Annotated in this window: 36 protein-coding genes, 1 pseudogene and 1 riboswitch (1 of these 38 only partly in view); of the genes and pseudogenes, 22 read left to right on the forward strand and 15 right to left on the reverse strand. The window is 67.4% G+C overall.

Annotated elements, in window-relative coordinates:
* From mraY to lpxC, 9 genes and pseudogenes are all read left to right on the forward strand, one after another.
* Nucleotides 1-474, forward strand: partial view of a phospho-N-acetylmuramoyl-pentapeptide-transferase gene (gene mraY / locus AC5P7E_RS17300; RefSeq protein ID WP_004154219.1) — the 3' end only. Its footprint begins 612 nt before the window's first position; 474 of the gene's 1,086 nt are visible here — the last part of the coding sequence; its start codon lies beyond the left edge, outside the window; it ends in the stop codon at nucleotides 472-474.
* A gap of 1 nt (nucleotide 475) precedes the next feature.
* Nucleotides 476-1,795, forward strand: a complete 1,320-nt coding sequence (gene ftsW / locus AC5P7E_RS17305; protein ID WP_005408078.1) for a putative lipid II flippase FtsW — start codon at nucleotides 476-478, stop codon at nucleotides 1,793-1,795.
* Complete coding sequence (gene murG / locus AC5P7E_RS17310; RefSeq protein WP_005412247.1) at nucleotides 1,792-2,880, forward strand: undecaprenyldiphospho-muramoylpentapeptide beta-N-acetylglucosaminyltransferase; 1,089 nt, start codon at nucleotides 1,792-1,794, stop codon at nucleotides 2,878-2,880. The genes ftsW and murG overlap by 4 nt, the downstream gene beginning before the upstream one ends.
* 40 nt (nucleotides 2,881-2,920) lie before the next feature.
* Complete coding sequence (gene murC / locus AC5P7E_RS17315; protein WP_005408080.1) at nucleotides 2,921-4,357, forward strand: UDP-N-acetylmuramate--L-alanine ligase; 1,437 nt, start codon at nucleotides 2,921-2,923, stop codon at nucleotides 4,355-4,357.
* Nucleotides 4,354-5,316: a D-alanine--D-alanine ligase gene (locus AC5P7E_RS17320; protein ID WP_005408081.1), complete on the forward strand. Its 963-nt coding sequence runs from the start codon at nucleotides 4,354-4,356 to the stop codon at nucleotides 5,314-5,316. Before murC ends, AC5P7E_RS17320 begins: the two co-directional genes overlap by 4 nt.
* Nucleotides 5,313-5,990 (forward strand): annotated as a pseudogene (locus tag AC5P7E_RS17325) (cell division protein FtsQ/DivIB); the annotation flags it as partial. The gene AC5P7E_RS17320 and the pseudogene AC5P7E_RS17325, both read left to right, overlap by 4 nt.
* A gap of 68 nt (nucleotides 5,991-6,058) precedes the next feature.
* Entirely contained in the window at nucleotides 6,059-7,294 is a 1,236-nt protein-coding gene (gene ftsA, locus AC5P7E_RS17330; protein WP_005408083.1) for a cell division protein FtsA, read from the forward strand.
* A 169-nt stretch (nucleotides 7,295-7,463) separates the two neighbouring features.
* Nucleotides 7,464-8,699, forward strand: coding sequence for a cell division protein FtsZ (gene ftsZ / locus AC5P7E_RS17335; protein ID WP_005408084.1), 1,236 nt, complete (start codon nucleotides 7,464-7,466; stop codon nucleotides 8,697-8,699).
* Between the two features lie 192 nt (nucleotides 8,700-8,891).
* Complete coding sequence (gene lpxC / locus AC5P7E_RS17340) at nucleotides 8,892-9,803, forward strand: UDP-3-O-acyl-N-acetylglucosamine deacetylase (RefSeq protein ID WP_005408085.1); 912 nt, start codon at nucleotides 8,892-8,894, stop codon at nucleotides 9,801-9,803.
* 282 nt (nucleotides 9,804-10,085) lie between these two features.
* Here lpxC and AC5P7E_RS17345 read toward each other — a convergent pair whose 3' ends face one another.
* On the reverse strand, nucleotides 10,086-10,535 hold the full coding sequence (locus AC5P7E_RS17345; RefSeq protein ID WP_005408086.1) for a DciA family protein: 450 nt from the start codon (nucleotides 10,533-10,535) through the stop codon (nucleotides 10,086-10,088).
* A 12-nt stretch (nucleotides 10,536-10,547) separates the two neighbouring features.
* On the opposite strand from AC5P7E_RS17345, the gene AC5P7E_RS17350 reads away from it, so the two are divergent.
* The 3 genes from AC5P7E_RS17350 to AC5P7E_RS17360 all read left to right on the forward strand — a co-directional run bounded on the left by AC5P7E_RS17350 (nucleotide 10,548) and on the right by AC5P7E_RS17360 (nucleotide 15,574).
* Entirely contained in the window at nucleotides 10,548-11,504 is a 957-nt protein-coding gene (locus AC5P7E_RS17350) for a M23 family metallopeptidase (protein ID WP_005408087.1), read from the forward strand.
* Nucleotides 11,505-11,783: 279 nt separating this feature from the next.
* Nucleotides 11,784-14,516, forward strand: a complete 2,733-nt coding sequence (secA, locus tag AC5P7E_RS17355) for a preprotein translocase subunit SecA (protein ID WP_005408088.1) — start codon at nucleotides 11,784-11,786, stop codon at nucleotides 14,514-14,516.
* A gap of 101 nt (nucleotides 14,517-14,617) precedes the next feature.
* Entirely contained in the window at nucleotides 14,618-15,574 is a 957-nt protein-coding gene (locus tag AC5P7E_RS17360; RefSeq protein ID WP_049451416.1) for a Nudix family hydrolase, read from the forward strand.
* A 51-nt stretch (nucleotides 15,575-15,625) separates the two neighbouring features.
* On the opposite strand, the gene AC5P7E_RS17365 is transcribed toward AC5P7E_RS17360, so the two are convergent.
* Both AC5P7E_RS17365 and metF read right to left on the reverse strand, forming a co-directional pair.
* Nucleotides 15,626-16,210, reverse strand: a complete 585-nt coding sequence (locus AC5P7E_RS17365; RefSeq protein ID WP_005408090.1) for a DUF4124 domain-containing protein — start codon at nucleotides 16,208-16,210, stop codon at nucleotides 15,626-15,628.
* A gap of 40 nt (nucleotides 16,211-16,250) precedes the next feature.
* Nucleotides 16,251-17,078, reverse strand: coding sequence for a methylenetetrahydrofolate reductase [NAD(P)H] (gene metF, locus AC5P7E_RS17370; RefSeq protein ID WP_005412254.1), 828 nt, complete (start codon nucleotides 17,076-17,078; stop codon nucleotides 16,251-16,253).
* 203 nt (nucleotides 17,079-17,281) lie between these two features.
* Here metF and AC5P7E_RS17375 point away from each other — a divergent pair, with 203 nt between their 5' ends.
* Genes AC5P7E_RS17375 through AC5P7E_RS17385 form a run of 3 tightly spaced genes read left to right on the forward strand, consistent with a single transcriptional unit; the run spans nucleotide 17,282 to nucleotide 20,007 of the window.
* The gene (locus AC5P7E_RS17375) at nucleotides 17,282-18,208 is read left to right on the forward strand and encodes an alpha/beta fold hydrolase (protein ID WP_114619029.1); all 927 of its coding nucleotides are present in this window, start codon (nucleotides 17,282-17,284) and stop codon (nucleotides 18,206-18,208) included.
* A 24-nt stretch (nucleotides 18,209-18,232) separates the two neighbouring features.
* Nucleotides 18,233-19,279, forward strand: coding sequence for a sensor histidine kinase (locus AC5P7E_RS17380; protein ID WP_114619034.1), 1,047 nt, complete (start codon nucleotides 18,233-18,235; stop codon nucleotides 19,277-19,279).
* A complete protein-coding gene (locus tag AC5P7E_RS17385) occupies nucleotides 19,276-20,007 on the forward strand; it encodes a LytR/AlgR family response regulator transcription factor (protein ID WP_005408094.1) in 732 nt (243 codons plus the stop codon). The genes AC5P7E_RS17380 and AC5P7E_RS17385 overlap by 4 nt, the downstream gene beginning before the upstream one ends.
* 6 nt (nucleotides 20,008-20,013) lie before the next feature.
* Here the strand turns inward: AC5P7E_RS17385 and AC5P7E_RS17390 are convergent, their stop codons facing one another.
* On the reverse strand, nucleotides 20,014-21,531 hold the full coding sequence (locus AC5P7E_RS17390) for an amidohydrolase family protein (protein WP_099472878.1): 1,518 nt from the start codon (nucleotides 21,529-21,531) through the stop codon (nucleotides 20,014-20,016).
* Nucleotides 21,532-21,668: 137 nt separating this feature from the next.
* Here AC5P7E_RS17390 and AC5P7E_RS17395 point away from each other — a divergent pair, with 137 nt between their 5' ends.
* On the forward strand, nucleotides 21,669-22,226 hold the full coding sequence (locus tag AC5P7E_RS17395) for a DUF3228 family protein (protein WP_099490442.1): 558 nt from the start codon (nucleotides 21,669-21,671) through the stop codon (nucleotides 22,224-22,226).
* 75 nt (nucleotides 22,227-22,301) lie between these two features.
* On the opposite strand, the gene AC5P7E_RS17400 is transcribed toward AC5P7E_RS17395, so the two are convergent.
* The 3 genes from AC5P7E_RS17400 to ahcY all read right to left on the reverse strand — a co-directional run bounded on the left by AC5P7E_RS17400 (nucleotide 22,302) and on the right by ahcY (nucleotide 24,908).
* On the reverse strand, nucleotides 22,302-22,787 hold the full coding sequence (locus AC5P7E_RS17400; protein ID WP_043035370.1) for a hypothetical protein: 486 nt from the start codon (nucleotides 22,785-22,787) through the stop codon (nucleotides 22,302-22,304).
* A complete protein-coding gene (ybaK, locus tag AC5P7E_RS17405) occupies nucleotides 22,787-23,260 on the reverse strand; it encodes a Cys-tRNA(Pro) deacylase (protein WP_099490444.1) in 474 nt (157 codons plus the stop codon). Before ybaK ends, AC5P7E_RS17400 begins: the two co-directional genes overlap by 1 nt.
* A 202-nt stretch (nucleotides 23,261-23,462) precedes the next feature.
* Nucleotides 23,463-24,908 (reverse strand): adenosylhomocysteinase, encoded by a 1,446-nt coding sequence (ahcY, locus tag AC5P7E_RS17410; RefSeq protein ID WP_004154241.1) that lies wholly within the window; start codon nucleotides 24,906-24,908, stop codon nucleotides 23,463-23,465.
* A gap of 36 nt (nucleotides 24,909-24,944) precedes the next feature.
* Nucleotides 24,945-25,028, reverse strand: a riboswitch (S-adenosyl-L-homocysteine riboswitch).
* A 120-nt stretch (nucleotides 25,029-25,148) separates the two neighbouring features.
* Between ahcY and AC5P7E_RS17415 the strand changes: the two genes are divergently transcribed.
* Nucleotides 25,149-27,665, forward strand: a complete 2,517-nt coding sequence (locus tag AC5P7E_RS17415; protein WP_043035372.1) for a S9 family peptidase — start codon at nucleotides 25,149-25,151, stop codon at nucleotides 27,663-27,665.
* Between the two features lie 172 nt (nucleotides 27,666-27,837).
* Complete coding sequence (ppc, locus tag AC5P7E_RS17420; RefSeq protein WP_329761715.1) at nucleotides 27,838-30,549, forward strand: phosphoenolpyruvate carboxylase; 2,712 nt, start codon at nucleotides 27,838-27,840, stop codon at nucleotides 30,547-30,549.
* 87 nt (nucleotides 30,550-30,636) lie between these two features.
* Here ppc and AC5P7E_RS17425 read toward each other — a convergent pair whose 3' ends face one another.
* Together AC5P7E_RS17425 and metK are read right to left on the reverse strand one after the other, a co-directional pair.
* Complete coding sequence (locus AC5P7E_RS17425) at nucleotides 30,637-31,143, reverse strand: acyl-CoA thioesterase (RefSeq protein WP_005415314.1); 507 nt, start codon at nucleotides 31,141-31,143, stop codon at nucleotides 30,637-30,639.
* A 160-nt stretch (nucleotides 31,144-31,303) separates the two neighbouring features.
* Nucleotides 31,304-32,515: a methionine adenosyltransferase gene (gene metK, locus AC5P7E_RS17430; protein WP_005408103.1), complete on the reverse strand. Its 1,212-nt coding sequence runs from the start codon at nucleotides 32,513-32,515 to the stop codon at nucleotides 31,304-31,306.
* A 324-nt stretch (nucleotides 32,516-32,839) separates the two neighbouring features.
* On the opposite strand from metK, the gene olsF reads away from it, so the two are divergent.
* The 3 genes from olsF (at nucleotide 32,840) to AC5P7E_RS17445 (ending at nucleotide 36,549) form a co-directional block, all read left to right on the forward strand.
* Nucleotides 32,840-34,555, forward strand: a complete 1,716-nt coding sequence (gene olsF / locus AC5P7E_RS17435; protein WP_114619031.1) for a bifunctional ornithine lipid synthase OlsF — start codon at nucleotides 32,840-32,842, stop codon at nucleotides 34,553-34,555.
* Nucleotides 34,552-35,352, forward strand: a complete 801-nt coding sequence (locus AC5P7E_RS17440) for a UDP-2,3-diacylglucosamine diphosphatase (RefSeq protein WP_012479172.1) — start codon at nucleotides 34,552-34,554, stop codon at nucleotides 35,350-35,352. Before olsF ends, AC5P7E_RS17440 begins: the two co-directional genes overlap by 4 nt.
* Nucleotides 35,353-35,490: 138 nt before the next feature.
* Nucleotides 35,491-36,549: a metal-dependent hydrolase gene (locus tag AC5P7E_RS17445; RefSeq protein WP_012479173.1), complete on the forward strand. Its 1,059-nt coding sequence runs from the start codon at nucleotides 35,491-35,493 to the stop codon at nucleotides 36,547-36,549.
* Nucleotides 36,550-36,607: 58 nt separating this feature from the next.
* On the opposite strand, the gene AC5P7E_RS17450 is transcribed toward AC5P7E_RS17445, so the two are convergent.
* From AC5P7E_RS17450 to AC5P7E_RS17475, 6 genes are all read right to left on the reverse strand, one after another.
* Nucleotides 36,608-37,618, reverse strand: a complete 1,011-nt coding sequence (locus AC5P7E_RS17450; RefSeq protein ID WP_049397445.1) for a glycosyltransferase family 2 protein — start codon at nucleotides 37,616-37,618, stop codon at nucleotides 36,608-36,610.
* Nucleotides 37,615-39,441: a DUF7657 domain-containing protein gene (locus AC5P7E_RS17455; RefSeq protein WP_231347534.1), complete on the reverse strand. Its 1,827-nt coding sequence runs from the start codon at nucleotides 39,439-39,441 to the stop codon at nucleotides 37,615-37,617. The genes AC5P7E_RS17450 and AC5P7E_RS17455 overlap by 4 nt, the downstream gene beginning before the upstream one ends.
* A 161-nt stretch (nucleotides 39,442-39,602) precedes the next feature.
* On the reverse strand, nucleotides 39,603-40,430 hold the full coding sequence (locus tag AC5P7E_RS17460; protein WP_005408109.1) for a class I SAM-dependent methyltransferase: 828 nt from the start codon (nucleotides 40,428-40,430) through the stop codon (nucleotides 39,603-39,605).
* A 57-nt stretch (nucleotides 40,431-40,487) separates the two neighbouring features.
* Nucleotides 40,488-41,483: a tRNA dihydrouridine synthase DusB gene (gene dusB / locus AC5P7E_RS17465; RefSeq protein WP_088611275.1), complete on the reverse strand. Its 996-nt coding sequence runs from the start codon at nucleotides 41,481-41,483 to the stop codon at nucleotides 40,488-40,490.
* Between the two features lie 147 nt (nucleotides 41,484-41,630).
* Complete coding sequence (locus AC5P7E_RS17470; RefSeq protein ID WP_005408111.1) at nucleotides 41,631-42,062, reverse strand: hypothetical protein; 432 nt, start codon at nucleotides 42,060-42,062, stop codon at nucleotides 41,631-41,633.
* Nucleotides 42,063-42,171: 109 nt separating this feature from the next.
* Entirely contained in the window at nucleotides 42,172-43,089 is a 918-nt protein-coding gene (locus AC5P7E_RS17475) for a LysR family transcriptional regulator (protein ID WP_088610998.1), read from the reverse strand.
* Between the two features lie 92 nt (nucleotides 43,090-43,181).
* Here AC5P7E_RS17475 and AC5P7E_RS17480 point away from each other — a divergent pair, with 92 nt between their 5' ends.
* Nucleotides 43,182-44,402, forward strand: coding sequence for an MFS transporter (locus AC5P7E_RS17480; protein WP_088610997.1), 1,221 nt, complete (start codon nucleotides 43,182-43,184; stop codon nucleotides 44,400-44,402).
* Nucleotides 44,403-44,652 lie beyond the last annotated feature (250 nt).

The following is a 44,652-nucleotide window of genomic DNA, read 5'->3' on the forward strand; positions in this document are numbered from 1 at the left end:
CCCACCGTGCTGGTGGCCTGCGCGCTGGGCGTGTTCGCGTATGCCTCGGGCAACGTGGTATTCGCCAACTACCTGCAGATTCCGCAGATTCCGGGCGCCGGCGAGCTGGTCATCATCTGTGCGGCCATCGCCGGTGCGGGCCTCGGCTTCCTGTGGTTCAACACCTATCCGGCCATGGTCTTCATGGGCGACATCGGCGCGCTGGCGCTGGGCGCGGTGCTGGGCACGATCGCGGTGATCACCCGCCAGGAACTGGTGCTCGTGATCATGGGCGGCGTATTCGTCATCGAAACACTGTCGGTGATGATCCAGGTGGCCTCGTTCAAGCTGACCGGCAAGCGCGTGTTCCGCATGGCGCCGATCCACCACCATTTCGAACTGAAGGGCTGGCCCGAGCCGCGTGTGATCGTGCGCTTCTGGATCATCTCCGTCGTGCTCGTGCTGATCGGCCTGGCCACGTTGAAGGTGCGCTGAGATGAACGACCTGTCCCGCCAGGCAACACGCCTTGAAGCCATCGAAGGCAGCTACGACAAGTGGCTGCTGGGCGCGATCATCGCGCTCACCGGCGTGGGCGTGGTGATGGTGGCGTCCAGCTCGATCGCCTTGATGAGCAGTCCGTTCTACTACCTCAACCGCCACCTGATCTTCCTGGCGGTGGGTATCGTGCTGGCGGTCATCGCCGCCCGCACTGAACTGAAGTCCATCGAGCAGTACAACCAGATGCTGCTGCTGGGCTGCTTCGTGCTGCTGCTGGCGGTGTTCGCACCGGGCCTGGGCAGCACGGTCAACGGTGCGCGCCGCTGGATCAACCTGGGCATCTCCAAGTTCCAGACGGTCGAAGCGGTGAAAGTGCTCTACATCGTCTGGCTGTCCAGCTACCTGGTGCGTTTCCGCGACGAGGTCAATGCGACCTGGCCGGCGATGCTCAAGCCGCTGGGCGTGGCCGGGGCGCTGGTGGTGCTGCTGCTGCTGCAGCCGGACTTCGGCTCGTCCACCCTGCTGCTGGCGATCACCGCCGGCATGCTGGTGCTGGGCGGGGTGAACATGCCGCGCATGTCGATGCCGGTGATCATCGGCCTGGTCGGCATGAGCGCACTGGCGATCATCGAGCCGTACCGCATGCGCCGCATCACGTCCTTCCTGGACCCATGGGCCGACCAGCAGGGCGACGGCTACCAGCTGTCCAACGCGCTGATGGCGGTGGGCCGTGGCGAGTGGACCGGCGTCGGCCTGGGCAACTCGGTGCAGAAGCTGTACTACCTGCCCGAAGCGCATACCGACTTCATCTTCTCGGTCACCGCCGAGGAATTCGGCTTCCTGGGCACCTGCGTGATCGTGGCCCTGTACGCGCTGCTGGTCGGCCGGACCTTCTGGCTGGGCATGCGCTGCGTGGAGATGAAGCGGCACTTCTCCGGCTACATCGCCTTCGGCATCGGCCTGTGGATCAGCATGCAGACCTTCGTTTCGATCGGCGTGAACCTGGGCATCCTGCCGACCAAGGGCCTGACCCTGCCGCTGATCTCTTCCGGCGGCTCGTCGGTGCTGATGACCTGCGTGGCGATGGGCCTGCTGCTGCGCGTGTCCTATGAACTCAAGCGCGCCGAGCGCCGCCAGGCCGTGCGCATCGGCGGCACCGAAGACGCCGCTGCCGAGCCGAGCGACGAGCCGGCCGCGCCGGTGGCCGCCAGCGTACCGATGAGCGCCGAGCCGGTGGCTGCCGCTGCAGCGAACGCTGCGCGTGGCACCAGCCGCCTGCAGTCGCGCATCGAACCGACCTTCGGGAGGCTGTCATGAGCACAGCCACCGACAACGTGCGCCCGGTGATGATCCTGGCCGGTGGTACCGGCGGTCACATCTTCCCCGGCCTGGCCGTGGCCCGCGTGCTGCGCGCGCGCGGCGTGCCGGTCACCTGGATGGGCGCCGACGGTGCGATGGAAACCCGTCTGGTGCCGCAGCACGACATTCCGATCGACACGCTGGCCATCACCGGCCTGCGCGGCAAGGGCAAGCTGGCCCTGCTGGGCGCGCCGTGGCGGCTGATGCGCGCGTTGCGCGCGGCCGGCATGATCATCCGAAAGCGCCAGCCGCGTGCGGTGGTGGCCTTCGGTGGATTCGCCTCCGGTCCCGGCGGCATGGCCACGCGCCTGCATGGCCTGCCGCTGATCGTGCATGAGCAGAACCGCGCACCGGGCCTGACCAATCGCATCCTGTCGCGCTATGCACGCCGTCTGCTGACCGGCTTCCCGGGCACCTTCGCCAAGGGCGAGGAGTTTGTCGGCAACCCGGTGCGTGCGGAGATCGCCGCCATCGCACCGCCGGAACAGCGCTTCGCCGACCGCCAGGGTCCGCTGCGCGTGCTGGTGGTGGGCGGCAGCCAGGGGGCACGCGCGCTCAATACCGGCGTGCCGCAGGCCATCGCTGCGCTGGGCGCTACAGTGCCGGTGCAGGTGCGCCACCAGAGCGGCGAGAAGATGCATGCCGAAGCGGTCGAGGCCTATGCCAAGGCCGGCGTGCAGGCGGAGATCACCCCGTTCATCGCCGACATGGCCGAGGCGTTTGCCTGGGCCGATCTGGTCGTATGCCGCTCCGGCGCGTCCACGCTGGCCGAGCTGTGCGCGGTCGGTGTCGGCAGTGTGCTGGTGCCATTCCCCGCTGCCGTCGACGATCACCAGACCCGCAATGCGGAGTACCTGGTCGAGCGCGGCGCGGCGGTTTTGCTGAAGCAGGACGGAACGCTGGCCGACGGCATTGCCGCACTGCTGCGCGATCTGTCCGAAAATCCCGCCCGCCGCATGCAGATGGCGCAAGCCGCGCGTGCCCTGGCCAAGGTCGATGCCGCCGAGCGCATCGCCGATATCATTCTCGAGGAAGCTGTATGAAGAAGGCATGCCACCGCGCCTGCCCTGCGCGAGGCCGCGCATGATCCGCCGCCTGCACGACACCAACGACCTGGTGCGCGCGTTCCCGCGCGTGCATTTCGTCGGCATCGGCGGCACCGGCATGAGCGGTATCGCCGAAGTGATGCTGACGCTGGGCTATGAAGTGTCCGGCTCGGACAACGCCGACAACGTGGCGACCCGCCGCCTGGCCAGCCTGGGTGCGCGCATCATGCGCGGCCACTCGGCGGCCAACGTGCTGGGCACCGACTGCGTGGTGGTCTCCAGCGCCATCCGCGAAGACAACCCGGAACTGATGGAAGCGCGCAGCCAGCGCATTCCGATCATGCCGCGTGCGGCCATGCTGGCCGAGCTGATGCGCTTCCGTCGCGGCATCGCCGTGGCCGGTACGCATGGCAAGACCACCACCACCAGCCTCACCGCTGCGGTGCTGAGCGAAGGTGGCCTGGACCCGACGTTCGTGATTGGTGGCCAGCTGCTGGCCGCCGGCGCCAACGCCAAGCTGGGTGGTGGCCAGTGGCTGGTGGCCGAGGCCGACGAAAGCGATGGCAGCTTCCTGCGCCTGAACCCGCTGATGTCGATCATCACCAACATCGATGCCGATCATCTGGAGAACTACGGCAACGACTTTGCCCGCGTGCAGGCAGCGTTCGCCGAGTTCCTGCAGCGCCTGCCGTTCTATGGCCTGGCGGTGCTGTGCATCGACGACCCGGAAGTGGCTGCGCTGGCCGCCAGGACCCCGCGCCACGTGATGAGCTACGGCATGAGCCCGCAGGCCGACGTGCGCGCCGAGAACGTGGTGCAGGAAGGGTCGCGCATGCGCTTCACCCTGCGCCTGCCGCAGGGCACCAGCCAGGAAGTGGTACTGGCACTGCCGGGCAGGCACAACGTACTCAACGCACTGGCCGCCGCCGCAGTGGGCTGGCAGCTGGGCGTGGCCCCGGACGCCATCGCGCGTGCACTGGAAGGCTTCGCCGGTGTCGGCCGTCGCTTCAACGATCTGGGCGAAGTGACCACCGCCAGTGGCGCCAAGGTGCGCATCATCGATGACTACGGTCATCACCCGAGCGAGCTGGAAGCCGTGTTCGCCGCCGCCCGTGGTGGCTGGGCCGACAAGCGCCTGGTGGTGGCCTTCCAGCCGCACCGCTACAGCCGAACCCGCGACCAGTTCGACAAGTTCGCCGCAGTGCTGTCCAGCGTCGATGCGCTGGTGCTGAGCGAGGTCTACCCGGCTGGCGAGGAACCGATTGCCGGTGCCGACTCGCATGCGCTGGCCCGCGCCATCCGCGCGCGCGGCCGCAGCGAACCGGTGGTGGTTGGCAAGGCCGCCGAGCTGGCCAGCGTGCTGCCGGACGTGCTGCAGGACGGTGACCTGCTGCTGATGATGGGGGCGGGCGACATCGGCGCCGTGGCTACCCACATCGCGGTGGAAGGCTTCAAGGGGGAGGGCGAGGCGTGAGCGCGCTGACCTTCCCGCCGCTGCGCGTGACCGACCCGGCTGTATTCGGCCGCGTCGCCGTGCTGCTCGGTGGCACTTCCAGCGAACGCGAGGTGTCGCTGGATTCCGGCCGCAACGTACTGGAAGCACTGCAGTCGCGCGGTGTCGATGCGTTCACCGTGGACGGCATTCCGGCGCTGGCCAAGGCGCTGGCTGCCGGCGGCATCGACCGTGTGTTCAACATCCTGCACGGCCACAACGGTGGTGGTGAGGACGGCATCGTGCAGGGCCTGATGGACGCCTTCGGCGTGCCGTACACCGGCTCGAACGTGCTGGGCTCTGCGCTGAGCATGGACAAGATCCGTACCAAGCAGGTGTGGTTGTCGCTGGGCCTGCCGACCCCGCAATACCGCAAGGTCGACGCATCGAACGTGCATGCGCTGGCGGCCGAGCTGGGCCTGCCGGTGGTGGTGAAGCCGGCCAACGAAGGCTCCAGCGTGGGCATCAGCCGGGTCACCGACGACGCCGGCCTGGATGAGGCCGTGGCCCTGGCTGCGCGCTACGACGGCCAGCTGCTGATGGAGCAGATGGTGGTCGGCGACGAACTGACCGTGGCCATTCTCGGCGACGTCGCGCTGCCGTCGATCCGCATCGTGCCCAAGGGCCAGTGGTACGACTACAACGCCAAGTACATCGCCGAGGACACCCAGTACCTGTGCCCGGGCCTGGACGGTGGCGACGAAGAGGAAATCCGCCGCATCGCGCTGGCCGCGTTCCGCGCTGCTGGCTGCCGTGGTTGGGGCCGCGTGGACGTGATGCGCGACCGCAGCAGCGGCCGCTTCTTCCTGCTGGAAGTGAATACCGCGCCGGGCATGACCAGCCATTCGCTGGTGCCCAAGGCCGCAGGCCAGGCCGGCATCAGCTTCGAAGAGCTGGTGTGGCGCGTGCTGGAACAGACCCTGGAGGCCTCGCACGCATGAACGCGGTGCTGCGCATCTTCGTCTGGCTGTTGGCGCTGTCGGTGGTTGCACTGCCGGTGGTGGCCGTGGTCAATGGCTGGGTCGGCGCCGAGCGCTGGCCGCTGGCGAAGCTGCGCGTGCATGGCGAGTTCAAGCGGGTACCGGCCGAACAGCTGCAGCAGGTGCTGCTGCCGTATGCGCGCGCCGGGTTCTTCGCGGTCAAGCTGCAGGATGCCCAGGACGCACTGGAAAAGCTGCCGTGGGTGGAAAGCGCACGGGTACGCAAGCAGTGGCCGGATGTGCTGGAAGTAACCCTGGTCGAGCACAAGCCGTTCGCGCGCTGGGGCAACGACCGCCTGGTTTCCGAGCAGGGCAAGCTGTTCCCCACGCCGAAGAAGCTGGCCGACCTTGCGCTGCCCGAACTGGATGGCCCGGACAGCCAGACCGAGGAAGTGATGAAGCTGTACAGCGACTCGCGTGCATTGTTCGCACCGGCCGGCGTCGATGTGCGCCGGGTGACGATGGATGCACGCGGCAGCTGGTCGCTGGTGCTGAGCAACGGCACCGAAGTGGTGGTCGGCCGCGACGACGCGCGCTCGCGCATGCAGCGCTTCGTCAAGGTACTGCCGCAGCTCAACCGTCAGGACGCGCCGATCGAGCGCGCCGACCTCCGTTACACCAATGGTTTCACGCTGAGCTGGGGTACCCCGGCCACGCCGGCGAAAGCGCCGGCGACCCCGGCCAGAAGCACGCAGGAAAGGACATGAATCGCAAGGGTGACAAATCGCTGATCGTTGGCCTGGACATCGGCACCTCCAAGGTGGTGGCGCTGGTGGGCGAGTATTCGCCGGGCAACCCGATCGAAGTGATCGGCATCGGCTCGCACGAGTCGCGCGGTTTGAAGCGCGGCGTGGTGGTGGACATCGAATCGACCGTGCAGTCGATCCAGCGCGCGGTGGAAGAAGCCGAGCTGATGGCCGGCTGCGAGATCCGCTCGGTGTACGCCTCGATCTCCGGCAACCACGTGCAGTGCAAGAACTCGCCGGGCATCGTGCCGATCCGCGACGGGGAAGTGACCTGGGGCGACCTGGATCGCGTGCTCGATGCGGCCAAGGCGGTGGCGATTCCGGCCGACCAGAAGATCCTGCACGCGATCCCGCGCGAGTACGTGCTGGACGATTCGCAGGAAGGCATCCGCAATCCGGTCGGCATGACCGGCGTGCGCCTGGAGGTGCATGCGCACCTGGTGGTGTGCGCGCAGTCAGCCGCGGCCAACATCAGCAAGTGCGTGCAGCGCTGCGGCCTGCAGGTGGATGACCTGGTGCTGTCCTCGCTGGCCTCCAGCGTTGCGGTGCTGACCGCCGACGAACGCGAGCTGGGCGTGGTGCTGGTCGACATGGGCGCCGGCACCACCGACATCGCGGTGTTCGTGCAGGGCGCGATCTGCCACACGGCTTCGCTGCCGATCGCCGGCGACCACGTCACCAATGACATCGCGCACATGCTGCGCACGCCCACCCCGGAAGCCGAGCAGATCAAGGTGCGCTACGCCTGCGCCCTGGCCCAGCTGGCCACTGCCGAGGAAAGCATCCAGGTGCCGTCGGTGGGCGACCGCCCGCCGCGCCGCATGCCGCGCCATTCGCTGGCGCAGGCGGTGCAGGGCCGTTACGAGGAAATCTTCGAGATGGTGCAGGCCGAACTGCGCCGCTCCGGCTTCGAGGAACTGGTGCGCGCCGGCATGGTGCTGACCGGTGGTGCCTCGAAGATGGAAGGCGTAGTCGAGCTGGCCGAGGAAATGCTGCAGATGCCGGTGCGCGTGGGCATCCCGCAGCACGTTACCGGCCTGGGCGAAGTGGTGGGCAACCCGGTGCATGCCACCGGCGTGGGCCTGCTGCTGATGGGCAGCCAGATCGAGCACCCGCGCCGGCCGTCGCTACCGACCGGGCGCGCCGGAAGCATGTTCAAGAAACTCAAGACCTGGTTCCGCGGCGAGTTCTGACGCGGAACCCGTAACACCGGGGTCACCCCGGCGCAGCACCTGCAGTACCCGCATCACAACGCAGCAACGCAATACACAACCCACACAGCCGCAACGGCAACATGACACGCGAAGGCAGGAGGCCCGACCGTCCATGCCACCGACAAGCGGATACAACGAGGACACGGACATGGCGCATTTTGAACTGATCGAAAAGATGGCACCCAATGCGGTGATCAAGGTGGTTGGCGTGGGCGGCGGCGGCGGCAATGCCGTGGCGCACATGGTCAACTCGGCGGTGGACGGCGTGGAATTCATCACCGCCAACACCGACTCGCAGGCCATCAAGAATTGCGGTGCCAAGCTGCAGCTGCAGCTGGGTACCAACGTGACCAAGGGCCTGGGCGCAGGCGCGAACCCGGAAGTCGGCCGCCAGGCCGCGCTGGAAGACCGTGAGCGCATCATGGACGCCCTGCAGGGCGCGGACATGGTGTTCATCACCGCCGGCATGGGCGGCGGCACCGGCACCGGCGCTGCACCGGTGGTGGCGCAGCTGGCCAAGGAGATGGGCATCCTGACCGTGGCCGTGGTCACCAAGCCGTTCCCGTTCGAAGGCCGTCGCCGCATGCAGGTGGCGCTGAAGGGCATCGAGGAACTGAGCCAGCACTGCGACTCGCTGATCACCATCCCGAACGAGAAGCTGATCACCGTGCTGGGCCGCAACGCGACCATGATCCAGGCATTCCGCGCCGCCAACGACGTGCTGCAGGGCGCCGTGCAGGGCATCGCCGACCTGATCGTGCGTCCGGGCCTGATCAACGTCGACTTCGCCGACGTGCGCACCGTCATGTCCGAAATGGGCCTGGCGATGATGGGTACCGGCACTGCCCGTGGCGATGACCGCGCCCAGGCCGCTGCCGAATCGGCCATCCAGAACCCGCTGCTGGACGACGTGAACCTGGCCGGTGCCAACGGCATCCTGGTCAACATCACCGCCGGTGCGGACTTCACCATGGCCGAGTTCGACGAGATCGGCCGCACCATCGACGGCTTCGCTTCGGAAGACGCCACCGTGGTGGTCGGCACCGTGCTCGACCCGGACATGCAGGACGAAGTGCGCGTGACCGTGGTGGCCACCGGCCTGAACCGCGTGTCGGCCAGCAAGGCCCAGCGTCCGGGCGAGCGTGCGCCGATCAAGCTGGTCCGCAACGCCACCACCGGCCAGCCGGAGTTCGGCGACTTCGACAACGGCGGCGACGCCGTGTCCAAGGCCGTCGGCGGCATGGGCCTGGGCCTGCGTCGCGCCAGCAGCGATACCGCGGCGGCTTCGGCCCCGTCGGCGCCGTCCTCTTCGGCCCCGGCCGCGGCAGAACTGCCGAACGATTACCTGGACATCCCGGCGTTCCTGCGCCGCCAGGCGGACTGAGCGGGCCGGCCCGGGGTTGTCCTCCCCGGGTTGCGCCACCATGTCCTGAAAACGCGGGCGCCGGGCCAGGATGGGCCCGGCCGCCCTGCTTCATGTGCGTCCCATTGGCGCGCCGGTGTGTCCTGCCTGCCTTTCAGCCGGGGTAGGGGACCGTGCGTGTTAATCTAATGTGTCACTTCCGGTCCATCCCCCATGATCCAGCAACGCACCCTCAAGAACACGATCCGCGCCACCGGCGTTGGCCTGCACAGCGGCGACAAGGTCTACATGACCCTGCGCCCGGCACCGGTCAACCATGGCATCGTGTTCCGCCGCGTGGACCTGGACCCGGTGGTGGAAGTGCCGGCCAAGGCCGAGCTGGTCACCGAAGTGACCCTGTGCACCGGCCTGACCTGCAACGACGCCAAGATCCAGACCGTCGAACATCTGATGTCGGCGCTGGCCGGCCTGGGCGTGGACAACATCATTGTCGAACTGTCCTCGGCCGAGCTGCCGATCATGGACGGTTCGGCCGGCCCGTTCGTGTTCCTGCTGCAGTCGGCGGGCATCGTGGAACAGGATGCGCCCAAGCGCTTCATCCGCGTGCTGAAGACCGTGGAAGTGACCGAAGGCGACAAGGTGGCCCGCTTCAGCCCGTACGAGGGCTACAAGCTGGGCTTCACCATCCAGTTCGACCACCCGATGATTCCGGCCAAGCAGTCGCGCCAGGAAATCGAGTTCTCGACGCTGGCCTACACCAAGGAAATCTCCCGCGCGCGCACCTTCGGTTTCATGCGCGACCTGGAATACATGCGCGAGCGCAACCTGGGCCTTGGCGGTTCGATGGACAACGCCATCGTGCTGGACGAGTTCCGCGTGCTCAACGAAGACGGCCTGCGCTATGCCGACGAATTCGTGCGCCACAAGATCCTCGATGCGATCGGCGACCTCTACCTGGCCGGTGGCCAGGTGCTGGGTGCCTACGAAGGCTTCAAGTCCGGTCACGCCCTCAACAACAAGCTGGTGCGGGCGCTGATGGCCGACGCCACTGCCTGGGAATGGGTCAGTTTCGACTCGCCGGCGACGCCGGATCCGGTCGAATATGCCACTCCGGCCTACGCCTGATTTCTGTAGGCTGTTGAATTTAAAGACAAAAACGCCGCCTTCCAGGGCGGCGTTGTCGTTTCAGGCGTGTTCGGCGCATTCAGCATGCTTGATACGCGTCAAGGCCGGTTCGAGGTCACGGTTTTGTGAACCTGTTGGATCGGAAGCCTGAATTTAACGCAGTTTTAACAACAATCTAACGACAGGCCCCCGGATGGCAGCTAGGATGCGACCCGGCCCCCGAAATGTTTCACGCCGTGGTGACACGTGCGACGGGGAGCGGAGCCGGATGCTCCGTTGTCGTCAGGACCGCTTCTTCGGCTTCGAAGGAACGTCCTGCAGGCAAGCCAAGGCGTCGCGTAGCCCTTTGTGCGTGGCGGCTGAAACTGCGTGGGGTCCATTCCGGTTGTCGAGCGCTGGGGAGCGCGTGGGAGTGGGAGACGCAGTCTTGATGGTCACCCTGGTGGCCTTCAGCCCGATGGAACGGGCCGCGTCGAGCAACTGGGCTTCGGCAAGCCGCAACTTGGCATGCCAGACCGGGGACTCGACGAGAAAAACGAGGTGTTCCCCGTCCACATTGGCCAGCCGGCAACGGCTGCGCAGAGGTGGCGGCAACTGGGGGCGCAACTGACGGTCCAGCGCGTCGAGCCACAAGGCACGCCGCAGCGGGTTCCCGCTTTTGTCCGCCATCACCGCATCCAGCGCCGGCTTCGGCACTGACGCGGGGCGAACGCTGGATTTCGGCTCAGACATGAAAACTCACTGATGGCATTCAAAAAGATCGTAATCAAAACGCGTGAAGGACAGGCCAAGTCGTCGCCGATCGCGCGTTTGCGGTTCTATTTCGAGGACCGCCCCCGCGCCCTGCTGGGCAGCGTGCTCGGGGTAGGCTGCATTATCGGCCTTGCTGGCGGCATTGGCGCCAGCGCGCTGAATGATTCCCGGCTGCAGGCCAAGGTCGAGCGCCAGGATGCGGAACTGGCCAAGGTCAAGCGCGACGCGCAGACCCAGGTCAACGCGCTGGCGGCACGCCTCGGCGAGCTGCAGGCGCAGGCTACCCGCCTGAACGCCCTTGGCGAACGGCTGACCCAGATGGGCAAGCTGGAAGACGGCGAGTTCGACTTCAACGAGACGCCTGGCCTCGGTGACGGCGATGCCGGCGGCCCGACCAGCGACATCCCGGTCAAGGACGTCAACGCCGACTTACAGGTGCTGGAGCAGCGTTTCGCTGCTTCAGGCCGCCAGTTGTCGGTGATGGAATCGCTGATGTTCGACCACCAGCTGCAGCAGAACGCCGTGCCGTCGCGCATGCCGATCCGCAACAGCTACGTGACCTCCGGCTTCGGCACCCGTGCCGACCCGTTCGGCCGCGGTGCCGCCACCCACAAGGGCATGGACTTCCACGCCAAGGTCGGCGACCCGGTGATGGCCGTGGCCGAAGGCGTGGTCAGCTTCGCCGGCGTGAAGGGCGGCTACGGCAACGTGGTCGATGTCGACCACGGTAATGGCTACGTCACCCGCTACGCGCACAATTCGCGCCTGGTGGTGAAGGCCGGTGACCTGGTCCGTGCCGGGCAGGAAGTGGCCAAGGCCGGTTCCACCGGTCGTTCGACCGGCGCACACGTGCACTTCGAGGTGTGGGAGAACGGCAACGTGGTCAACCCGCGCAAGTTCCTCGGCGACGGCGGCAACACGCCGGTCGGCCGCATCAGCCGCGGCTGATGCCCGGGTCGGATCCCTTCCGCGCCGCGGGAGGGCTCTGACCCGATGCGGTTGATCTGGTAGTGCCGGCCGCTGGCCGGCAACCCGCGACGCTGCCGAAGATCATGAGGTTGCCGGCCAGCGGCCGGCACTACCCCCTCGGGGTTGAAACCTCAGCCGCCCGTCCCAAGCTACAATGGGTGTTGCCATCGACAGGGCGCCAGGCGCCCTGTTTCGTTTGCGGCGGACGGATCCCAAGGGGGAGGCCGGGCGTCGTGTCCATCCAACCCGGTTCCTTCAATGATCAACAGCCTGCTTACCCGCGTATTTGGCAGTCGTAACGAACGACAGCTGCGCCAGCTCAACCGCATCGTCGCCAAGATCAATGCGCTGGAGCCGGAGATCGAGAAGCTTTCCGACGAGCAGCTTCAGGCCAAGACGCCGGAGTTCAAGCAGCGCATCGCCGATGGTGAAGCCCTGGACAAGGTGCTGCCGGAAGCCTTCGCGGTCTGCCGTGAAGCCGGCCGCCGCGTGCTGGGCATGCGCCACTACGACGTGCAGCTGATCGGCGGCATGGTGCTTCACCTGGGCAAGATCGCAGAAATGCGCACCGGTGAAGGCAAGACCCTGGTGGCGACCCTGCCGGTGTACCTCAACGCGCTGGAAGGCAAGGGCGTGCACGTGGTCACCGTGAACGACTACCTGGCCCGCCGCGACGCCGCGCAGATGGGCAAGCTGTACAACTGGCTGGGCCTGAGCGTGGGCGTGGTCTACCCGGGCATGCCGCACAGCGACAAGCGCGAAGCCTACGCCGCCGACATCACCTACGGCACCAACAACGAATTCGGTTTCGACTACCTGCGCGACAACATGGCGCTGTCCAAGGCCGACCGCTACCAGCGCGGCCTGCACTACGCCATCGTCGACGAAGTCGACTCCATCCTGATCGACGAAGCGCGTACCCCGTTGATCATCTCCGGCCCGGCCGACGATTCCCCGGAGCTGTACATCCGTGTCAACCGCGTCGTGCCGCACCTGGTCAAGCAGGAAGCGGAAGACGGCGAGGGCGACTTCTGGGTCGACGAGAAGGGCAAGCAGGTGCACCTGTCCGAAGCGGGCATGGAGCACGCCGAGCAGCTGCTGGTGGAAGCCGGCATCCTCAACGGCGAAACCGAAGGCCTGTACGCGGCGCAGAACCTGACCGTGGTCCACCATCTCAACGCCGCCCTGCGCGCGCACGCGATCTACCAGCGTGACGTTGACTACATCGTGCGCGACGGCGAAGTGGTCATCGTCGACGAGTTCACCGGCCGTACCCTGGCCGGCCGCCGCTGGTCCGATGGCCTGCACCAGGCGGTGGAAGCGAAGGAAGGCGTGCCGGTCCAGCGCGAGAACCAGACGCTGGCGAGCATCACCTTCCAGAACCTGTTCCGCATGTACAAGAAGCTGTCCGGCATGACCGGCACGGCCGATACCGAAGCCTTCGAGTTCCAGAGCATCTACGGCCTGGAAGTGGTGGTGATCCCGACCAACCGCCCGACCATCCGCAAGGACAGCCCGGACCAGGTGTTCCTCAACCGCAAGGGCAAGTTCAATGCGGTGCTGGCCGACATCGAAGAGTGCGCCAAGCGCGGCCAGCCGGTGCTGGTCGGTACCACCTCGATTGAAACTTCGGAAATGCTGTCCGAGCACCTGAGCAAGGCCGGTGTGAAGCACGAAGTGCTCAATGCCAAGCAGCACGACCGCGAAGCGACCATCGTCGCCAACGCCGGCCGTCCGGGCGCGGTGACCATCGCCACCAACATGGCCGGCCGTGGTACCGACATCGTGCTGGGCGGTTCGTTGGAAGCAGAGCTCCACGCGCTGGGCGAGGACGCGACCGACGAGCAGAAGGCCGCGGTCAAGGCCGACTGGCAGAAGCGCCACGAGGCAGTGAAGGCGGCGGGCGGCCTGCACATCGTCGGCACCGAGCGCCATGAGTCGCGCCGTATCGACAACCAGTTGCGTGGCCGTTCGGGCCGCCAGGGTGACCCGGGTTCGTCCCGCTTCTACCTGTCGCTGGAAGACAACCTGATGCGCATCTTCGCCTCCGACTGGGTGCAGAAGGCCATGCGCATGATGGGCATGAAGGAAGACGACGTCATCGAAGACCGCCTGGTCAGCCGCCAGATCGAGAAGGCGCAGCGCAAGGTCGAGGCCCACAACTTCGACATCCGCAAGAACCTGCTGGACTTCGACGACGTCAACAACGACCAGCGCAAGGTGATCTACGCCCAGCGCGACGAACTGCTGGACGCCGAGTCGGTGAAGGACAACGTCGACGGTATCCGCGACGATGTGATCTTCGACGTGGTGGCCCGCTTCGTGCCGCCGAACTCGATCGACGAGCAGTGGGACCTGCGTGGCCTGGAAGCGACCCTGGAGTCGGACTTCGGCCTGCAGATGTCGCTGACCGACCTGGTCAAGGAACACGAGGAGCTGGACGCCGAGGCGATTGCCGCCAAGGTGCAGGAACGCGTCAACCAGCACTTCGCCGAGAAGGAAGCCGGCGTGGGCGAAGAGACCATGCGCGCGCTGGAGAAGCACGTGATGCTGACCGTGCTGGACCAGAGCTGGAAGGAGCACCTGGCGCGCATGGATTACCTGCGCCAGGGCATCTACCTGCGTGGTTACGCGCAGAAGCAGCCGAAGCAGGAATACAAGAAGGAAGCCTTCGAGCTGTTCTCGGACATGCTGGAAAACGTCAAGCGCGAAGTGGTGACCCTGCTGTCGCGCGTGCGTATCCGCAGCGACGAGGAAGTGCAGGCGCTGGAAGCGGCCGAACGCCAGCAGGCCGAAGCCCGCCTGAGCCAGTCGCAGTTCCAGCACCAGGACGTGGGCGGCTACAGCGCCGACGAGGAAGCCGCGCAGGTGCAGGCTGCCCAGCAGGGCGTGGCGCAGATGCAGCGCGACGAGCCGAAGATCGGCCGCAACGATCCGTGCCCGTGCGGCAGTGGCAAGAAGTACAAGCACTGCCACGGCCAGCTGAGCTGATGCCGAAGAGCCCCGCGAAAGCGGGGCTTTTCGTTTGTGGCAGGGGAGTTGCAGCGGATCCGTGATTGCGCCGGCCGCCCTGTTCTGGGCATGCTTCCCCCATGCCTTCCCCCACCCGATCGATCCATGTCGTGGCCGCCGTCATCACCGACGCCCGTGGCCGCGTGTTGCTCAACCGCCGTACCGAGAACCGCGACATGGCCGGCCTGTGGGAGTTTCCCGGCGGCAAACGCGAATCCGGCGAGACCTCCGAACAGGCGCTGGTGCGCGAGCTGCGCGAGGAACTGGGCATCGAGGCCGATGTCGGCGAGTGGCTGATGGATGTGCCGCAGCGCTATCCGGACAAGCACCTAACCTTGGAGGTGCGCCATGTGCGCAGCTGGAAGGGGACGCCGCGTGGGCGGGAGGGCCAGGCAATCACCTGGGTGGCGCCGGACAAGCTGGGCCGCTATTCAATGCCACCGGCCGACCTGCCGGTGGTGGCTGCCCTGCGCCAGCCCGACAGCTACCTGATCACCCCGGCGCCGGCCGATGATGAGGGCGGCGTGCAGCATTGGCATGAACAGCTGCAGCGCGTGGTGGCCGCGGGCCAGCAGCGCATCCAGCTGCGGTTGCCGACGGCGCATCCGCAGCGGCAGGCGATGGTCGAACAGGCCGTGCGCGCGCATCGTCGCAGTGGGGTGCAGTGGCTGCTCAATCGCGATATCGAACTGGCGCGTGCGTTGGGCGTGGGCGTACACCTGGGCAGCGAGCAGTTGCAGGAACTGTCGCAGCGTCCACTTCCCGAAGGCCAGCTGGTGGCCGCATCCTGCCACGACCTGCAGCAGCTGCAGGCCGCACAGCAGCTGGGCTGCGACTTCGCCGTGCTGGGCCCGGTGCAGGCCACGGCCAGCCATCCGGACGCGGTACCGCTGGGCTGGGACGCGTTCGCCGAGCTGCGCGCGCAGGTGTCACTGCCGATCTATGCGCTGGGCGGCGTGGGTCGCGGTCACATCGCCGAAGCGCGTCGCCATGGCGGGCAGGGCATTGCCGCCATTCGCGGGCTGTGGCCAGAGTGAGCCGGCATGCGGGGTCAGATCCCTGCGCAGCAGGGCTCTGGCCCCTCCCGATCACAGCGTGATCCAGAAACACCCATACTGCCGCCGCAGCCCAAGCACCGTCGAAGCGCGCGCCACGCTGCCCGGCAACGTCTGCTCCAGGCGCAGGCCGACCGGATGGCGCACGGCCGGCGGCTCAGGGTCGGACCCCTGCGCAGCAGGGCTCTGACCCTCCTCCGGCACTGCGACCTGGTCCTGCCGCGGATACACCGGCACCACGTCCACCAGCGGCCGCCGCGCCAACGATTCCAGTTGGCCGAGAATGCGCTGCGCGCCCGCGTCGGACACCGAGCCCCACAGGTACAGCGAGGACAGCCGATTGACGTCGTTGCTGAGGATGCCGTTGCGCAATGCGTCCACGAGCTCGCTCAGCCGGCGCGGGCAGCGTGCACCCAGCGTGTCGCGCGCTGCGGTATTGCCGGTCGGGGAGGGCGGCGGCAGCCGTGACCGTGCACCCACGCTGTCGCAGGGCCGGTCGGTGTACACGCTCTGGCCCTGCGCATCGGTGCAGCGGTTCAGGCGCGTGGACTGTGCGTGGGCGACGCTCGACAGCACGCATAGCGGCAGCAGCAACAGCAGGAAGGAAAGCCGGATCATCCTCGCAGGGTAGCGCCGATCCGGTCCGCATGGCGTGCTTTCAGCCGTGCAGCAGCTTCAGCACCGAGGTGGTCGGCTTGGCCAGGTTCAAGGTGTAGAAGTGCAGGCCGGGCGCGCCGCCTTCGATCAGGCGCTGGCACAGCCGGGCCACCACTTCCGTGCCGAATGCACGTACCGACTCGGCGTCATCGCCGTAGGCCTGCATCTTGCGGCCGATCCAGCGCGGAATCTCCGCACCGCACTGTTCGGAGAAGCGGCGCAGCTGGCTGAAGTTGGCGATCGGCATGATGCCGGGCGTGATCGGCACCTGCACGCCGAGCCGGCGCACTTCATCGACGAAGTGGAAGTAGGCATCCGGGTTGAAGAAGTACTGGGTGATCGCCGCATCGGCACCGGCATCGATCTTGGCCTTGAAGTGCTTCAGGTCAGCCAGCGCATCGGTCGCCTGCGGATGCGTTTCCGGATACGCGCCCACTTCGATGTGGAACGCATCGCCGTGCTCGGTGCGGATGAAGTCGATCAGCTCGGCGGCGTAGCGCATGTCGCCGGGGAAGCCCATGCCCGAGGGAAGGTCACCTCGCAGCGCGACCAGACGACGGCAGCCGATGGCGCGGTACAGCTTGAGCAGTTCGCGGATCTCCTGGCGGGTGCCGCCCACGCACGACAGGTGCGGCGCGGCATCGAACCCATGGTGCTGGTTGAGGTGGCGCACGGTCTCGGAGGTGTAGCTCAGGGTCGAGCCACCGGCGCCGAAGGTACACGACACGTATTCGGGGGCGTAGTCCTTCAGCTTGGCCGCAGCACGGTCCAGCTGGCTGCGCTGTTCGTCGGTCTTGGGCGGATAGAACTCGAAGCTGATGGCGGTCATGGCGCGGATGGCGGCGGTCGGTGCGAAACAGTATATCTCTTCATCAAGATGGATGCATGAGAATTGCGTGAGAGCCCGCCGTCCCCGGCCCGCGACCGTTCGCCCCGCCGTGCGGCCGCTGCTCCGAAATCGCAACCGGGGTGCCTCCGCCAGGCCCACGCTGCTCCCATCCCGGCACCACCCACCCAATGAAGGAGCAGACGATGAAGATCTTCCTGGCACTCTGGTACGCAATGAAGGCCCTGGCCCGGCTGGCGATGATCGGCATGGCGATGGCCGTGCTCGGTTCCGGCTCGGCGCATGCGGCGGCCGCCACCGGCACCGGCAAGGTGCAGGTCGAGGTGGTCGGCAAGGGCCGTCCGCTGCTGATGATCCCCGGCCTGAACAGCAGCGCCGAGGTCTGGCGCGAGACCTGCCTGGCGCTGAAGGACGTGCAGTGCCATCTGGTGCAGCTGCCGGGCTTTGCCGGCGCTGCGCCCGCCGACCCGCGCCCGGCCGAATTCCTGCCGGCCATGCGCGGGCAGCTGCTGGCCTACCTGCATGACCAACAGCTGGGCCCGGTGGTGGTGATCGGCCACAGTCTTGGCGGCCTGCTGGGGCTGCAGATGGCGCAGGCCGAGCCGAAGGCAGTCAGTGCGCTGGTGGTGATCGACGCATTGCCGTTCCTGCCGGCCGCGCGTGACCCGAACGCCACCGCAGACAGCGTGCGGCCAATGGCCGACCAGCTGCGCAAGGGCATGCTCGCCGCCGATGCCGCGCAGTGGCAGGCGCAGCTGAAGGCCGGCCTGCCGGGCATGACCCGCGATCCACAGCGGCAGGCCGAGCTGGGGCGCTGGGGCGAAGCCAGCGACCGCCAGACCACCGCTGACGCCATGCATGCGGTGATGACCACCGACCTGCGTGACAACATCGCCTCGATCACCGCACCGACGCTGGTGCTGGGCAGCTGGGCCGGCTACCAGCCGATGGGCGGCACCGAGGACAGCACGCGCGCGGTGTTCCAGGCGCAGTACGCGAAACTGCGGGGCGTGCAGATCGCGATGAGCGCGCAGGGTTTCCACTTCCTGATGTGGGATGATCCGCGCTGGCTGCGCGGTCAGGTGCAGGCCTTCCTCGACCACCACCACTGAGTTTCAACACGCCTCGGAATGGACATGCCGGATTCCTCCTCGACGGTACGCTTCTGGCTGCTCAATGCGCTGGTGTGGGCGCTCTATGGCGTTGCCGGAATCGGCCTGCGCCAGGCCTATTTCAGCGATGCCGGAAGCGCAGGCGTGTTGATCACGCTGGGCCTGGCGTTGGCCCTGTTCGGGTGCAGCGGTGCCATCCGCGCGCTGGCGCTGCGTGCCGACTGGTGGGCGCGCGGCACGGCCGGGCTGTTGCTGCGGCTGGCGCTGTCGGTGGCATTGGGCGCGGCAGTGGCGCAGCTGCTGGTGAACATCGCGCTGCACTCGGCGCTGGCCTGGAACTGGGTGAGCCTGGGGCGGCAGACGGCCGACTTCAGCCCCAAGGCGCTGCTGCTTTACTGGTACACCACTGCGGTGATGCTGGCCCTGTGGGCAGCGCTCTGGGCAGGCCTGCACAGCCTGCGCCGGATACGCAGTGCGGAACTGGCCCGCCTGCGCGCCGAGGCCGAGCGCAGCGCGCTGGAGCGCGATGCACTGCGTGCACGGCTCAACCCGCATTTCATGTTCAATGCGCTGAACAACCTGCGCGCGCTGATCCTGGAAGATCCTGAGCGTGCGCGCGACATGGTCACCCGCCTGTCGCGCACGCTGCGCCAGGCGCTGGCACACAACCGCAGCGAGCAGGTCACCCTGGCCGAGGAACTGGCGGTCGTGGACGACTACCTGGCCATCGAGGCAGTCCACTTCGAACAGCGCCTGCAGGTGAACCGGCAGATCGATGCCGACGCCCTGCAGGCACAACTACCGGCGATGGCGCTGCAGCTGCTGGTGGAAAACGCGATCAAGCATGGCATCGCCAGCCGCCCGGGCGGCGGTGAGGTGCAGATCCGTGCCACGCTGGACAATGATGTGCTGCGTCTGCAGGTCGACAATCCGCTGGGCAGCGCCAACGAGCCTGCCCATGGCCATGGCGTCGGCCTTGCCTACCTGCGTGCGCAGCTCGGCACGCAGGGGAGTTTCATGCTGCAGCCGGTCGGCGACCGCATGCAGGCCCTGCTGGAGATTCCGCAATGAGTGGCGTGCTGCGTGTGTTGATCGTTGATGATGCACGGCTGGCGCGGCAGGAGCTGCGCACGCTGTTGTCGGCGCTGCCATGGGTGCAGTGCGTGGGCGAGGCCGACGATGTGCCCGCTGCACGCGAGGCGATCGCCACACTGGCGCCAGACCTGGTGCTGCTGGATGTGCAGATGCCCTCCGGCAGCGGCTTCGATGTGCTGGATGGGCTGGAGACGGTTCCGGCGGTGGTCTTCGTTACTGCCTACGACACCTACGCGGTGCGCGCGTTCCAGGCCAATGCGCTGGATTATCTGGTGAAGCCGGTCGAGGCGCCGCGCTTGCTGGAAGCGTTGCAGCGGGCGCGCCAGCGCGAGGTGGTGGCGGGCGAAACGCCGGAGCCGCGCAGCACGCTGGGCGCGCAGGACCAGGTGTTTGTGCGCGAGGGCGAACGCTGCTGGTTCGTCGCGGTCTCGGAGATCCGTCGGCTGGTGGTGGATGGCAACTACACACGGCTATGGTTCCGCGACCAGAACGCCCTGCTGACCCGCAGCCTGAGCGCGCTGGAAGCACGCCTGCCGCCGGAGTTGTTCTTCCGCGCCAACCGCAACACGCTGGTCAACCTGCGCCGCATTCGTGGCGTGACGCCCAGCATTGCAGATGGCTACGATCTGGCGCTGGACGACGGCAGCGAGGTGGAGGTATCGCGGCGGCAGGCACGTGAACTGCGCGAGCGGATGGCGTTGTAGCTGCCGCTACAGCTCGGCACTGACCGGGCTGGTGATGAATCCCCACAGCAGGCGTGCCATCACTGCGGGCGAGCGTGCCTGCCTGCGCGCATAAGTCTGTAGCGCATCCAGCCGCGGGCGGTCATAGAGGTGGCCGGCCAGCAGCACGGCATGCACGCGGCGGGTATTGGCGATGTCGTGCAGCGGGTTGCCATCAAGCAGCACCAGGTCTGCGGCTTTGCCGACCTCGACGCTTCCATGCGATGCCTGCCGTTGCAGATGACGTGCGGCCTGCAGCGTAGCTGCGCGCAGCACGTCGGCCTGGCTCAGGCCGGCCTGTCGCAGCCACTGCAGTTCATCGTGGTAGCGGAAGCCGCCCAATCCGGTATCGGTGCCGACCAGCACGGTGACGCCGGCACGATGGGCCGCACCGGTGAGAGCCAGGCCATGCTCGAAGTAGGTCTTCAGTGCGTCTTGGCCGCGTCGGCCGGGATAGCGCGCTGCGGTGGCCTGCAGGTCATCACGCCACGCCCAGCGTGAAAGCGGGTCCAGATAGGCCAGGCGCGGATCGTCGACGAAGGCGGGGTCGCTTGCGCGTGCATCTTCTTCGCGGGTGACATGGGTCGGTACGAACGCGGCACCGCTGGCCTGCATCAAAGCGAACGCCTTGTTGCAGAGCGTGGGCTGATAGCTGGCAACCATGCGTTCGGCCAATACGATCGGGTCTTCGCCGTCGAGCGTGCCACCGCGCCATGCCGCCGCGTTGTCGAAGCAGTGGCGCACGAACAGATGGGCGTGCTCGAAGCTGCGCTGGCCCGCCTGCACCGCGTCGTCCAGAGGCACCGCCTTGGGCAGGTGGCCGACCAACGGACGGCGCAGCTGCTGCGCCTCGGTGGCCAGCCGCTGATAGGTGTCCGCACGCAGCCGGTTGTAGACCTTCAGCGCGTCGACCCCGCGCGCGCTGTACGTCCGTGCACGCGCAGCGGCGGCCTCCGGCGTGAGTGACGGATCTTCGAAGTAGAAACTGGCGATCTGTACGAAGCGCGGTGCAACCTGCTGCCCGGCAATGGCCTGTGCGGTCCAGCGGCGCTTGTCGGCTACGCAGGCGATCAGCGGATCGGTGGTCTGCGGGCAGTCCATCATGTCGCGGGTGCCGGTGATGCCGTTGGCCAGCATCAGCGGGAACTGCAGCTGCGGCGACAATTGCAGTGCATGGGTGTGCATGTCCCAGAAACCGGGCAGCAGCCAGCGGCCGCCGGCGTCGAGCACGGGAAGCCGCGCGTCCTGCGGATCTTCCCCAATGGCAGTGATGGTGCCGTGGCGCACTGTCACGGTGGTGGGTTCGCTGACCTGGCCGCGCGCCACGTCCACCACCCGCGCGTTGACGATCACGCGGCTGTTGCCCGGCTCGGGCAACGGCGGAGCCGACAGCGGCCAGAGCAGAGCGGCGGCGAACAGCAATGGCGGCGCCAGCAGGAGGATGACCAGTACGATCGGCCACTGCCGACGGTGGGCGGAACGGGGCAATGCGCATGCTGCAGCCATGAGCCGGCGATCCATGTAGTGGGTCGCCCGCAGGGTGCTGCAAGCGGGACGCTGGCGCCAGTGACCATCGGCATCCGGCCCTGTCTGCCTCCGGGGCGGTTACCCTGTGCAGCAGAACTCCTGATCACACCCGCGCCATGTCCATCGTCCTCACCGATTTCGCCCGTCCCCGCCTGTTCCCGCGCGTGCCGCGTGGCAACACCATCCAGGACTGCACCGCCGAGCAGTTCGAGGCACATCTCAATGCGCATGCGCCACTGAAGGTACTCGACGGCTACGCCCCGTTCTGCAAGCTGTTCGTCTACGAGAACTGGACCAGCACGCGCTGCCTGACCGTACCGGTCACCGAGGCCAACCGCCACCTGCTGCGCAGTGGTTACGAAGCGCGCAACCGTGAGGAACTACCGGTGCTGGTGCGCTGGTTCGAGGGCGTGGAATCACCGCGTGCGAACTACCTGGTGGTGATCCTGTACAGCGCCGGGCAGCTGGCCAGGGAAGGCTCGCCGATCGAGGCCGACTGGGGCATCGTCGGCTGCATCTACACCGCCGAACCGGAAGAGGTACCGATGGCACCGATCACGATGATGCGCAATGCGCTGGGCGTGGACGAGGGCGGATCCGGCGTGCCGCTGGACCGCGAAGCCTACCGGCGTTCCGTCGAGTTCTGGGAGAACAACGCGAACTGGCGGCCGTGAGCAACATTTGTCATCCACGCATCGCGTGAATGTGCGGACCGCAGTAGAGCCACGCCATGCGTGGCCGCTTGGCCTTCAGGCAGCTTTCCATTCCCACCACGGGTAATGGTACTCGCGGTCGATGGCCTGCCAATGCTGGCCGCATTGCGTGCAGGCAACGGTGTGGCAGTCGCCCCAGCAGCCCTCAGCCTCTTCCACCGAGAGCAGCTGCATCTGTCCTTGTTCAATCAGGCGACGGGGATCGAAGAACGGGTAGCCGGGGTTGAGCGCGCACAGGCAACCCTCGCGTGCACGCCAGTAACGCAGCCGACGCAGGGCGGCCTTCAGATACGCCTGGTTGCTGATCAGCATGCCGCCAAGCGCGATGCCTTGGCAGCGTTGTTCGATCAGATCCACATGTGCGCTCAACGCGTCCAACGATGAGGCACTGAACAGTCGTGCGACCGTACGTGCGGCATCGGTGATGCGCGTTGCGTCGCGCGACAACAGGTCCTGCAGCAGCACATCGGCCTGTGCATCGTCGAGCCGGGGTATCGGCGCTGCAGACCACGGCCAGCGCATCAGCGTGACTTGCCGATGGCGGCGTAGTGGCCGGCGGTGAGGCGCAGCAGATCGGTGGGTGCCAGTTCCACTTCCAGGCCACGGCGTCCGGCGCTGACATGCAGCGCGGGCAGCGCTTCGGCACTGGCGTCCAGGAAGGTGCGCAGGCGCTTCTTCTGCCCGAGCGGGCTGATGCCACCCACCAGGTAACCGGTTGCGCGCTGCGCGGCGTCAGCAGCAGCCATCTCGCACTTCTTGCAGCCGGCGGCTTCGGCCAGTGCCTTCAGGTCCAGCTGGCCGGCCACCGGCACGATCGCCACCAGCAGTTCGTGTGTCTCGGTGCTGGCCAGCAGGGTCTTGAACACCTGGGCCGGATCGAGGCCGAGCTTGTCGACAGCTTCGCCGCCATACGATTCGGCGTGGGCGTCATGCACGTAGCTGCGCACGGTGTGGGCGATCTTCTCGCGCTTGAGCAGGTTGATGGCCGGGGTCATGTAGGCATGGTAGCGCGCGCTGGGCGCGTTGCCTTGACCGAGCCTACTGCCGGAGAGCATCCACGCATGGCGTGGATCTACCGTGGGGACTGGATGCGGGGTGTACGGCCACACGCAAACGCAGAACGGACGCCCGAAGGCGCCCGTTCCGTGGTGTTGCATGCACCGGCAGTGCCGGCCGCTGGCCGGCACCCCGCAGGCATCAGTAGCGGTAGTGGTCCGGCTTGAACGGGCCTTCCACCGGCACGCCGATGTAGTCGGCCTGTTCCTGGCTCAGGGTGGTCAGCTTCACGCCGATCTTCTCCAGGTGCAGTCGCGCCACTTCCTCGTCAAGCTTCTTCGGCAGCAGGTAGACCTTCTTCTCGTAGCTGTCCTTGTTCGCCCACAGGTCGATCTGTGCCAGGGTCTGGTTGGCGAAGCTGTTGGACATCACGAAGCTCGGGTGGCCGGTGGCGCAGCCCAGGTTCACCAGGCGGCCTTCGGCCAGCAGGAAGATCGCGTTGCCGTTCGGGAAGATGTACTTGTCCACCTGCGGCTTGATGTTGACGTGCTTGATGCCGGCGAACGACACCAGCGCATCGACCTGGATCTCGTTGTCGAAGTGGCCGATGTTGCAGACGATGGCCTGGTCCTTCATCGCGCTCAGGTGCTCGATGCGGATGATGTCCTTGTTACCGGTGGTGGTGACGTACAGGTCGGCACGGCCCAGGGTCGATTCGATGGTGTTGACTTCATAGCCTTCCATCGCCGCCTGCAGGGCGCAGATCGGGTCGATCTCGGTGACGATCACGCGCGCGCCGTAGGCACGCAGCGAGGCCGCGCAGCCCTTGCCGACGTCGCCGTAACCGCAGACCACGGCCACCTTGCCGGCCAGCATCACGTCCATCGCGCGCTTCAGGCCGTCGGCCAGCGACTCGCGGCAGCCGTACAGGTTGTCGAACTTGCTCTTGGTGACCGAGTCGTTGACGTTGATCGCCGGGATCAGCAGGGTGCCGGCCTGGGCCAGCTGGTACAGGCGGTGCACGCCGGTGGTGGTCTCTTCGGAGACGCCCTTCCAGTCCTTGACCACGCGGCCCCAGTAACCCGGGCGTTCCTTGGCGACGCGCTTGAGCAGGTTCTTGATGACCTGTTCTTCGTGCGAGGACGAGGCGGTGTTGACCCAGTCACTGCCGTTTTCCAGCTCGTAGCCCTTGTGAATCAGCAGGGTCACGTCACCGCCGTCGTCCACCACCAGCTCCGGGCCGGTCAGGGTGCCATCGGCCAGGGTGAAGGTCAGCGCGTCCAGGGTGCAGTCCCAGTACTCTTCCAGGGTCTCGCCCTTCCAGGCAAACACCGGGGTGCCGGTGGCCGCAATGGCGGCAGCGGCGTGGTCCTGGGTCGAGAAGATGTTGCACGAGGCCCAGCGCACGTCGGCGCCGATGTCCTTCAGGGTCTCGATCAGCACCGCGGTCTGGATGGTCATGTGCAGCGAGCCGGTCACGCGCACGCCCTTCAGCGGCAGCTCGGCTTGGTACTTGCGGCGGATCGACATCAGGCCCGGCATTTCGTGCTCGGCGATGTCCAGTTCCTTGCGGCCCCAGTCGGCCAGCGTGATATCGCGGATCTTGTAGTCACCTTCGGTGGAGAAGGTCTTGGCAACAGCGTTCATTCGTGTGCTCCGGTTGTGGACGAGCGGGTGCTCGCATCTAGCCGGGCGCCGTTGTTACAAAGCCACCTTACCGAGCCTGGCCGGGCCTCGTGGGATCCGGTCGCAGCGCCCCTCGGCAGGGGAGAACCCCCATTATATCGCGGCCCCGACGTGACATCCGGATGACCCAACCATCGGCAGATGGGGCCGCGTGCACGGCCTGTTAAGGTCGGTGTTTTCACGCATCACACAGGTGGAACGATGAGCATGCACGCGCGCCGTACTCGGCGCTGGACCGGCCTGGTCCTGTCGATGGGACTGCTGGCGGTGGCCCCGCTGGCCTGGGCCGCAGCGCCGCAGCCGGTGGCCGCACAGGCCCAGGGCGTCAACGGCTACGAACTGCCGTCGGCCGCGCTGCAGGCGGTGGTGGACGCGCCGCGTGCACCCTCGTTGTACCTGTCGCCGCGCCGCGACGTGGCCGCGATGATGCAGATGCCGTCGCTGCCTTCGATCCAGGTGGTGGCGCAGCCGGAACTGAAGCTGGCCGGCCTGCGCATCAACCCGCGCACGTTCTCCGACAGCCGCTTCAGCTTCGGCGAGAAGCTGTGGCTGATGAACGTGGCCGACGGCAAGGAGCGGCAGATCAGCGGCCTGCCTGCCAAGCTGTCGATCGCCAGTGTGACGTGGTCGCCGGACCAGAAGTGGCTGGCCTTCAACCAGGTCGACGCCGGCAGTGGCGCCAATGAACTGTGGCTGGTGGACGTGGCCGGCGGCAGCGCCCGTCGCCTGGTTGCCGGCCTGAACACGGTGATCGGCAGCGGCTACCAGTGGCTGCCGGACAGCCGCGGACTGGTGGTGTTCACCCGCCCGGCCAACCTCGGTGCGGCCCCGGCCGCCGACGGCATTCCGACCGGCCCGGCCGTGCAGCAGACCAGCCAGGGCGGCGGCGTGGTGTCGATCCGTACCTACCAGGACCTGCTTAAGAACGAGGCTGATGCGCGCCAGTTCGATTACTACGCGACCACCCAGCCGATGGAAGTCAGCCTGGATGGCACTACCCGCGCGATCGGCGCGGCCGGCATCTTCATGGGCTTCTCGGTGTCGCCGGATGGCCGCTTCGTGCTGCGCCAGCCGGTGCAGCGCCCGTATTCGTACGTGGTGCCGGTGGACAGCTTCCCGCGCCGCATTGAAGTGATCGACCGTGCCAGCGGCAAGCTGGTGCACACCGTGGCCGTGCGCCCGCTGGTGGAAGGGCTGCCGACCGGCAACGACGCCGAAGTGACCGGCGTGCGCGACATCCGCTGGCGCGGTGATGCCGACGCCACGCTGGTCTGGGCCGAAGCGCAGGACGGCGGCGACCCGAACAGGGACGCCAAGGTACGCGATGCGGTGCTGATGCAGGCCGCGCCGTTCGACAAACCGCCGGTCACCCTGGCCCAGCTTGGCAGTCGCCTGGCCGGCATCAGCTGGGGCCGCGGTGACCTGGCCCTGCTGACCGAATCGTGGTGGAAGACCCGCAGGACCAAGACCTGGTTGATCGCCCCGGACAACGCCGGTGCCGAGCCGCGCCTGCTTTGGGATCGAGACGGGCAGGACCGCTATTCCGATCCGGGCCGGCCGCTGTTGTCCAGCGACGACCGCGGGCGCTCGCTGCTGCAGACCAGCGCCGATGGCAGCAGCCTGTATCTGGCCGGTGCCGGTGCATCGCCGGAAGGCGATCGTCCGTTCGTGGACCGCTTCGACATCGCCACGGGCAAGGCAACCCGCCTGTTCCACTCGCAGGCGCCGAGCTATTCGCTGCCGGTGGCATTGCTGGACAACCAGGGCAGCTCGCTGCTGCTGAGCCGCGAGAGCCCGGACGAGCCGGCCAACTTCTACGTGCAGTCGCTGGCCGATGCTGGGAGCGCACCGCGCGCGCTGACCCACTTCGCCCATCCGTTGCCGCAGCTGAAGGGCGTGCAGAAGGAGCAGATCCGCTACAAGCGCAAGGACGGCGTCGACCTGACCGCGACTCTGCTGCTGCCGCCGGGCTACGACCCGAAGCGCGACGGCCCGCGCCCGCTGCTGATGTGGGCCTATCCGGGTGAGTTCAAGAGCGCAGCCGCGGCCAGCCAGGTGACCGATTCGCCGTACCGCTTCAATGCGGTCAGCTACTGGGGCCCGCAGGCGTTCCTGGCCAAGGGCTACGTGGTGCTGGCCAGCCCGTCGATGCCGATCATCGGCGAGGGTGACAAGGAGCCGAACGACACCTACATCGAACAGCTGGTGGCCAACGCGCAGGCAGCCGTGGATGAAGTGGTGCGCCGTGGCGTGACCGATCGCGATCACATCGCCATTGGTGGCCATTCCTACGGTGCGTTCATGACCGCCAACCTGCTGGCGCATACGCGCCTGTTCAAGGCGGGTATCGCGCGCAGCGGCGCCTACAACCGCACACTCACGCCGTTCGGCTTCCAGGCCGAGGAGCGCAACTACTGGCAGGCGCAGGACGTCTACCAGAAGATGGCGCCGTTCAACTACGCCGACAGGATCAAGGACCCGATCCTCTTCATCCACGGCGTGGACGACAACAACTCCGGCACCTTCCCGATCCAGAGCGAGCGCATGTTTGCTGCGGTGAAGGGCCTGGGTGGCACCGCGCGGCTGGTGATGCTGCCGAACGAATCGCACGCCTACCGCGCACGCGAATCGATCATGACCATGCTGGCCGAGAGCGAGCGCTGGCTGGAGCAGACCATCGGCCCGGCCGAGCAGGGCAAGGCGAAGAAGAAGCGCTGACCGGGCCCGGTAGTGCCGGCCGCTGGCCGGCAACCTCATGGAGCCATGCAACCTGAGGTTGCCGGCCAGCGGCCGGCACTACCAGATGAAACCATTTTTGCATCGCAGCACGACGCCCGATCTGGGATAGGCTTGGGGCCTGGATCCGTTGACCGAGGCCTGTGCGTCGCCGATGAACGAGTACCGCAGCAGCATCGAATTTGCTTCTCCCGATCTTCCGCTTCGCGATGATGTGCGCCGGCTTGGCGCACTGGTCGGCGACCTGCTGGTCGAACAGGTGTCGGCCGCGTTTCTTGATGACGTCGAGGACGTGCGTACCCGCGCCATCGCCCGTCGCGAAAACCAGGCGCCGCTGTCGGAGCTGGCCGATGGCCTGGCCGGGCGCACGCCGCAGCAGGCCGAGACCATGGTGCGGGCCTTCAGCACCTACTTCCAGGTGGTCAACATCGCCGAGCGCGTGCATCGCATCCGCCGCCGCCGCGATTACCAGCGCGCCGGTACCGCCGCGCCGCAGCCCGATGGCCTGCAGGATGCGCTGCAGCACCTGAAGGCACAGGGCGTGGGCCTGGACGAACTGGCGCAGTGGCTGCCGCGCATCGACATCGAACCGGTGTTCACCGCGCATCCGACCGAAGCGGTGCGCCGTGCGCTGCTGGAGAAGGAACAGCTGATGGTGGCCAGTCTGGTCGACGACCTCGACGGCCAGCGCACGCCGGGTGAAGCCGCCGCCGATGCCGCGCGCTTCCGCATGGCGCTCACCGCGTCGTGGCAGACCACCGATTCCTCACCGGTGCGGCCGACCGTCGATGACGAGCGCGAGCACGTCGGCTTCTATCTGGGGGAGGTGCTGTACCGGGTGATCCCGGTGCTGTACGAATCGCTGCAGCAGGCGCTGCGCGATACCTACGGCGAAGAACTGCCGCTGCCGCGCCTGCTGCGCTTTGGTACGTGGGTGGGCGGCGACATGGACGGCAACCCGAACGTGGATGCCACCACCATCCGCAACACGCTGGATGCGCAGCGGCAGGCGGTGCTCGGGCGCTACCAGAAGGAACTACTGCAGCTGGCCAGCCTGCTCAGCCAGTCCACCGAGCGGGTAGGGGTGAGCGATGCGCTGCAGGCGCGCGTGGCGCAGTACCAGCAGCTGCTGCCGCAGGTGCAGTCGCGCCCGCGCCATGCCGACATGCCGTACCGCCTGCTCAACGACCGCATGCGCGCGCGCCTTCAGGCCACGCTGGATGATGGCGAAGGCAACTACGCTGGCCCGGACGAGCTGATCGAGGATCTGCAGCTGATCCTCGACAGCCTGCGTGCGAACCGCGGCGAGCATGCCGGTGGCTTTGCCGTGCAGCGCCTGCTGTGGCGGGTGAAGACCTTCGGCTTCCATCTGGCGCGGTTGGACGTGCGCCAGGAGTCGAGCGTGCACGCGCGCGCGCTGGCCGCCGTGCTGGGCGGCGAGGAGGCCTGGCAGGCGCTGGATGCACTGGGTCGTGCGCGGCTGCTGGGCCCGCATGCCAGCGGTGAAACGGCATTGCCCAACGGTGACGACGAAGGCAACCAGCGGCTGGATGCGGTATTCGCGGCACTGGCCGATGCACGCGCACGCCATGGCGGTGATGCGCTGGGCAGCTACATCATCTCGATGGCACACGACCGCAGCGATGTGCTCGCGGTGCTGGCGCTGGCACGCCGTGGCGGGCTGGTGGAAGAGAACGGATCAGTGCCGCTGGATATCGCGCCGTTGTTTGAAACGGTGGACGACCTCAAGCGCGGTACCGCCACCCTGCGCGACCTGCTGGCGGACCCGGTGTACCGCGCCCATCTGCGTGCGCGCGGCGACGTGCAGATGGTGATGCTGGGTTATTCGGACAGCAGCAAGGACGGCGGTATCGCCGCCTCGCGCTGGGGCCTGCAGCGCGCGCAGGTGGAACTGCTGGAGGTGGCGGCCGAGGCGGGCATCCGGCTGACCTTCTTCCATGGCCGCGGCGGCTCGATCAGCCGTGGCGGTGGCAAGACCACGCACGCAGTCGACGCGTCGCCGCGCGGCAGCATCGACGGCCGCCTGCGGGTGACCGAGCAGGGCGAGGTGATCCATCGCAAATACGGCATTCGTGCGTTGGCGCTGCGTTCGCTGGAACAGGCCACCGGCGCGGTGCTGCGCGCCAGCCTGCGCCCGCGCGCGGCTGAGCCGCGCGAGGACGACTGGCGGCCGGTGATGGACGTGGTGTCCGCTGCCAGCAGCGAGGTCTACCGTGGCTTCGTCGGCCAGGCCGGCTTCATGGACTACTTCCGCACCGCCACGCCGATCGATGTGATCGAACGGATGACGCTGGGCTCGCGTCCGTCGCGCCGGCTCGGCCAGGACGCAGCACTGGGCAACCTGCGTGCGATTCCCTGGGTGTTCGCCTGGAGCCAGGCGCGTGCCGTCATTCCCGGTTGGTATGGCGTGGGCAGTGGCCTGCAGGCGGCGGTGGATGCCGGTCACGAGGGTACCTTGCGCGAGATGGCGCGCGACTGGCCGTTCTTCCGCACCTTCCTGGACGACATCGCGATGGTGCTGTCCAAGGGCGATATCACCATCGCCGAGCAGTTCTCGAAGCTGTCGGGCGAACTGCACGAACGCTTCTTCCCGCAGGTGCAGCGCGAGCTGGACCTGACCCGGCACTGGCTGCTGGCGTTGATGGACCAGCAGACGCTGCTGGACCACGACGCGCGGCTGGCGCTGTCGATCCGCCTGCGAAATCCCTACGTCGATCCGATCAGCGTGCTGCAGGTGGATCTGCTGCAGCGCTGGCGGGCCAGCGGCCGCGAGGACGACGACCTGCTGCGCGCGCTGGTTGCGTGCGTGAACGGTGTTTCGCAGGGCGTGCAGAACACCGGGTGAGGTGTAGCGGTAGTGCCGGCCGCTGGCCGGCAACCTCATGATGTTTGGCGGCACGCACGAGGTTGCCGGCCAGCGGCCGGCACTACCTCATTCCTCCGGCGACGGCGGGTTCGACGCCAGCAGTTCCAGATGGCGCTGTTCCATTTCCTGACGCAGCTGGCGGCGGATCTGTGCGGCGGCCTGGCGGCGCTTCTCGTCGGATGTGGCCGGCTGCAGGGGCGGCACCGGCGTCGGCCGGCCTTCCTCGTCCACCGCCACCATCGTGAAGAAGCAGCTGTTGGCGTGGCGCACGCTGCGCTTGAGGATGTCCTCGGCCACCACCTTGATGCCGATCTCCATCGACGAGGTGCCGGTGTAGTTCACCGAGGCCAGGAAGGTGACCAGTTCGCCCACCGCGATGGGCTGGCGGAACATCACCTGGTCCACCGACAGGGTGACTACGTAGCTGCCGGCGTAACGGCTGGCGCAGGCGTAGGCGACCTGGTCGAGCAGGCGCAGGATCGCACCACCGTGGACCTTGCCGGAGAAATTGGCCATTTCCGGCGACATCAGCACGGTCATGGACAGCTGGTGGGTTTTCAGTTCGGTCGACATGCGGCGGATTGTATCGGCAACCGCGCGATTGTTTCCGGAGGCCATGAAAAAGCCGGCCAGCGGCCGGCTCTACCAGAAAGCAGAAGGGCCGCTTGCGCGGCCCTTCTTCAAGGTCAGCCGACTAACAGTCGGCTCTACCGGTCGGCTCTACCCGCCGGCTTTACTTCAGCTTCGCATCGGCGCGCAGGGCGGCGGCGCGGTCGGTCTTCTCCCAGGAGAAGGCCGTGGCGTTGACGGTCTCGCCTTCGCCGTTGAGGTAGCTGAACTCCTTCGGCTTGCGGCCGAAGTGGCCATAGGCCGCGGTCTGCTGGTACATCGGGTGGATCAGGTCCAGCATCTTGATGATGCCGTACGGGCGCAGGTCGAAGTGCTTGCGGATCAGCTTCTCGATCTTGTCGTCGCTGATCTTGCCGGTGCCGAAGGTGGTGACCGAGATCGAGGTCGGCTCAGCCACGCCGATGGCGTAGGAGACCTGCACTTCGCAACGGTCGGCCAGGCCGGCGGCAACCACGTTCTTGGCGACGTAGCGGGCCGCGTAGGCCGCCGAACGATCGACCTTGGACGGATCCTTGCCGGAGAAGGCGCCACCACCGTGACGGGCCCAGCCGCCGTAGGTGTCGACGATGATCTTGCGGCCGGTCAGGCCGCAGTCGCCCACCGGGCCGCCGATCTCGAACTTGCCGGTCGGGTTGATGTGGAACTTGGTGCCCTTGTGCAGCCACTTGGCCGGCAGCACCGGCTTGATGATCTCTTCGCGGACGGCCTCGATGAGGTCCTTCTGCTTGATGCCCGGGGCATGCTGGGTCGACAGCACCACGGCGTCGATGGCCGAGACCACGCCGTTTTCATAGCGCAGGGTGACCTGGCTCTTGGCGTCCGGACGCAGCCACGACAGCGGCGAGTTCTTCTTCTTGCGGATCTTGGCCTGCTGCTCGACCAGGCGGTGCGACAGGTGGATCGCGGCCGGCATGTAGCTGTCGGTCTCGTTGGTGGCATAGCCGAACATCAGGCCCTGGTCGCCAGCGCCCATTTCTTCCGGCTTCTTGCGATCCACGCCCTGGGCGATGTGCGGCGACTGCTTGCCGATCAGGTTCAGCACGCCGCAGGTGGCGCCGTCGAAGCCGACGTCGGAGCTGTCATAGCCGATGTCCGTGATGACCTTGCGGGTCAGGGCTTCCAGGTCGATCCAGGCGCTGGTGGTGATTTCACCGGCCACGATGGCAACGCCGGTCTTGACCATGGTCTCGCAGGCCACGCGGGCGCGCTGGTCCTGGGTCAGGATCGCGTCCAGCACCGCATCGGAGATCTGGTCGGCAACCTTGTCCGGATGGCCTTCGGAGACCGACTCGGAGGTGAAGAGATAGCTGGACATCAGGCGTAATATCCCTTGATTCGGATGGAAAGATGGGCGCGCATGATACACGGGGTGCGCCGCCTGTGCATTGTGAACCTGTACCGGTTGCCGGTGGTTAAGCCCGCGTAGGCCCCGCAAGGGCCGTCCTGACGGGATTGGGCCCCGGCCTCGAGGCCCAGTGTTCCACCAGCGTGACAGCGGGGCGGGTGGCGAGGGGGGCGGTTGCGGCCTCCTCAGGCCGGGGACGACCGTCATCGTTCTGCCCCGAAACCGCCATCTGGCTGCCGCCTGCCGGGCGCAGGCTGTCGGCCAATCCGGCCGCCGGGCATGAGTGGATCCGCCATGCAGGAACTTGAACAGCGTCTCCAGCAACGCTTTCCCGATTGGTTCCATGGCCGTCGTGGCCAACTGGCGCGGCCATTGCTTCGCAGCGTCGGGCGCTGGTCGCGGTTGGACCAGATCGAAGCGTTCCTGCAGCGCAGTGCAGGATTGCGCGGATTCGGCTTCGTCGCCGCCGGGCTGGAGTTCATCGATGGCCAGTACCAGGTGGATCCGGCCGCGTTGGCGAAGATCCCGGCCACCGGTCGCTTGCTGATCGTCGCCAACCACCCGTCCGGCGCACTGGACGCGCTGGCCCTGCTGGACGCGGTCGGCCGCATCCGCCGCGATGTGCGGATCGTGGCCAACGACCTGCTGGGGGCGATCGCGCCACTGCAGGACCTGCTGTTGCCGGTGCGCATCCTCGGTGGCAAGGCCCAGCGTGGCAGCCTGCACGCTGTGGAGGAGGCGCTGGCCGCCGAGCAGTGCGTGATCGTGTTCCCGGCCGGCGAGGTCTCGCGGCTGTCGCTGCGCGGCATCCGTGATGGTCGCTGGCAGCGCGGTTTCGTCCGCTTTGCCCGTGCCGCCGGCGCGCCGGTGCTGCCGGTACGGGTGGAAGCGCGCAACTCGGCGCTGTTCTACGGCGCCTCGACCCTGTTCAAGCCGGCCGGCACCGCGCTGCTGGCGCGCGAGATGTTCACCCGCCGCGGCCGCCCGTTGCGGCTGAGCATCGGTGAGCCGATGCAGCTGGGCAAGGGCGGTGACCCGGGCGCGCAGCTGCTGGCCGTACGCCGCGCGCTGTATGCGCTGGGCCGCAATGGCGCGGCCGGCAATGCCGCTGCCTTCGCAGGCCCCGAGCCGCTGGCGGCCCCGGTGCCACCCTCGCAGGTCGCCGCTGGGATTGCCGCAGCCACCCAGCTGGGCCAGACCGCCGACGGCAAGCAGATTCTGCTGGCCACTTGTACTGCCGATTCGCCGCTGCTGCTGGAGCTGGGCCGCCTGCGCGAACTGACCTTCCGCCAGGTGGGCGAGGGCACTGGGCGCAGCCGGGACCTGGACGATTACGACCCGCAGTACGAGCACATCGTGATCTGGGACGCGGCCGCGCAGCGCATCGCCGGCGCGTACCGGATCATGCGCGGCGCCCATGCGCTGGCCCGGCACGGACTGTCCGGGCTCTACAGCGCGTCGCTGTTCCGCTATTCCGACGATGCCATCACCCACATCGCCGAAGGCCTGGAACTGGGCCGCAGCTTCGTGGTGCCCGACTACTGGGGCAGCCGCAGCCTGGACTACCTGTGGCAGGGCATCGGTGCCTACCTGCAGTGCCGGCCGGGTATCCGCTACCTGTTCGGCGCCGTGTCGATCAGCGCGGTGCTGCCACGCGATGCGCGCGAGCAGCTGGTGGCGTACTACCAGCGCTATTACGGCGGTACCGCCGGCCTGGCCGAATCGAACCGCCCGTTCCAGTACTTCGCCGCGCCGCCGAGTTTTGGCGAGCTGGATGCAGGCGCCGCGTTCGATGTGCTCAAGGCCAACCTGGCCGCACTCGGCACCGGCGTGCCGACGCTGTATCGCCAGTACACAGATCTGTGCGAACCCGGTGGCGCGCGCTTCCTCGCCTTCGGTGTCGACCCGGACTTCAGCGATTCGATCGACGGCCTGATCGAAGTGGACCTGTGCGCGATCCGGCCGAACAAGCGCAAACGCTACCTGCGCGATGCGGGGACGCCGGCATGAGCGTGCTGGCGAACCTGTCGCCGCACCGGCGCGCAGTGTTCGTCTCCGACGTGCACCTGGGTTCACGTCATTGCCATGCCACCGAACTGGCACGCTTTCTCTCGCAGCTGCGCTGTGAGCGTCTGTACCTGGTCGGCGACATCATCGACCTGTGGTGGATGGCCCATCGCCGTGCCAACTGGCGGCAGTCGCACAGCGAGGTCATCCAGGCCCTGCACGCGCTGCGCCGTGCCGGTACCGAGATCGTCTACATCCCCGGCAACCACGATGCCTCGCTGCGCCAGGTGTGCGGGCTGATGCTGCCAGCGATGCAGGTGCGCCGCCGCGCCATCCATGTGACCGCCGATGGCCGTCGCCTGCTGGTCGCGCACGGCGACGAGTACGACGGCGTGACCCACTTCGGCGGCCTTCAGGAAAAGTTCGGCGACTGGCTGTACTACCGCATCCTGACCGGCAACCAGGCGCTGAACGCGGTGCGGCGCCGGCTGGGCATGCGCTACTGGTCGCTGTCGGAATTCCTGAAGAAGCGCAGTGGTGCCGCCGAACGCTACATCGAGCGTTTCGTGCAGGCCGGGCTGGACGACGTGCGCCGGCGTGGTCTGGATGGCATCGTCTGTGGCCATATCCACCGCGCGGCGCTGGTCGAACGCGATGGCCTGGTCTACGCCAACGACGGCGACTGGGTGGAGAGCCTGACCGCACTGGCCGAAGACCACGATGGCGCGCTGCGCCTGCTCGATCACAATGGCCAGACCCTGGTGGAACTGCCGGGCGCGCGGCTGTCGCAGGCGGCGTAACCCGTTCCGTAGAGTCGACTGTCGCGCGTAGCGCGTGGTTTCCGCGGCCTGATGGGAGAGCAGTCGACCAGCAGTCGACTCTACAGACGCGGTGTCCGGGAGTGAGACGGCGCGCCCGCAAGCCGCTAGCATCGGTCCATGGATTCCCTGACCCAGATCGTGCTCGGCGGCGCCGTCGCTGCTGCCATCGCTCCGCCCGGCCATCGCCGCGCGGCCCTGCTGGCCGGTGCCGCGCTCGGCACCCTGCCGGACCTCGATGCCCTGTGGTTGGGCTTCACCGCCGCCGACCCGGTGGCGAACATGATCGAGCACCGCAGCTTCAGCCATTCGCTGCTGGTGCTGCCCTGGGTGGCGGCACTGATCTGGTGGTTGTTCAAGCGCTTCGGCAACGGCCGCGTCGCGCAGTCACCGGTGCGCTGGTTCTGGGCAATCCAGCTGGCGCTGGTCACCCATCCCGTGCTGGATGCGTTCACCGTCTACGGCACCCAGTTGTGGTGGCCGCTGCGCCCACACCCGACCATGGGTTCCAGCGTCTTCATCATCGATCTTGGCTACACGGTGTGGCTGCTGCTGGGTTGCGTGCTGGCCTGGTTTGGCCGCGCCCGCCCCTGGGCTGGCAAGGTGCTGGGCGTGGCGTTGCTGCTCAGCAGCGCCTACCTGGGCTGGGGCCTGATCGCAAAGGCCCAGGTCGACCGTGCTGCCCAGCAGAGCCTGGCGGCGATGGGTCTGGGCGATGCACCGCGCTTCTCGGTGCCGATGCCGTTCAACACCCTGCTGTGGCGCGTGGTGGCGATGACGCCGAACGGCTACGTGGTGGGCGACCGCTCGCTGGTGGCCGACCATGGACCGATGCAGTTCGAAGGCCATGCGTCCAATGTGCAGGCGTTGCGCGAAGCAGGGAGCATCCCGGCAGTGCAGCAGCTGACGTGGTTCAACCGGGGCTTCATGCGTGCACAGGTGGTGGACGGGCGGCTGGTCCTGAGCGACCTTCGCATGGGGCTGGAGCCGGACTACACCTTCAACTTCGCCGTGGCCGAGCAGGTCGACGGGCAGTGGCGACCGATCACGCCCGAGCAGGTGCGGACGGATTACAGCAGCCCGGCCGCGCGCGCGGATGCCGGGCGCCGGCTGGCGGCGATGTGGCAGCGGATCTGGCACGAGCCGGCAGCCTCCGCGACTGGTGCGGCGCACCCGTAGATCCACGCCATGCGTGGATGGCGGGACATCGGCAGTGGCAGCCACGCATGGCGTGGCTCTACTGCGGTTGGCGGTTGAGCTTGATAGAACGGTTCAGCACCTGGCGTGGGACGTTGGCAATGTCAAAGCCAACGAACGCCAGCAGGAACTGCAGCCCGGAGATCAGCGCGACCATGGCGATCATGATGGTACCCACCGGCGTGGCGACATCGGCCTGGGCCGACCGCACCCAGTGGTACAGCCCGAACAGCCCCCCGAAGGCGAGCAGGCTGCTGCCGGCGATCAGCTCCAGTGACGCGATGCTGAGGTCGCGCAGGAAATAGTTGTAGGCAATGCGCTTGAGCGTGTTGCGCAGGTGCTTGAAGCTGAACTCTCCCAGGATGCGACCGATGCGCAGGTTGCTGGTTTCGTCGCCGTAGTGGGCGTCCATTGCCACATCCTGCACGACCGCGCGCACGGTGTTCAGTCGGAACAGCATGTCGGTCTCGAAGAAATAGCGGTCGCTGACCGCCTCGAGCTTCAGGTGGCTGGCGACCTTGGCATGGATGGCGGTGTAGCCGTTGGTCGGATCGAACACCTGCCAGTATCCGGATGAGGCCTTGGTCATGAAGGACAGCAGCAGGTTGCCCAGGCGCCGCACCGGGGGCATGCGGCGGATGTGGGTCAGGTTCCAGAATCGGTTGCCCTTGGTGTAGTCGGCATGGCCGTCGGCGATCGGCGCGACGAAGTCCATCAGCAGCGCCGGGTCCATCTGCCCATCGCCATCGACCTTCACCAGAATGTCCATGCCATCTGCGATGGCCGCGCGGTACCCGGTCTTGATCGCGCCGCCGACGCCCAGGTTGTGCTGATGGAACAGCACGGCGATACGCGGGTCGTTGGCTTCGGCCTGGATCAGGCGGCCGCTGCCGTCGGGGCACGCATCATCCACGCAGTAGATCGCCGTTACCGCATCATCGATCGCCGCGAGGACGGACAGCACGTGGCGGGTCACTTTGTAGCAGGGGATGATTACGGCGATCCGAGCCGGCGTGGATGCGGAGGGCGTACTGGTGGTCATCGGACTCATGGGGCGGGGTGGGCCAGCAGGGCCTTTGCCGGCAGTTCCACCAGATCCCCCTGCAGCACCTGCGGTGCGTCGCCCTCAGGCGCTACGGTGATGTGGTGGTAGCGGTTGAAGGTGAAATTGAACGCCTCGTCGGGCATCAATGGGAAGTACCGGCGGAAGTATTCCATCTGTGGCAGGTACAGCACATGGTTCACGGCGGGAATACCAACACCCGGCAGGAGGGCCCCGAACCCACCGGGAGCCACCAGCGCGCCTTCGGACGTGGTGGCTGAGCCCCGGGCTTGCAGGGAGTGCAGGACGGCAGCGCGGTCCATCGCAAAGATCGGCCCGGCAGGCTGCACAGGGTTGAACAAGCCATTGCCCAGCAGATTGGCCAAAGCGGCGGTGGCCAGAACCAAGGTGGCCGCATGCGCCGAGAGCTTTGGGCGGAGGGCGGCAACGGCCAGCCCCGCCAAGCAGAGGTAGGGAATGGCATCGGCGGCGCTGTGCAGGCGGCTGAACTGGCCTTCGCCGAACAGGAACTTGGCCACGCTGCCAGCCATCAGCAGCGCAGCCAGCAGCAGCAGACGCCTGCGCTCCAGGCGTACGCCGCACCGCACCAGGATCATCGCGCAGCCGATGTTGAGCAGCAGGCCGAACGCCAGCAGCGCGCGTGCGGGTGGCACCATCGAGAGTCCGGTCAACTTGCCGACCAGAACGGGCACGGGCAGGAAGATCCAGCAGGCGATCAGCAGTACGCCAGCGGCGAGGGCCAGCACGCTGCCGCGGTGGCCCCGCACCCATTCGCGCAGTCGTGCGCCATCAGCAAGGACCAGGGTGAACAGCGGCAACAGGCTGCCGAGTACGGCGATCTCGCACTCGTTGGAGCCTTTGAACATTGGCAGCGGTGCAAACCGGTAGGTCATCAGGTTCGGGAAGACGTGCGCGAACAGGGACGTCAGCCCGACCCCACCTCCGGCGCTCTGGCGCTGGCCCGGATAAACCGTGTTGCGAACGATCGGGATGATGTCGTGGAAGTAACCGATGAACACGGCCAATGCGAGCGCGCCTGCGATGCCGGCATCGATCAGTCGTGGAAGCGTGAGGGCATCGCGACGGAAGGCCAGGACCAGCACCGCCATGGCCAGCAGCGAGGAAATGATGAAGGGCGGATAGGACACTGCGATCACCCAGACAGCGAGGGCGTACGCACTGGCCAGGATGCGAACCCAGCGATTGCGGATGCACAGCCAGGCTGCGGCGGCCCAGGGTGCCAGAGCGAAGGCACCGGCATTGCTGGTCCACCAGACCTGCACGAATGGCGCGAAGAACAGCGTGGCCGAAACCAGCACTGCGGCTGGTACCGGCATCCGCAGTTGGCGCAGGAACAGGGCCCATCCGCTCAGGAAGGCCATGGCCATGAACATGAAGAAGAACGAATAGGCGTTCGCTGCTGGCAACACGAAGAACGCCCAGTGGTAGGGCTTGAACAGCAGGCCCCAGTCGAGCAGCGGCAGCGCCTGGAAGGTGCGCAGTGACTCGTGGTACGGCGAGTGTGCGTTGAACTGGCCGAAATCGTTGTTGACCGCGATCTGGATGTAGGGCGTGAACACGATCCACTCATCGCTGCGGATCATGCGGGCGCTGCCAAGCACCGGGTTCTGTGGCGCCAGGCCGAGATACTCGTAGGCCAGCGAGTAGGAGGATGGCGTCAGCGCGAATGCGACGTAGAGAATGCACAACAGCGCGATGATCCCGGCGAGCAGACGCGTCTGGCCGGGCGGGAGCCCGCCCGGCAGGTTCACATCATGGGCGGAGAAAGGCGTTCGGCCGCTGTCACTCATCATGCGCTCGCAGGTAAGGTCCATCCATGCGCGACGTACCCGCACACCGATGCCTGAGGGCAATAGAGGGGGATCCCGGCACGCGCCGTTCCGAGGCCGGGACTGCCGGATTCTAGCCGGTTGCCGCCGGAGCCGCAGGCCATCCTGTGGCGAGGATGGCCTCAATACACCGTCGCGCGGCCCTGCACGAACGAGTAGAAGAACACCGCGTTCGGGTCGTTCTGCACCAGGCGGAACTCGCGGCGCATGCCTTCCACGGTTTCCTCGTCCACCGAGCCGGCCTGCAGCAGCTGGTCGGCGGCCGACAGCAGCAGCTGTTCCCAGAACGCGATCATCGTCTTGCGACGCGCCGGCTCGCGGTTGTCCAGGTGGATGGTCTTGATCTCGGTGTGCACGTCGCGGAAGCCGCCGGCCAGCAGCAGGTTGCCCAGCTTGGCGCCGACGAACGGGTCGCCCCCGTGGTCGTACTGGAAATCGTTGAAGGCCATCCAGTAGCGCCAGATGTGCGGCGAATACGGATCGAGCAGGAACGAGGCATTCATCACTTCGGTGATGTACACCGGCGAACCCGGTGCCAGCACCCGGCGCACTTCGCTCAGCACACGTGCGGGTGACGGCACGTGCTCCAGCACCCAGCACAGGAACGCCGCGTCGAAGCTGCGTGCCTCGAACGGCAGCTCACCGGCATCGGCCTGCTGCAGGGTGTAGCGGTCGCTGCACCACGGCGTGCGCGCCAGGTTCTCGCGCGCGGTGGCCAGCTGCGTTTCGCTCAGGTCCACGCCGGTCACGTGCAGCTCGGGGAAGCGGCGCAGCAGGATCTCGGTCTGTGCGCCGACGCCGCTACCGACTTCCAGCAGGCGACGCGCGCCGCTGTAGTCGATCTGGCCAAAGATGCTCGATTCCAGCAGCCGGGCCTGGGTCATCAGGCGCTGCTGCTCGGTGCCGGAAAACCCGTGCAGATAGGTCGGGGAGGAAATCGGCGGGGTCATGGTGGGCTCTTGTAGCGTCGAGCTGGCTCGACTGTTCGCAAACGCGGGGCTGGCGGCTCAGGCCGCCGAAGGCAGCGCCGGTTCCCCGGCGATCAGGCGGTCGAAGTATTCGGTGGTCAATGCGATCTGGCTGGCCGGATCCTCGGCACGGTTGACCACCGCGCGGAAAGCGGCATTCTCCGGCCGGTCCTTGGCATACCAGCCCAGGTGCTTGCGCGCGATGCGCACGCCCTGCGGCTCGCCATAGAACGCATGCAGCGCGTGCAGGTGGCCAAGCAGGATGTCGCGCACTTCCGCCAGTGATGGCGGTGGCAGTTCCTCGCCGGTGGCCAGGTAGTGCGCCACTTCGCGGAAGATCCACGGCCGGCCCTGCGCCGAGCGACCGATCATCACCGCATCCACGCCGGTTTCCTTCAGGACGTAGGCGGCCTTCTGCGGCGAATCGATATCGCCGTTGGCGATCACCGGAATGCGCAGCGAGGCCTTGATCTCGCCGATCGTGGCGTACTCCGCCTGGCCGGTGTAGTGCTGGTCGCGGGTACGGCCGTGCACCGCCAGTGCCGCGATACCGCTGTCCTCGGCGATGCGTGCGATCAGCGGGCCATTGCGATGGTCGCAGTCCCAACCGGTGCGGATCTTCAGCGTGACCGGCACGTCCACCGCGTTGACCACGGCCTCGAGGATGCGCGCCACCAGCTGCTCGTCGCGCATCAGTGCCGAACCGGCCCAGGCGTTGCAGACCTTCTTGGCCGGGCAGCCCATGTTGATGTCGATGATCTGCGCGCCGTGGTCGACGTTGTAGCGTGCGGCCTCGGCCAGCTGCTGCGGCTCGGTGCCGGCGATCTGCACGCTGATCGGGGCCGGTTCGCCGTCATGGTCCATGCGGTGGATCGACTTGCGCGTGTTCCAGAAGCGCGGATCACTGATGGTCATTTCCGAGGCGGCCAGACCCGCGCCCAGCCGTTTGCACAGCAGGCGGAAGGGCTTGTCGGTGACGCCGGCCATGGGCGCCAGCACGACGTTGGGGGCAATGGTGTACGGGCCGATCTGCATGCGCCCATTGTAGGGCGCGCGCGGCGGTACGGCCGCGTCGGGCGCGGTCCGGTTCAGGCCGATCGGCACCGACCTCATGCCGTACCGGCATCAGCAGATGCTTGACGGTTGCTTCCGCCGCCCCCACGGACGGGCGATGGTGGGCGGCTACCCCAGGCTCTGCCAGGCCTGGCCGGTACCCAGCGCGAAGGCCAGCCCCAGGCTGAGGCAGACCACTGAACTGACCACCCAGAAGCGCCGGCCGTTGTAGCCGGGCCGGAGCAGGGCCAGCCCGAAGCCCATCGCCGCGCGCAGCAGCAACAGCAGTGCGATGCCCGACAGGACCAGACGGCTGGCCGGCAGCGGCGAATGCCAGCCCGCGGCTGCCAGTGCGTACAGCGTCCAGGCCACCAGCACGGCAGTGATGCCGGCGGTCATCAGCGGCGGCCACCAATGCCCGGCCTGTGCCAGCCGGACCATGCGCTGGCCAGCACCGAAGTACCTGTACCACGCGGCGCCGAAGGCAATGCAGCCGATATGCAGCAAGGCTGCGATGGCACTACCGGCGGCGGCAACCAGCAACCAGGGGAATCCGTCCATGTCCTGCCCACGCTGAAACGCTGCGCGGATGGTGGGTGAGGGGCGGGATGCGGGCAATGCGACCGGCAGTCGCAGCTGTTCGATGCGACCGCCGCCGATGGCGCTTCGCTCAGCGCGGCGGATCGATCTGCAACCCGGCGCCGAGACGGTCCAGGGCCACGTCCACGCGTGGCAGCCGTTGCCGGCCCTGCGGCCACAGCAGGCGCAGCGGCAGGCCGCGGCAGTCCAGCGACGGCAGGATCGAGACCAGGCTGCCGCGCGCCAGCGCGTCATCGACCAGCCAGGTGGCCAGCTGCGCGATGCCGAAGCCGGCCTCGACCGCCGCCACCTGGGCCTCGGCGCTGCCAACCACCAGGCGCGCGCGGGCCTGCAGCGGTGTACTGCGCTGCCTGCCATCGGCCACCTGCCACGGCCCGATGCTGCCGTCCGCGCGTCCGAACAGCACACCGTCATGCCCGGCCAGCTCGGCGGCCGAGCGGGGCTGGCCATGCCGAAGCAGGTAGGCCGGGGAGGCGCAGAAGCGCAGGCATTCGTAACCGAGCAGGCGGCTGCCCAGCGTGGCGGGCAGCGGCTCGGGACCGCCGATGCGCACGGCGACGTCGACGCCGTCCTCGGCGAGGTCGCTGAAGCGGTCGCTGAAGGTCACCTGCGGATGCAACTGTGGAAACTCTGCGGCCAGCTGCAGCAGCAACGGCCAGACTTTGAGGCGCCCGAAGGTGGCCGGCGCATCCACCCGCAGGCGGCCCACGGGCGCGTCTGCGTGCGAGACCAGCACCGACTCGGCATCGGCCAGCTCGCCCAGCACCCGCACGCAGGTGCGGTAGAAGCCCTCACCAGCCTCGGTCAGGCGAAGGCGGCGCGTGCTGCGTTCGAACAACCGCGCGCCCAGGCGTGCCTCCAGCCGTGCGATGGTCTTGCCCACCGCCGAACTGGTCAGGTGCAGGCGTTCGGCGGCGGCAGTGAAGCTGCCGGCATCGGCGGTGGCGACGAAGGCCTCGATGCCGCGCAGGCGCTCGGTGGGAAGCATGGGGAATTTCTGTCCGGAATCGATGGAAAACATAGCAGTAATCGGAATCCGGGGAGGAAATAGGCTGACGGCCCCTGTTCTGATGCCCGCTCATGTCCTCCCTCGATTCCGCCGTGGCCGCTGTCCACGCAAACGCCCGCGCACGCCTTTCGGTCGTCCTGCTGGCGGTGTCCGCCTTCGTCATCGTCACCACCGAGTTCCTGATCGTCGGCCTGCTGCCCGCGCTGGCGCGCGACCTTGGCCTGGGCATCGCCTTAGCGGGGCAGCTGGTCACCTTGTTCGCGTTCACCGTGATGCTGGCCGGGCCACCGTTGACCGCGCTGCTGTCACACGTCGGCCGGCGCCGCCTGTTCGTGGCCATCCTGCTGTTGTTCGCGGGTTCCAACGCGCTGGCCGCGATGGCCACGCAGCCGTGGCAGCTGGCGCTGGCGCGGGTGCTGCCGGCACTGGCCCTGCCGGTGTTCTGGGGCACCGCCAGTGAGACTGCTGCGCAGCTGGCCCCTGCAGGGCAGGGAGGTCGTGCGGTCGCGCGGGTCTATCTGGGTATCACCGCCGCAATGCTGTTCGGTATCCCGCTGGGTACGTTGGCCGCCGACGCTCTCGGTTGGCGCGGCAGCTTCTGGCTGTTGGCGGCCCTGTCGCTGTTGATGGCGGGCGCGCTGGCGTTGTGGATGCCGGACACCGTGGCCGGACCGCGGCGCGCGCTGGGCGAACAGGCACGAGTACTGCGCCAGCCGCAGTTGCTGGGCGATGTGCTGCTGTCGGTGCTGGTGTTCACCGCGATGTTTGCTGCCTATACCTACCTGGCCGATGTGCTGGAGCGGCTGATGCAGGTACCGGCGGCACAGGTGGGCTGGTGGCTGATGGGCTTCGGAGCTGTCGGGTTGATCGGCAATGCACTGGGTGGGCGCTGGGTCGATCATGCGCCGCTGGGCGCGACCCTGGTGTTCTGCGCGGTGCTGGCGCTGGGCATGCTGGCCAGTGTCGGGCTGGCCGGCCACGGCACGTTCGTGCTGATCGCACTGGCCCTGTGGGGTGTGGCGCATACCGCATTGTTCCCGCTGTGCCAGGTGCGGGTGATGCGTGCGGCGCCGCAGGCGCAGGCGCTGGCGGGAACCTTGAATGTGTCCGCGGCCAACGCCGGCATCGGCCTGGGCGCGCTGCTGGGAGGTGGCGCCATCGAACGCTTTGGGCTTGCCTCGCTGGGCGTGGTGGCCGCTGCCGTGGCGCTGCTGGCAATCGTCGCGGGCCTGCTGCTGCGGTGGCTTGCCCGGTCTCGTTCATCCACGCATGGCGTGGGTCTGCCTCATTGAAGGGCAAACAGAAAAGCCCGGGTGTCTGCACACCCGGGCTTCTTCATCCACGCGTGGCGCGGATCTTATCTCTTGCCAATCTGGCACCTTGGGTGCCGAGAGCCCGGCGTGGGCGACCGTGTGGATCCAGGTCTTGCGACCGAGAAGTAGCTTGGGTCCCCACGCCGGATTCTCCCTGAACCGCCCGAACAGTTGGTTGAGTTGGCGCTCGAACTGATAAGACTGGGCAAGCGGGGAGAGCTCTCGACCC

The sequence above is a fragment of the Stenotrophomonas sp. YJH_SMC_25 genome (assembly GCF_059369595.1).

Bases quoted from the DNA above. Each gene is read 5' to 3' on its own strand.
- ftsW (WP_005408078.1), top strand. From the start codon at position 476: ATGAACGACCTGTCCCGCCAGGCAACACGCCTTGAAGCCATCGAAGGC.
- murG (WP_005412247.1), top strand. From the start codon at position 1,792: ATGAGCACAGCCACCGACAACGTGCGCCCGGTGATGATCCTGGCCGGT.
- murC (WP_005408080.1), top strand. From the start codon at position 2,921: ATGATCCGCCGCCTGCACGACACCAACGACCTGGTGCGCGCGTTCCCG.
- ftsA (WP_005408083.1), top strand. From the start codon at position 6,059: ATGAATCGCAAGGGTGACAAATCGCTGATCGTTGGCCTGGACATCGGC.
- ftsZ (WP_005408084.1), top strand. From the start codon at position 7,464: ATGGCGCATTTTGAACTGATCGAAAAGATGGCACCCAATGCGGTGATC.
- lpxC (WP_005408085.1), top strand. From the start codon at position 8,892: ATGATCCAGCAACGCACCCTCAAGAACACGATCCGCGCCACCGGCGTT.
- AC5P7E_RS17345 (WP_005408086.1), bottom strand. From the start codon at position 10,535: ATGTCTGAGCCGAAATCCAGCGTTCGCCCCGCGTCAGTGCCGAAGCCG.
- AC5P7E_RS17350 (WP_005408087.1), top strand. From the start codon at position 10,548: ATGGCATTCAAAAAGATCGTAATCAAAACGCGTGAAGGACAGGCCAAG.
- secA (WP_005408088.1), top strand. From the start codon at position 11,784: ATGATCAACAGCCTGCTTACCCGCGTATTTGGCAGTCGTAACGAACGA.
- AC5P7E_RS17360 (WP_049451416.1), top strand. From the start codon at position 14,618: ATGCCTTCCCCCACCCGATCGATCCATGTCGTGGCCGCCGTCATCACC.
- AC5P7E_RS17365 (WP_005408090.1), bottom strand. From the start codon at position 16,210: ATGATCCGGCTTTCCTTCCTGCTGTTGCTGCTGCCGCTATGCGTGCTG.
- metF (WP_005412254.1), bottom strand. From the start codon at position 17,078: ATGACCGCCATCAGCTTCGAGTTCTATCCGCCCAAGACCGACGAACAG.
- AC5P7E_RS17375 (WP_114619029.1), top strand. From the start codon at position 17,282: ATGAAGATCTTCCTGGCACTCTGGTACGCAATGAAGGCCCTGGCCCGG.
- AC5P7E_RS17380 (WP_114619034.1), top strand. From the start codon at position 18,233: ATGCCGGATTCCTCCTCGACGGTACGCTTCTGGCTGCTCAATGCGCTG.
- AC5P7E_RS17385 (WP_005408094.1), top strand. From the start codon at position 19,276: ATGAGTGGCGTGCTGCGTGTGTTGATCGTTGATGATGCACGGCTGGCG.
- AC5P7E_RS17390 (WP_099472878.1), bottom strand. From the start codon at position 21,531: ATGGCTGCAGCATGCGCATTGCCCCGTTCCGCCCACCGTCGGCAGTGG.
- AC5P7E_RS17395 (WP_099490442.1), top strand. From the start codon at position 21,669: ATGTCCATCGTCCTCACCGATTTCGCCCGTCCCCGCCTGTTCCCGCGC.
- AC5P7E_RS17400 (WP_043035370.1), bottom strand. From the start codon at position 22,787: ATGCGCTGGCCGTGGTCTGCAGCGCCGATACCCCGGCTCGACGATGCA.
- ybaK (WP_099490444.1), bottom strand. From the start codon at position 23,260: ATGACCCCGGCCATCAACCTGCTCAAGCGCGAGAAGATCGCCCACACC.
- ahcY (WP_004154241.1), bottom strand. From the start codon at position 24,908: ATGAACGCTGTTGCCAAGACCTTCTCCACCGAAGGTGACTACAAGATC.
- AC5P7E_RS17415 (WP_043035372.1), top strand. From the start codon at position 25,149: ATGAGCATGCACGCGCGCCGTACTCGGCGCTGGACCGGCCTGGTCCTG.
- ppc (WP_329761715.1), top strand. From the start codon at position 27,838: ATGAACGAGTACCGCAGCAGCATCGAATTTGCTTCTCCCGATCTTCCG.
- AC5P7E_RS17425 (WP_005415314.1), bottom strand. From the start codon at position 31,143: ATGTCGACCGAACTGAAAACCCACCAGCTGTCCATGACCGTGCTGATG.
- metK (WP_005408103.1), bottom strand. From the start codon at position 32,515: ATGTCCAGCTATCTCTTCACCTCCGAGTCGGTCTCCGAAGGCCATCCG.
- olsF (WP_114619031.1), top strand. From the start codon at position 32,840: ATGCAGGAACTTGAACAGCGTCTCCAGCAACGCTTTCCCGATTGGTTC.
- AC5P7E_RS17440 (WP_012479172.1), top strand. From the start codon at position 34,552: ATGAGCGTGCTGGCGAACCTGTCGCCGCACCGGCGCGCAGTGTTCGTC.
- AC5P7E_RS17445 (WP_012479173.1), top strand. From the start codon at position 35,491: ATGGATTCCCTGACCCAGATCGTGCTCGGCGGCGCCGTCGCTGCTGCC.
- AC5P7E_RS17450 (WP_049397445.1), bottom strand. From the start codon at position 37,618: ATGAGTCCGATGACCACCAGTACGCCCTCCGCATCCACGCCGGCTCGG.
- AC5P7E_RS17455 (WP_231347534.1), bottom strand. From the start codon at position 39,441: ATGAGTGACAGCGGCCGAACGCCTTTCTCCGCCCATGATGTGAACCTG.
- AC5P7E_RS17460 (WP_005408109.1), bottom strand. From the start codon at position 40,430: ATGACCCCGCCGATTTCCTCCCCGACCTATCTGCACGGGTTTTCCGGC.
- dusB (WP_088611275.1), bottom strand. From the start codon at position 41,483: ATGCAGATCGGCCCGTACACCATTGCCCCCAACGTCGTGCTGGCGCCC.
- AC5P7E_RS17470 (WP_005408111.1), bottom strand. From the start codon at position 42,062: ATGGACGGATTCCCCTGGTTGCTGGTTGCCGCCGCCGGTAGTGCCATC.
- AC5P7E_RS17475 (WP_088610998.1), bottom strand. From the start codon at position 43,089: ATGCTTCCCACCGAGCGCCTGCGCGGCATCGAGGCCTTCGTCGCCACC.
- AC5P7E_RS17480 (WP_088610997.1), top strand. From the start codon at position 43,182: ATGTCCTCCCTCGATTCCGCCGTGGCCGCTGTCCACGCAAACGCCCGC.